Origin of the sequence: Ferrimonas futtsuensis DSM 18154 (assembly GCF_000422645.1) — a bacterium.
Classification (GTDB): Bacteria; Pseudomonadota; Gammaproteobacteria; order Enterobacterales; family Shewanellaceae; genus Ferrimonas; species Ferrimonas futtsuensis.
On record NZ_AUGL01000022.1, the window covers coordinates 1 to 56,693 of the forward strand.

58 protein-coding genes (1 of these 58 running past the window's edge) are annotated in these 56,693 nt (G+C 60.1%); 6 read left to right on the plus strand and 52 right to left on the minus strand.

Features of this window, described 5'->3' with window-relative positions:
• From G505_RS21640 to G505_RS0114205, 3 genes are all read right to left on the minus strand, one after another.
• The coding region (locus tag G505_RS21640) for an IS110 family transposase (protein WP_035385432.1) at positions 1-250 on the minus strand (250 nt) is incomplete at its 3' end.
• 1,025 nt (positions 251-1,275) lie between these two features.
• The gene (locus G505_RS0114200) at positions 1,276-1,572 is read right to left on the minus strand and encodes an EscU/YscU/HrcU family type III secretion system export apparatus switch protein (RefSeq protein WP_028110158.1); all 297 of its coding nucleotides are present in this window, start codon (positions 1,570-1,572) and stop codon (positions 1,276-1,278) included.
• Positions 1,573-1,575: 3 nt separating this feature from the next.
• Positions 1,576-2,499 carry an HIT family protein gene (locus G505_RS0114205; protein WP_028110159.1) on the minus strand — a complete coding sequence of 308 codons (924 nt, stop codon included), beginning with the start codon at positions 2,497-2,499 and terminating at the stop codon, positions 1,576-1,578.
• Between the two features lie 487 nt (positions 2,500-2,986).
• Here G505_RS0114205 and G505_RS0114210 point away from each other — a divergent pair, with 487 nt between their 5' ends.
• The 3 genes from G505_RS0114210 to glmM all read left to right on the plus strand — a co-directional run bounded on the left by G505_RS0114210 (position 2,987) and on the right by glmM (position 6,457).
• Positions 2,987-3,748 carry an MlaA family lipoprotein gene (locus tag G505_RS0114210; protein WP_028110160.1) on the plus strand — a complete coding sequence of 254 codons (762 nt, stop codon included), beginning with the start codon at positions 2,987-2,989 and terminating at the stop codon, positions 3,746-3,748.
• A gap of 121 nt (positions 3,749-3,869) precedes the next feature.
• Positions 3,870-4,937, plus strand: coding sequence for a response regulator (locus G505_RS0114215; RefSeq protein ID WP_028110161.1), 1,068 nt, complete (start codon positions 3,870-3,872; stop codon positions 4,935-4,937).
• A gap of 182 nt (positions 4,938-5,119) precedes the next feature.
• Positions 5,120-6,457 carry a phosphoglucosamine mutase gene (gene glmM / locus G505_RS0114220; protein ID WP_028110162.1) on the plus strand — a complete coding sequence of 446 codons (1,338 nt, stop codon included), beginning with the start codon at positions 5,120-5,122 and terminating at the stop codon, positions 6,455-6,457.
• A 1,094-nt stretch (positions 6,458-7,551) separates the two neighbouring features.
• Here glmM and G505_RS0114225 read toward each other — a convergent pair.
• The 49 genes from G505_RS0114225 to G505_RS0114465 form a co-directional block, all read right to left on the minus strand.
• Positions 7,552-7,962, minus strand: a complete 411-nt coding sequence (locus G505_RS0114225; protein ID WP_035385433.1) for a DUF2802 domain-containing protein — start codon at positions 7,960-7,962, stop codon at positions 7,552-7,554.
• Positions 7,959-8,453, minus strand: a complete 495-nt coding sequence (locus G505_RS0114230) for a chemotaxis protein CheW (protein ID WP_028110164.1) — start codon at positions 8,451-8,453, stop codon at positions 7,959-7,961. The genes G505_RS0114225 and G505_RS0114230 overlap by 4 nt, the downstream gene beginning before the upstream one ends.
• 4 nt (positions 8,454-8,457) lie before the next feature.
• The gene (locus tag G505_RS0114235; protein WP_035385434.1) at positions 8,458-9,216 is read right to left on the minus strand and encodes a chemotaxis protein CheW; all 759 of its coding nucleotides are present in this window, start codon (positions 9,214-9,216) and stop codon (positions 8,458-8,460) included.
• On the minus strand, positions 9,209-9,994 hold the full coding sequence (locus G505_RS0114240; protein WP_028110166.1) for a ParA family protein: 786 nt from the start codon (positions 9,992-9,994) through the stop codon (positions 9,209-9,211). Before G505_RS0114240 ends, G505_RS0114235 begins: the two co-directional genes overlap by 8 nt.
• Before the next feature lie 15 nt (positions 9,995-10,009).
• Positions 10,010-10,366 (minus strand): hypothetical protein, encoded by a 357-nt coding sequence (locus G505_RS0114245; RefSeq protein WP_028110167.1) that lies wholly within the window; start codon positions 10,364-10,366, stop codon positions 10,010-10,012.
• Positions 10,363-11,505: a protein-glutamate methylesterase/protein-glutamine glutaminase gene (locus G505_RS0114250; RefSeq protein ID WP_028110168.1), complete on the minus strand. Its 1,143-nt coding sequence runs from the start codon at positions 11,503-11,505 to the stop codon at positions 10,363-10,365. Before G505_RS0114250 ends, G505_RS0114245 begins: the two co-directional genes overlap by 4 nt.
• A 25-nt stretch (positions 11,506-11,530) precedes the next feature.
• Positions 11,531-13,747 carry a chemotaxis protein CheA gene (locus tag G505_RS0114255; RefSeq protein ID WP_028110169.1) on the minus strand — a complete coding sequence of 739 codons (2,217 nt, stop codon included), beginning with the start codon at positions 13,745-13,747 and terminating at the stop codon, positions 11,531-11,533.
• A gap of 160 nt (positions 13,748-13,907) precedes the next feature.
• Positions 13,908-14,633 (minus strand): protein phosphatase CheZ, encoded by a 726-nt coding sequence (locus tag G505_RS0114260; protein ID WP_028110170.1) that lies wholly within the window; start codon positions 14,631-14,633, stop codon positions 13,908-13,910.
• A gap of 18 nt (positions 14,634-14,651) precedes the next feature.
• The gene (gene cheY / locus G505_RS0114265) at positions 14,652-15,035 is read right to left on the minus strand and encodes a chemotaxis response regulator CheY (RefSeq protein ID WP_028110171.1); all 384 of its coding nucleotides are present in this window, start codon (positions 15,033-15,035) and stop codon (positions 14,652-14,654) included.
• Between the two features lie 64 nt (positions 15,036-15,099).
• Positions 15,100-15,813 carry an RNA polymerase sigma factor FliA gene (locus G505_RS0114270; protein ID WP_028110172.1) on the minus strand — a complete coding sequence of 238 codons (714 nt, stop codon included), beginning with the start codon at positions 15,811-15,813 and terminating at the stop codon, positions 15,100-15,102.
• Positions 15,806-16,696 (minus strand): MinD/ParA family protein, encoded by an 891-nt coding sequence (locus G505_RS0114275; RefSeq protein ID WP_028110173.1) that lies wholly within the window; start codon positions 16,694-16,696, stop codon positions 15,806-15,808. The genes G505_RS0114270 and G505_RS0114275 overlap by 8 nt, the downstream gene beginning before the upstream one ends.
• On the minus strand, positions 16,689-18,122 hold the full coding sequence (flhF, locus tag G505_RS0114280) for a flagellar biosynthesis GTPase FlhF (RefSeq protein ID WP_028110174.1): 1,434 nt from the start codon (positions 18,120-18,122) through the stop codon (positions 16,689-16,691). The genes G505_RS0114275 and flhF overlap by 8 nt, the downstream gene beginning before the upstream one ends.
• 26 nt (positions 18,123-18,148) lie before the next feature.
• Positions 18,149-20,251 carry a flagellar biosynthesis protein FlhA gene (gene flhA / locus G505_RS0114285; protein ID WP_028110175.1) on the minus strand — a complete coding sequence of 701 codons (2,103 nt, stop codon included), beginning with the start codon at positions 20,249-20,251 and terminating at the stop codon, positions 18,149-18,151.
• 656 nt (positions 20,252-20,907) lie between these two features.
• Positions 20,908-22,071 carry a flagellar biosynthesis protein FlhB gene (gene flhB, locus G505_RS21645; RefSeq protein ID WP_051216253.1) on the minus strand — a complete coding sequence of 388 codons (1,164 nt, stop codon included), beginning with the start codon at positions 22,069-22,071 and terminating at the stop codon, positions 20,908-20,910.
• Positions 22,071-22,856: a flagellar biosynthetic protein FliR gene (gene fliR, locus G505_RS0114295; RefSeq protein WP_028110176.1), complete on the minus strand. Its 786-nt coding sequence runs from the start codon at positions 22,854-22,856 to the stop codon at positions 22,071-22,073. The genes flhB and fliR overlap by 1 nt, the downstream gene beginning before the upstream one ends.
• Entirely contained in the window at positions 22,856-23,125 is a 270-nt protein-coding gene (gene fliQ / locus G505_RS0114300) for a flagellar biosynthesis protein FliQ (protein ID WP_028110177.1), read from the minus strand. The genes fliR and fliQ overlap by 1 nt, the downstream gene beginning before the upstream one ends.
• Entirely contained in the window at positions 23,122-23,832 is a 711-nt protein-coding gene (gene fliP / locus G505_RS0114305; RefSeq protein ID WP_051216273.1) for a flagellar type III secretion system pore protein FliP, read from the minus strand. The genes fliQ and fliP overlap by 4 nt, the downstream gene beginning before the upstream one ends.
• A gap of 38 nt (positions 23,833-23,870) precedes the next feature.
• On the minus strand, positions 23,871-24,245 hold the full coding sequence (gene fliO, locus G505_RS0114310) for a flagellar biosynthetic protein FliO (protein WP_051216256.1): 375 nt from the start codon (positions 24,243-24,245) through the stop codon (positions 23,871-23,873).
• A gap of 1 nt (position 24,246) precedes the next feature.
• On the minus strand, positions 24,247-24,654 hold the full coding sequence (fliN, locus tag G505_RS0114315) for a flagellar motor switch protein FliN (RefSeq protein WP_028110180.1): 408 nt from the start codon (positions 24,652-24,654) through the stop codon (positions 24,247-24,249).
• Positions 24,647-25,711, minus strand: a complete 1,065-nt coding sequence (fliM, locus tag G505_RS0114320; protein WP_028110181.1) for a flagellar motor switch protein FliM — start codon at positions 25,709-25,711, stop codon at positions 24,647-24,649. The genes fliN and fliM overlap by 8 nt, the downstream gene beginning before the upstream one ends.
• A 10-nt stretch (positions 25,712-25,721) precedes the next feature.
• Complete coding sequence (gene fliL, locus G505_RS0114325; RefSeq protein WP_028110182.1) at positions 25,722-26,231, minus strand: flagellar basal body-associated protein FliL; 510 nt, start codon at positions 26,229-26,231, stop codon at positions 25,722-25,724.
• 49 nt (positions 26,232-26,280) lie between these two features.
• Positions 26,281-28,248, minus strand: a complete 1,968-nt coding sequence (locus G505_RS0114330) for a flagellar hook-length control protein FliK (RefSeq protein ID WP_028110183.1) — start codon at positions 28,246-28,248, stop codon at positions 26,281-26,283.
• Positions 28,249-28,373: 125 nt separating this feature from the next.
• The gene (gene fliJ / locus G505_RS0114335) at positions 28,374-28,817 is read right to left on the minus strand and encodes a flagellar export protein FliJ (protein ID WP_028110184.1); all 444 of its coding nucleotides are present in this window, start codon (positions 28,815-28,817) and stop codon (positions 28,374-28,376) included.
• 9 nt (positions 28,818-28,826) lie between these two features.
• Positions 28,827-30,167: a flagellar protein export ATPase FliI gene (gene fliI, locus G505_RS0114340; protein ID WP_028110185.1), complete on the minus strand. Its 1,341-nt coding sequence runs from the start codon at positions 30,165-30,167 to the stop codon at positions 28,827-28,829.
• A complete protein-coding gene (gene fliH / locus G505_RS21650) occupies positions 30,154-31,113 on the minus strand; it encodes a flagellar assembly protein FliH (protein ID WP_051216258.1) in 960 nt (319 codons plus the stop codon). Before fliH ends, fliI begins: the two co-directional genes overlap by 14 nt.
• 3 nt (positions 31,114-31,116) lie before the next feature.
• The gene (fliG, locus tag G505_RS0114350; RefSeq protein WP_051216262.1) at positions 31,117-32,172 is read right to left on the minus strand and encodes a flagellar motor switch protein FliG; all 1,056 of its coding nucleotides are present in this window, start codon (positions 32,170-32,172) and stop codon (positions 31,117-31,119) included.
• Positions 32,165-33,904 carry a flagellar basal-body MS-ring/collar protein FliF gene (fliF, locus tag G505_RS0114355; RefSeq protein ID WP_084644007.1) on the minus strand — a complete coding sequence of 580 codons (1,740 nt, stop codon included), beginning with the start codon at positions 33,902-33,904 and terminating at the stop codon, positions 32,165-32,167. The genes fliG and fliF overlap by 8 nt, the downstream gene beginning before the upstream one ends.
• Positions 33,905-33,922: 18 nt before the next feature.
• Entirely contained in the window at positions 33,923-34,237 is a 315-nt protein-coding gene (gene fliE / locus G505_RS0114360; RefSeq protein WP_028110188.1) for a flagellar hook-basal body complex protein FliE, read from the minus strand.
• 68 nt (positions 34,238-34,305) lie between these two features.
• Positions 34,306-35,649 carry a sigma-54-dependent transcriptional regulator gene (locus G505_RS0114365; protein WP_028110189.1) on the minus strand — a complete coding sequence of 448 codons (1,344 nt, stop codon included), beginning with the start codon at positions 35,647-35,649 and terminating at the stop codon, positions 34,306-34,308.
• Positions 35,646-36,683 (minus strand): sensor histidine kinase, encoded by a 1,038-nt coding sequence (locus G505_RS0114370; protein WP_157509223.1) that lies wholly within the window; start codon positions 36,681-36,683, stop codon positions 35,646-35,648. The genes G505_RS0114365 and G505_RS0114370 overlap by 4 nt, the downstream gene beginning before the upstream one ends.
• 146 nt (positions 36,684-36,829) lie before the next feature.
• Positions 36,830-38,263 (minus strand): sigma-54 dependent transcriptional regulator, encoded by a 1,434-nt coding sequence (locus G505_RS0114375; RefSeq protein ID WP_028110191.1) that lies wholly within the window; start codon positions 38,261-38,263, stop codon positions 36,830-36,832.
• Positions 38,264-38,470: 207 nt separating this feature from the next.
• Positions 38,471-38,872 (minus strand): flagellar export chaperone FliS, encoded by a 402-nt coding sequence (gene fliS, locus G505_RS0114380; protein WP_028110192.1) that lies wholly within the window; start codon positions 38,870-38,872, stop codon positions 38,471-38,473.
• Between the two features lies 1 nt (position 38,873).
• Positions 38,874-39,194 carry a hypothetical protein gene (locus G505_RS0114385; protein WP_028110193.1) on the minus strand — a complete coding sequence of 107 codons (321 nt, stop codon included), beginning with the start codon at positions 39,192-39,194 and terminating at the stop codon, positions 38,874-38,876.
• Positions 39,191-40,549 carry a flagellar filament capping protein FliD gene (gene fliD / locus G505_RS0114390; RefSeq protein WP_028110194.1) on the minus strand — a complete coding sequence of 453 codons (1,359 nt, stop codon included), beginning with the start codon at positions 40,547-40,549 and terminating at the stop codon, positions 39,191-39,193. The genes G505_RS0114385 and fliD overlap by 4 nt, the downstream gene beginning before the upstream one ends.
• Before the next feature lie 38 nt (positions 40,550-40,587).
• Positions 40,588-40,977, minus strand: a complete 390-nt coding sequence (locus G505_RS22515; protein ID WP_051216264.1) for a flagellar protein FlaG — start codon at positions 40,975-40,977, stop codon at positions 40,588-40,590.
• Between the two features lie 218 nt (positions 40,978-41,195).
• The gene (locus tag G505_RS0114400; protein WP_028110195.1) at positions 41,196-42,659 is read right to left on the minus strand and encodes a flagellin; all 1,464 of its coding nucleotides are present in this window, start codon (positions 42,657-42,659) and stop codon (positions 41,196-41,198) included.
• A gap of 257 nt (positions 42,660-42,916) precedes the next feature.
• Complete coding sequence (gene flgL, locus G505_RS0114405) at positions 42,917-44,122, minus strand: flagellar hook-associated protein FlgL (protein ID WP_028110196.1); 1,206 nt, start codon at positions 44,120-44,122, stop codon at positions 42,917-42,919.
• 9 nt (positions 44,123-44,131) lie between these two features.
• On the minus strand, positions 44,132-46,057 hold the full coding sequence (gene flgK, locus G505_RS0114410) for a flagellar hook-associated protein FlgK (RefSeq protein WP_028110197.1): 1,926 nt from the start codon (positions 46,055-46,057) through the stop codon (positions 44,132-44,134).
• Positions 46,057-47,025, minus strand: a complete 969-nt coding sequence (gene flgJ / locus G505_RS0114415) for a flagellar assembly peptidoglycan hydrolase FlgJ (protein ID WP_028110198.1) — start codon at positions 47,023-47,025, stop codon at positions 46,057-46,059. The genes flgK and flgJ overlap by 1 nt, the downstream gene beginning before the upstream one ends.
• Positions 47,026-47,033: 8 nt before the next feature.
• Entirely contained in the window at positions 47,034-48,119 is a 1,086-nt protein-coding gene (locus tag G505_RS0114420; RefSeq protein WP_028110199.1) for a flagellar basal body P-ring protein FlgI, read from the minus strand.
• Positions 48,120-48,131: 12 nt separating this feature from the next.
• Positions 48,132-48,803, minus strand: a complete 672-nt coding sequence (gene flgH / locus G505_RS0114425; protein WP_028110200.1) for a flagellar basal body L-ring protein FlgH — start codon at positions 48,801-48,803, stop codon at positions 48,132-48,134.
• 10 nt (positions 48,804-48,813) lie between these two features.
• Positions 48,814-49,602 (minus strand): flagellar basal-body rod protein FlgG, encoded by a 789-nt coding sequence (gene flgG, locus G505_RS0114430; RefSeq protein WP_028110201.1) that lies wholly within the window; start codon positions 49,600-49,602, stop codon positions 48,814-48,816.
• 23 nt (positions 49,603-49,625) lie between these two features.
• Complete coding sequence (gene flgF / locus G505_RS0114435) at positions 49,626-50,366, minus strand: flagellar basal-body rod protein FlgF (RefSeq protein WP_028110202.1); 741 nt, start codon at positions 50,364-50,366, stop codon at positions 49,626-49,628.
• A gap of 167 nt (positions 50,367-50,533) precedes the next feature.
• Positions 50,534-51,913 carry a flagellar hook protein FlgE gene (gene flgE / locus G505_RS0114440; protein WP_028110203.1) on the minus strand — a complete coding sequence of 460 codons (1,380 nt, stop codon included), beginning with the start codon at positions 51,911-51,913 and terminating at the stop codon, positions 50,534-50,536.
• A 12-nt stretch (positions 51,914-51,925) separates the two neighbouring features.
• Entirely contained in the window at positions 51,926-52,615 is a 690-nt protein-coding gene (locus G505_RS0114445; protein WP_035385435.1) for a flagellar hook assembly protein FlgD, read from the minus strand.
• 11 nt (positions 52,616-52,626) lie between these two features.
• The gene (gene flgC / locus G505_RS0114450) at positions 52,627-53,079 is read right to left on the minus strand and encodes a flagellar basal body rod protein FlgC (protein WP_028110205.1); all 453 of its coding nucleotides are present in this window, start codon (positions 53,077-53,079) and stop codon (positions 52,627-52,629) included.
• Positions 53,080-53,081: 2 nt separating this feature from the next.
• Positions 53,082-53,480 carry a flagellar basal body rod protein FlgB gene (gene flgB, locus G505_RS0114455; RefSeq protein WP_028110206.1) on the minus strand — a complete coding sequence of 133 codons (399 nt, stop codon included), beginning with the start codon at positions 53,478-53,480 and terminating at the stop codon, positions 53,082-53,084.
• 79 nt (positions 53,481-53,559) lie between these two features.
• A complete protein-coding gene (locus G505_RS0114460; RefSeq protein ID WP_028110207.1) occupies positions 53,560-54,387 on the minus strand; it encodes a CheR family methyltransferase in 828 nt (275 codons plus the stop codon).
• 4 nt (positions 54,388-54,391) lie between these two features.
• Positions 54,392-55,315 carry a chemotaxis protein CheV gene (locus tag G505_RS0114465; protein ID WP_028110208.1) on the minus strand — a complete coding sequence of 308 codons (924 nt, stop codon included), beginning with the start codon at positions 55,313-55,315 and terminating at the stop codon, positions 54,392-54,394.
• 159 nt (positions 55,316-55,474) lie between these two features.
• Between G505_RS0114465 and flgA the strand changes: the two genes are divergently transcribed.
• The 3 genes from flgA to flgN form a co-directional block, all read left to right on the plus strand.
• Positions 55,475-56,152 carry a flagellar basal body P-ring formation chaperone FlgA gene (gene flgA / locus G505_RS21660; protein WP_035385436.1) on the plus strand — a complete coding sequence of 226 codons (678 nt, stop codon included), beginning with the start codon at positions 55,475-55,477 and terminating at the stop codon, positions 56,150-56,152.
• Between the two features lie 78 nt (positions 56,153-56,230).
• Entirely contained in the window at positions 56,231-56,539 is a 309-nt protein-coding gene (flgM, locus tag G505_RS0114475; protein WP_028110209.1) for a flagellar biosynthesis anti-sigma factor FlgM, read from the plus strand.
• Positions 56,532-56,693: the beginning of a flagellar export chaperone FlgN gene (gene flgN, locus G505_RS0114480; protein WP_028110210.1), read on the plus strand. The gene runs 270 nt beyond the window's last position; 162 of the gene's 432 nt are visible here — the first part of the coding sequence; the start codon lies at positions 56,532-56,534; the stop codon falls past the right edge of the window. The genes flgM and flgN overlap by 8 nt, the downstream gene beginning before the upstream one ends.

Genomic DNA, 56,693 nt, shown 5'->3' on the forward strand with positions numbered 1-56,693 from the left:
CCATGGGTTTTACATGTTGTGCTGGGATGAGCTTTACCTGGTAACCAGCCTGCTGAAGCCGCCTTCCCCAATAGTGAGAACGAGCACAAGACTCCATGGCCACCAGCGTACCCGTTGGAAATTCAAGGAGTGTGTGAAGCAGCTTTTCTCTTTTGATCTTGCGGTTCCAAAGGATGGAGCCATCCTCCAGCAGAACGCAAACCTGAAAAACACTCTTGGCTAAATCAATTCCAATGGCTTTAATAGACATGATGGACGCTCCTCTCTGAATTATGTTGTGCAACTTAATTCTGGCGCATTTGACGCCGTATCGTAGGGGGGCGTCCATCACATCACTGGACCCTGACCTTCGTCAGGGTGACGACTGTGCGGGAGGAAGGTAAAGCACTTCGTTGCTGGCCCCTGCGTTATGACTTGATGTGAGTTTGAAAGACGCTGGATCTCGGCGTGCGCCGGGAAGACGATTGTGCTATGAAGCAGCATAGGTACTCTGAAGCTACTCCGTGCGTAGCGACAGGTTCGTGCTGAAGCACTTTAGTACTGAGTACCTGCCCTCTTGCACAGTCACTCCGGCGAAGGCCGGAGCCCAGTGGCTTGGTTCGCACCGTGCTTAAATTCGCGAAAGACACTGAACCCTGACCTTCGTCAGGGTGACGACTGTGGTTATGGAGGGGAAAGCGCTTCGTTGCTGGCCCCTGCGTTATGGCTTGATGTGAGTTTGAAAGACGCTGGATCTCGGCGTGCGCCGGGAAGACGATTGTGCGATGAAGCAGCATAGATACTCTGAAGCTTCTCCGTGCGTAGCGACAGGTTCGTGCTGAAGCACTTTAGTAATGAGTACCTGCCCTCTTGCACAGTCACTCCGGCGAAGGCCGGAGCCCAGTGGCTTGGCTCGCACGATTACTACAATCTGAAAGACACTGGATCCCGGCCTTCGCCGGGAAGACGATTGTGCGATGAAGCAGGATAGATAGTCTGTAGCTACTCAGCGCCTAACTGCAGGTTCGCTCTGAAGCACTATTAATACTCAGTCCCCCCTCCTAAATACAGTCACTCCGGCGATTGTGCGAAATAGTTAACTTGGACAGTTAACTAATTATTGCTGCCCAGCTGTTCAAATAAAGCCGGAATCACCACTCAATTATTTGTTGTTTATCTAAGTGCCCTGGAATGGCTCAAGGGAATTCCCCAAGCAGTTATAAGTGGTGTGGGCAATAACAATATAAGGAAGTGATTTCGTAAGAATTTGTAAGATAGGGCCTATTTCTCAGGACGCTACACCTTGAAGTCGATTTTGTTGTGGATGTTGGTCCACTGCTCGGGGAATTTGCCTTCCAGCATGTAGGCGTAGGCGATGAGCTCGGCCACCACCACGTAGAGTGCCGGGGGCACTTCCTGGCCCACCTCCAGCTTGGAGAGCACCTCCGCCAGCTGCTGGTCCTCGTGCACCAAAATGCCGGCTTCCAGGGCGGCCTGTTCGATGTCGTACGCCTGGGCGCCCTCGCCGCTGGCGATGACCTTGGGCGCGGTTTTCTGGTCGTACTGGAGGGCAACCGCCTTCTTGTCACTCATCGTTTACCTCCCCATGGCGCCGTAGGTCATTTTGCGGGCGGGCTGGGCAATGGAGTCCGGCACCTCGCCCACCTGGCAACGGCTGAAGGTGGCAGACAATCCCTGGTGGGTCAGGCGCTCACCCAAGGCTTCTATACGCTCATCCACCTGATGAGCCAGGGCGCGGCTGTCGCTGACCATCGCCAGCTGCAGCGACTCATCCTGATAGCGAGCCCTTACCAACAGATCCCCCAGTGACAGTTCAAACCGTAAGGTCAGCAGCCAGAACTCCCCCTGTTTCTCCTTGTAGCGAGCCAGGGCCAACTGCAGCTCTCTTTGCACCCGCTCCTGCTCATAGGGCAACGCGTAGTAGAGGATCAGGTTGTCGCCATCCGCCTGGCTGTGGCGGTGAAACTCCGAGGCCCCGGTCAACATCTCCGCGACCTTGCCCCCCAGCAGCGCCTTGAGATCATCCGGCAGAGCACTGAGGGTGCTGCTGCCCTGCCCCGGCCTTCCCTGAAGCTGATACCACAACTTCAGCAGCAGTGGCAGCGCCGGCCCACTGGCCAGGGGAGAGCTGCCCATTAGGGCGCGCAGCATGGAGGGGTCCGCCAGCTTGGCCAGTGAGTTGAGGGTGGTCTGCTCTTGGGCGTCACCAATGCGCCTACCCAGTGCCGCCAGTATCGGGGCCAGCTCGGGTCGGGCACCCAGCAGCTCCCGCAGGCCCGGCGACAGGGACTGGGACATCACCTGCACAGGACTGGCCGCCTGAGTATTGGTAGGAATGGACAGGTTTTTCACATCACCCGGGCGATAAAGAGCGAGTGAGGGCTTACCCTCCTGGGTCTCTACCCGCCCCAGAATTGGGCCGGGCTGCTGGCCGGACAGGCCCTCGGCGATGGGCTTGCCACCGCCCTTGGGAACCAGTTGTCCACGGCTGTTAATCATCAACTCCATCAACTTTGATGAATTTTTAGAAACACCCTGTTCGATATTTTTAAATACACTGGAGTTTGTTAAGTTCTGCACCAGTGTTAAAGTACGGACCTGGTACGATTGGCGCCCGAAACGCTTTAGTGCCACCATGGCCCCCGCAGGCAGATGTGCCTGTGACTCCAGCGACAACATCTGACTGCCCAGCTTCAGGTTCAGCAGCCCGCCAGACTGCGACTGAACCGTAGCCAGCAGAGATGATTGGGTTTGCCCCGATGTCGCGTTCGCCGCCGCCCCAACGGGCGCGGCTGGCATAATGGCCATATACTTATAACTCCAGAAGGAACTCAATAGGTTCCTTTTGTACCCTGTAAGCTAGCGCAGCCTAGGGATAAAATCGTTCAGGTGCTGTACCCGCAGAGGGAGACAGCCACAGAGTGTGACTGCACCTTAACTAGGATATCGACGATTGAACAACTTTCTTAAACGCAAAGGAACCGTTTTGAGACGCTGCCTGCCACTGTGGTTGGCCGCGACTGCTCTGTTCATTGCACCTGCCCAGGCAGTAGAGCCTGATCAGGATATGGCCGATGTTGAGTATAAAGACCCCCGCGATCCCTTCGAATCGGTCAACCGCTGGATCTGGGACTTCAACTACAACGTGCTCGATAAGAACCTCTACCGCCCGGTGACCTACTTCTACATCGACTGGGTTCCCGAAGGCGCACGTATCGGCGTTGAGAACTTCCTCAAGAACCTTGATGAGCCCTCGAGTACCGTCAACAACCTGCTGCAGGGTAAGGTCGTCTGGTCGGCCAATGCCGCCGGGCGCTTTGTCATCAACACCACCCTGGGCATTGCCGGGGTGTTTGATGTGGCCCGAGAAATGGGGCTGGAACGCAAACAGGATGAGTTTGGAGAGGTGCTGGGCTTCTACGGAGTGCCAGACGGCCCCTACCTGATGCTTCCTGTGTTGGGTCCGTCAACGGTCCGCGACGAGGTGGGTGATTATGTGGATGATCTCTACTTCCCCTACGCCAACCTGACCTTCTGGCAAAAGGCCGGTCGCTGGGCGCTGGATGGCCTGGCCACCCGAGCCAAACTGGTGGACCAGGAGCCAATTCTGGACAACTCTCTTGACCCATATGTGTTTGTGAAAGAGGGTTATTACCAGTATATTGCCTACAATCTGTACGATGGTAATCCGCCCATTGAAGAGGACGATGACGAGCTGCTGGAAGAGTATCTCGACGAAATTGAGTAAGTCCTAACTACATTTAGAGCTGCAATAGATGCGGCCAGGAAAGCCATCCTTGGGGGCGGACAACGGGCCGCCCTAAACTCATGGGTCGGACACCGCGCCAGCGGTGCCAAGGATAACAACAATGACGTTAAGCTCTGTTAGAGCCCTGCTGGTTGAGGGCGACGCTGCCGTTTCCGGCAGATTGACGGAATACCTGCAATCACTGGGGTTGACCGTGGACCTGGCCGAAACCGCCGGCCAGGCACTGGGGAAGGTGATTGGTCGTCGCCCGGACATTATCCTGATGGATCTGAATCTGCCGGGCATGGATGGCGTCGGCCTGCTGCGCTCCATGGGCGAAATCGATGAGCCTCCACCGCTGGTGCTGATCTCCAGCAAGACCCTGCTGACCACCCAGGTCCGCTCTCGCTACCCGTTCATCGTGGCCAGCTTCGAAAAGCCCATCCATGATCTGGCCGAGCTGGGCACCACCATCGAAGATGCGGTCACCCCCAAGGATGATCGCCGTGGCAGCCTCAAGGGGGAACTGTCCGAAATCAATATGGACGTCTTCTCCGACCCTGGTGTGGCCATCCTCTCCCAGCAACTGATCTTCCAGGACCCCAAACTGACCCAGGCCGGTGCCCTCACCCGCTATGGTGTCTACAGCAAGGGGCTCATCGCCAAGTGGTTTGTCAGCCACACTCAACTGACCGACGACACCGTCGCCGGTTTTGTGGCCTACATCCCTGCCGAAGACGAGCAGGTGGCCTTCGTCAGCCTGATGCTGCAGACCTACCTCAATGGCCTGCGTCGCCGCCGTCGTCAGGACCAGCAGATCGCCCTGCACGCCGAGGTGATACTCAACACCCTGGCCCACGAAGTGGCCGCCTCGGGACTGAAGGTGCCAATACAGATTGGCTTCTACACCTATCAAAGCGAGGAGCGCAAACTGTCCCTGGCACTGGTGGGCAGCGAGATTAAGGGCTATGTCCGCCAGAACCAGCACCTGACCCCCATCATGCTGCGTTCAGGCCGCTCCCTGCTGGACTCGCCACTGATGTGCGCCGCCGTCACCCGTACTCTGGAACCCGACAGCCAACTGGTGCTCTTTGGCGGCAACTCCAGCCTGCGCAAACAACTGCTCAACGATGAATACCCCGGCTTCCAGGAAGCGCTGATAGAGGGCGGCTATCTGCAGGTGGAGTGACGCGGCTAACTGTCAATGTGCGCCTCTTTTCTGTAATATCTTCCCCCAGTGAAATGCCCTGCTTCCTTCAGAAGCAGGGCCACCCCAAAAATCAACGCCCCCTATTGAACTCACAGGTATACAGCGCACTGTGCTAATAGCGCGGAGCCCCCAGTGGCGGGACAGCAGCGAAGAGTTTGACTATGTCTAGAAAGTATTTTGGCACCGATGGTGTTCGCGGCCTGGTGGGGAAATACCCCATCACCCCAGATTTTGCAATGAAGCTTGGCTGGGCAGCCGGTAAGGTCTTGGCCAGCAAGGGCAGCAGCCGGGTACTCATCGGCAAAGATACCCGCATCTCCGGCTATATGCTGGAGTCCGCCATGGAAGCGGGATTCGCAGCGGCCGGTGTAGACGTCGCTTTTCTAGGCCCCATGCCAACACCAGCTGTTGCCTACCTGACCCGCACCTTCCGCAGTGAGGCCGGCGTTGTCATCAGTGCATCCCACAATGCATACCAGGACAACGGCATCAAGTTCTTCTCCGCCGATGGCACCAAGCTCAACGACGAGATTGAATTGGAGATTGAGTCCTGGCTGGACAAAGAGATGGACTGCGTGGCCTCCGAGCACCTTGGTAAGGCCAGCCGCATCGGCGACGCAGCCGGCCGCTACATTGAATACTGCAAAGCCTCCTTCAGTCGCGAGTTCAGCCTTAAGGGCCAGCGTATCGTGCTCGACTGTGCCAATGGCGCCACCTACCACGTGGCCCCGCCGGTATTCAACGAGCTGGGCGCAGAAGTCATTACCATCTGTAATGAACCCAATGGCACCAACATCAACGACCACTGCGGGGCCACCCACCTTGCCGCGCTGCGTAAGAAGGTTGTCGAAGTTCGGGCCGATTACGGTATCGCCTTCGATGGCGACGGCGACCGAGTAATGATGGTGGATGCTGATGGCAGTGTGCTTGATGGAGACGTGATTCTTTATATCCTGGCCAAGCACTGGAAAGAGAAGAACATCGCCTTTGGTGGCGTGGTCGGCACCCTGATGGCCAATATGGGTCTGGAACTGGCCCTCAACGAGATGAGCGTGCCCTTCGCCCGCGCCAAAGTGGGTGACCGCTACGTGGTAGAGATGCTTAAAGAGAAAGGCTGGTCTCTCGGCGGTGAAAACTCCGGCCACATCCTCTCCTTGGAACACTCCAGCACCGGAGATGGCATCATCGCCGCCCTGCAGGTACTTCAGGTTCTGGCCGACACCGGCAAAACCCTGGGTGAAGCGCGAGGAGGGATGACCTTGCTGCCTCAAGTATTGGTTAACGTGAAGTTCTCCGGTGAGAATGCGCCGCTGGAAGCCGAAACCGTTAAACAAGCCGTGGTTGATGCAGAAACCGCTCTGGCTGGCCGAGGCCGAGTGCTGCTGCGCAAGTCCGGCACCGAGCCTCTTATCCGGGTCATGGTGGAAGGCGAAGACCAAACTCAGGTACAGCAACTGGCCGAGTCCATCGCCGACGTCATCCGGGCTGAAGGCGCTTAAGACACCAGCTTTACCCTTGTCTTCAAAAAGCTCCCTTGTGGGAGCTTTTTTGATTTCTGCTTCAATGCTCTAGGGAAAGACACTGGATCCCGGCCTGCGCCGGGAAGACATTGTGCGGGTGGAATGTGGAGTGCGTTGTAGTTAGCCAAGTTGTTGACCGAGAGGTCGTGCAATAGAAACTTCAGGCTAGCACCGAGTTGATTCAGACCTCCACAGCTCCCCCCTGCACAGTCACTCCGGCGCACGCCGGAGCCCAGTGGCTTTGCTTGCACTGTATCTGGCATAGCCCCTAGAGATTCACGATTGTGCGGGTAGGCTGGAGGCGTGCTTTGACGCCAGACCTGCGACTGAAAGACGCTGGATCCCGGCCTTCGCCGGGAAGACATTGTGCGCATGGAATGGGACGTGCGTTGTAGTTGGCCAAGGTGTTTACCGAGAGGTCGTGGAATAAAAACCTCTGGCTAGCACCGAGTTGATTCAAACCTCCGCAGTCTCCCCCAGCACGGTCACTCCGGCGCACGCCGGAGCCCAGTGGCTTTGCTTGCACTGTATCTGGCACAGCCCCTAGAGATTCACGATTGTGCGGGTAGGCTGGAGACGTGCTTTGACGCCAGACCTGCGATTGAAAGACGCTGGATCCCGGCCTGCGCCGGGAAGACATTGTGCGATGGAGCAGGTTGGGTACTTTGTAGCAATCCGCATGCGTGGCTGCAGGGTCGCACTGAAACACTTCAGTACTCTGCACTCTCCCCTAGCACGGTCACTCCGGCGCACGCCGGAGCCCAGTGGCTTTGCCCGTACAATGCTTGGGTTCATGAAAGACGCTGGATCCCGGCGTCCGCCGGGAAGACATTGTGCGAGAGTATGATTTAGTTCTTTGTAGCAAGCCAAGATGTTTACCGGGAGGTCGTGCAACAGAAACCTCTGGCACCGAGTCAATTCAGACCTCCACAGCTCCCCCCTGCACAGTCACTCCGGCGCACGCCGGAGCCCAGTGGCTTAAGGCCATTGTGCGCCTGAATTCCCAGAGCGCTTCAATACAAGCACAAAAAAGCGGAGCCTGGGCTCCGCTTTTGGATTCGGTATTACCGCCTCTAGGATTTGGGCGCCTTGTGCAGGGTGACCAATAGCTGGGCCTCTGCCATGGGGATTTCGCACTCTTTGACGATCTCGTCGACGCCGGCTCCCAGCTCCACCATCTTCATGGCGCGGCTGTAGAGGCGGGCGTCAGGGTCGTTATGGGACATCTCGTCCTGACGAGCCTGGGTGTGTGCCAGCTGCTCCTCCAGGCCCTTGACCTTACGGCCAACGCCCAGGGCGCCGCTGCGCAGCTCATTGAGTTCCCGGCGCAGGCCGTCCCTCTGCCGTTCCGCTTCCTTGAGAAGCAGTGACAGGGCATCCTGCTTACGTTCAACCCCTTTGATCTTACGGTGACACGTCCAGGCGTACAGCAGTGCAGCCAGGGAAACGGCTGCGGCTGCCGCAGCGAGGATCAGTTCGATCACAGTCCAGCGATCTCCTGCCACTCTTCGTCGGTCAACAGCTTGTTGAGGTCTACCAGGATCAGCAGCTCGTCATCGCGGTGGCTCACGCCCTGGATGAACTTGGCGCTCTCCTCGGTACCCACGTTGGGCGCGGTATCGATCTCGGAGGACTTGAGGTACACCACCTCGGCCACGCTGTCGACCAGGATGCCCACCACCTGATTCTCGGTCTCGATGATGACGATACGAGTGGTATCGGTCACATCCGCCTGAGGCAGGGCAAAGCGGGCACGGGTATCGATCACGGTGACCACGTTGCCACGCAGGTTGATGATCCCCAGAACGTAGTGAGGCGCGCCAGGCACAGGGGCGATGTCGCTGAAACGCAGCACCTCGCGCACCTGCATCACATTCACACCATAGGTTTCGTTATCCAGGCGGAAGGTGACCCATTGCAGCACCTTGTCTTCACCTTCGGTGGACTCACCCACCGCTGCGCGTAATTCACTCATCCTATCAGGACTCCTTAACGGTAATATCCAAACCAGCATCCAGCATGCGGGTCAGCTCAGGGACATCGAGCACCACACACTTCTTATCCCGTACGATACCGGCAAGCCATGGACGCTTCGATGACGACTGCCAGTTCACTTCGGACTTGAGCAGCGGCTCCGCATCCAACAGGGACTCACAAGCCAGGGACCAGGGGGTCTCCCCCAGGCACACTACAAACTTGTAGTCGCACTCGTCGGCGTCACTCTGTGGTCGGTCAGACAGGAACCAGCGGCCGCTGTCCACCACGTTGAGTTTTCCATCCTGGGCATCCAGTTGCACCCCCAGCACCCAATCGGGACTGCCGGGAAGGTGGTTCAGTTTGCCCAGTCTTTTAATACCACCCAGTGTAAGCAAAGGGACGGCGATCACCAAGCCGGCCACTTCGAAGTAGAGGCACTGGAACTCCTCATCCAGCTCCTCCCGCCAATTGTCAATGGAGGGGGGCGCTGTTTCGGTGGCCAGCTCCGATTCTATCTCGGGTTCGGCCACCTCAGAATGTTGTGTTGCTTCAATCGTCTCTTCAACCACGATTGAAGGGGCCACCACCTCGGGCACTTCCGCCACGGGGGCAGGCTGAGGCTCCGAAGCCACTTCCGGCTCCGCCGCCTGTTCCAGCAAGCGGCTGACGTTGGCCTTCTGTACCTCATCCAGCTGCTCCTTGGGAGGAGTCAGCATCACGTCGAAGTACTCCATCAACGCCTTTTCGGCGGCTTTAGACATGGGCCACCCCCTGTTGATCCAGCAAGGCATCCAGCAACTGACTGTAAGCCTGAACCCCACGGGCGCCGGCGTCAAAGTGGGACGGCGGCAGGTGAGCCTGACTGGCGTCGCGGAAGCGGGTGTCCACCGGGATCACCGAGTGCCACAGATCCCTGGGGTATTTCTGAGTCAGGGCGGTCAGTGCCTGCAACGAGGCCCGGGTGCGCTTATCAAACATGGTGGGCACTATGGTGAAGGGATAACGGGTGCCCTTCGAGCGCCCCACCATCTCCAGGGTTCGCACCATTCTATCCAGTCCCTTCAGCGCCAGAAACTCCGTTTGTACCGGAACCACGATGCGGTCACAGGCTGCCAGGGCATTGATCATCAATACTCCGAGCACCGGGGGGCAATCGATAAGAACGGCGTCATAACGATGGGCGACCATGGAGAGGATGCGCTTAAGAATCAGGCCCATACCATCTTTGGTGCCCAGGGTACGATCCAGAGTCGCCAGGGCGGTGCTGGCAGGCAGCAGGTCGAGCTGAGGGGTGCCTGTGGGCACGATCACCGACTCCACCATGGGCAGGTCCAGCTCATCGTGGCCACGGAACAGGTCATAGAGGGAGCCGGGCAGCTCGTCCGGATCCACGCCCAGGTAGTAACCCAGGGAGGCCTGAGGATCGGTATCGACGGCCAGCACCCGGTAGCCGCGCTTCACCAGAAGCCCGGCCAGGGTGATGACTGTGGTGGTTTTACCTACACCACCTTTTTGATTGGATACGGTCCAGACCTGCAAAGAGGTACCCCACTGTTACCGGACGTCGGGTGTCCGGGTGATCTTTACCCCGCCATGGGGCTGGGCAAAGGTGGTGACACCCTTGCCGTTTGTCTCCAGCACCACGGACTCGCCGCTCTCCTGAGCCTCCTGGTAGCGGCGACGGATCTCCCGGCGCTGCTCCTCCAGGTGGCGCCACTGGCGCAGTTCTTCGGCCAGAGTCTCCAGCTGCTCCTGCTGCTGGGCACTCTTGGCCTGCTCATTCACCAGCTGCTGCTGCAGCTCGGCGGCATAGTGGTGCTTATCCACCGCCCACATCAGGCTGATCAGGGCCACGCTGGCGGTCAGTGCCAGCAGGTAGCCCCTGAACTTGCAGCCCGGGCCGCAGCTCATCGGCGCCCCACCTCTTTGAGGATGCAGTCCGCCATCTTATCCAGGGGGATGGAGTACATGGAGATCTGCTCGGCGGCCACCGCCTGAGGCATGCCATAGACCACGCAGCTGGCTTCATCCTGGGCCCAGATGTGCGCCCCTTCCCGCTTGAGCATGCGACAGCCTTCGCGGCCGTCGGCGCCCATGCCGGTGAGGATGACGCCGAGGACGTCACCACTGTAGATGCGAGCGGCAGAGCCGAAGGTCACGTCCACGGAGGGCTTGTAGTTCAGCTGTTCACCGCCGTCGCGGATGGTGAGTTTGGCGGCGCGGTTGCTGCCGTCGATCAGCATCTGCTTGCCCCCTGGTGCCAGATAGGCACAACCGGGTTTGAGCATCTCACCGCCCTGAGCCTCTTTCACCGAGATCTTGCACAGACTGTCGAGGCGCTGGGCAAAGGCCGGGGTAAAAGCCGCAGGCATGTGCTGCACCAGCACGATAGGCAGGGGAAAGTCCGCCGGCAGCTGGGTCAGAATCTTCTGCAGTGCCACCGGGCCGCCGGTGGAGGTGCCGATGGCCAGCAGCTTGTAGCCTTTGCCCGATGGGCGGGTCGGCAGACGCGGCGCCCCCACCTCACTGGCGGACGACCTGGCCGCCGGACGCGCCGAGGAGAACTGGGTGCTGGGCTGGGTCACGCTGCGGGCAGCCGTGGAGGTGGATCGCGGCGCCGGCGCAGGCGTTGGCCGAGACGCGCTCAGGCTGCGACGGGAGGCGATCGCCTTGACCCGCTGCTGCAACAGGGCGATGGCGTTGGCCCGGTCGTTGGCGATGTCCTCGAAGCGCTTGGGCAGGAAGTCGGCGGCACCGGCTTCCAGGGCCTCCAGGGTCGAGCGCGCCCCCTCATAGGTGAGGGAGGAGAACATCAGTACGGGGACCGGGTTGGTGCGCATGATCTCGCGCACCGCTTCGATGCCGTTCATCTGCGGCATCTCGATGTCCATGGTCACCACCTGCGGACGCAGACGGCGCACCTGTTCTATCGCCTCTTTACCGTTCGAGGCGGTGCCGACCACTTCCAGCATGGGGTCGGCATTAATGATTTCTGACACGCGGCGACGAAAGAAACTGGAATCGTCCACCACCAACACTTTAATCGACATACCTATCCTTCAATCATCCCTATGACTACTGACGCTTGGCGTACTGTTTCAGCAGTCCAGGTACATCGAGAATCAGGGCACAGCCACCGTCAGAGGTGATGGTGGCGCCGGCCATGCCGGGGGTGCCGTGCAGCAGGGAGCCCAGTGGCTTGATCACCACCTCCTCCTGGCCGATGAGGCCATCCACCACAAAGCCCACCTGCATGGTGCCGATGTGGACGATCACCACATGGCCCTGGTCTTCGCGTTCCACCCTGCCCGGACCGTGGCACAGCCACTTGTCGAGATAGAACAGGGGAATCGCCTTGTCTCGCACGGTCACCGACAACTGGCCATCCACCACATTGGTCTTGCTCAGATCCAGGTGGAAGATTTCGTTGATGCAGGAGAGCGGCAGGGCAAAAATCTGTTTGCCCACTTCCACCATCAGGGTGGGCATGATCGCCAGAGTCAGGGGAACCTTGATCTCCAGGATGGTGCCCTTGCCCTTATGGGAGTCGATGTACACCGAACCGTTCAACTGGGTGATGCGGGTTTTTACTACGTCCATCCCCACGCCGCGGCCGGAGATGTCGGAAATTTCAGTCTTGGTGGAGAACCCGGGGGCGAAGATCAGGTTATAGGCTTCCTGATCGCTCATGCGAGCGGCGCCGTCTTCGTCGAGGATGCCGCGATTGATGGCGATCCCCTTGAGTTTCTCCGCATCCATGCCGGCACCGTCGTCGCGGATGCACAGCAGGATGTGGTCCCCCTCCTGAGAGGCGGACAGCAGAATGTTGCCCTGACGGGGCTTGCCGGCGGCCTCCCGGTCGTCCGGCATCTCGATGCCGTGGTCGACCGCATTACGCACCAGGTGAACCAGGGGATCGGACAGGGCTTCAACCAGGTTCTTATCCAGGTCGGTCTCCTCCCCTTCCATGGTCAGGGAGATGTCCTTGCTGAGGCTTCGGGCCAGATCGCGAACCACTCGGGGGAAGCGGCCAAACACCTTCTTGATCGGCTGCATCCGGGTCTTCATCACCGACCCCTGAAGGTCGGCGGTCACCAGGTCGAGGTTGGCCAGGGCCTTGCTCATTGCCTCATCTTCGCGCTCCACGCCCAGGTTCACCAGGCGGTTGCGCACCAGCACCAGCTCGCCGACCATGTTCATGATCTCGTCGAGGCGGGCGGTGTCCACACGCACCGTGGTTTCACCGCTGGAGGCGGCCTGTCCCTTGGCGCTCTTGGCCTTGGCCGCGGCTTTGGCTGCCGGCGCGGCAGGCTGAGGCACTGGCGCAGCGGCAGGCTGGGGCGCCGGTGCAGCCTTGGGCGCAGGCGCCGCGGCCGGGGCACTCGCGACGGCCTTGGGGGCATTGCCCTTGCCGTGAAGCTGGTCCAGCAGGGCTTCAAATTCGTCGTCGGTGATCTCATCGGACTCCGGCACGGCGGCGGCAACCGCGTCCGCCTTGCCCGGCGCACCACCTTTGCCGTGGAGCTGGTCCAGCAGCTTTTCGAATTCGTCGTCGGAGATCAGGTCACCGGTGGGGGCCTCGGGCTCAGCTTCGGCCTTCTGGGCCACTTCACCGTTGAACTTACCCTTGCCGTGGAGATCATCCAGCAGCTTTTCGAACTCGTCGTCGGAGATCTCGTCGCTGTCGGACGCCGCGGAGGCTGCCGCACTGTCTGGCGCTGGCAGGGGAGCGCCGTCGCCGTCGAGACCGGACATCATGTGCTCAAACTCGGGCTGAGTCATGCTGTCGATGCCACCGCCACTGAGTGAGACCGGCTCAGGCTCGGGGACAGTTTCCACCACAGGCTCAGGCTGAGGTTCAGGCTCGGCAGCGACCGCAGGGGCATCGAAAGGCGATGGGGTATTGGGATCGGTGATGGCGTGCAGGGTGGCCAGCAGCTCTGGGTCTGCAGGCTCCAGCTCTTCGCCGTTCTGTACGCAGCCAAACATCTCGTTGACCGTGTCCAGAGCCTGAAGGATCACGTCCATCAGCTCCGACGACATAGACAGCTGGCCGTTGCGCAACATATCGAACAGGTTCTCGGCGCCGTGACAGGCGTCTACCAGATGGGTCAGGCTCAAGAAGCCCGCGCCACCCTTAACGGTATGGAATCCCCTGAAAATGGCATTAAGCAGATCCGCGTCGGTGGGGTTGTTTTCCAACTCCACCAGCTGCTCCTGCAAAAGCTCTAGAATTTCGCCTGCTTCGACTAAAAAGTCCTGCAGAATCTCATCATCTATGTCAAAACCCATCGCCTAACTCCTAGGGCCTATTGATCTTTGCTGCACATTTTTGCGCCAAAGTTAAACGGTTACGAAGCAAATACGCATAGAGCTTGCTCAGAATGGTGATTGGCTGAGGCCGCGAGCTATCCACTGCGGCCAAATTCTCACCACCGAAGGTCAACAAGCTCTAGAAACCGAGGCTGGAAAGCAGATCGTCGACCTCATCCTGGCCATTGACCACTTCCGCTTTGTTTTCCGAGCTCACCACCGGACCTTCGGCCGCCGCACTGTCCACAGTCTGGCGGTTGACGTCCGCCTGCTCACCAAATACGGTCAGCATGGACACCAGATTCTCTTCCACTTCACGGACCAGATCGATCACCCGGCGAATCACCTGACCGGTCAGGTCCTGGAAATCCTGGGCCATCAGCACCTGGTTGAGGTGGTCCTTGATCAGCTCTGCGTCATTGACAGAGGTGGTCATGAAGGCGTCCATCTCGTGACACAGGGTCTTGAACTCAGCCAGTTCAATCTGTTTCTGCATCAGCTTGTTCCAACCCGGTTGCAGCCCCTTGATGCGGTTCTGCAGGTCGGACACCTTGGGCATGCTCTCATCCAGAGCATCCATGGTACGGTTAGCGGCTTGCTCCGTCATCTCAATAACGTAGTTAAGTCGCTCTTTTGCGTCTGGAATTTCATGCTTGGCCAGATCGGAGATGCGATCGTCCAGCTGGAAATCCCTCAGCGCGTCATGCAACTGTCGGGTCAGTTTACCCACTTCATCAAACAGCTGCTGATTCAGCGGTGCGGACACCACCTGAATCAGTTGATTGGCCTGTTCTACTTGCCCCTGTTCCAGCATGGTCACCAGTTCACGGGCATCATCCAACGAGATCAAAGCGTCCTGTTGCATATGCGCTCCCAGTGACTATCAGTTGAGGCGTTCAAAAATCTTTTCGAGCTTCTCTTTCAACGTGGCGGCAGTGAAAGGCTTCACCACGTACCCGTTTACGCCGGCCTCGGCGGCCATGACGATCTGCTCACGCTTGGCTTCCGCAGTCACCATCAGCACCGGCAGGTGCTTGAGGTTGGCGTCGGCACGAATGGCGCGCAGCAGGTCGATGCCCTGCATGCCCGGCATGTTCCAGTCGGTGACCACGAAATCGAAGTCACCCTCTTTCAGCATGGGCAGAGCGGTGTTGCCGTCGTCCGCTTCGAAGGTGTTGTTAAACCCCAGATCGCGCAGCAAGTTTTTGATGATCCGACGCATTGTTGAAAAATCATCAACGATCAGAATCTTCATATTAGTGTTCAAAACATCCTCCAACCGGGGTTTCCCCATAGAGCCACTGTTGCAGCGAGCATTATTAATCTAAAACTTATTGTTGCCAACTTGATAAGCGACTTTTCAGGCGCATCATTGCCTGACTGTTGATCTGGCTCACTCGCGACTCACTGACGCCAATGACCTGACCTATCTCTTTCAAGTTGAGTTCTTCGTCGTAATAGAGCGACAAAACAAGGGCTTCCCTTTCAGGAAGGCTCTTGATGGCGGCCGAAAGGGCCTCCTGGAACCGCTCTTGGGCCACCTGCTCGAAGTTACGTTGTGGCGCATCCTCATCAACAAAGCTATCGACCGATACGCCGAGATCTTCAATACCAACCATTCTTCCCATGCTGGCTTCATTCAGCATCTGGTGGTAGTCGTCGATTGGAATATCTAGATAATCAGCAACTTCGTTGTCGCGGGGGTCCCGACCCAGACGCTTTTCCAGCTCCTTGATGGCGTCGGTAACCTGTCGGTAGTTTCGATGAACCGATCGCGGCACCCAGTCTCCGCGACGAATTTCATCGAGCATGGCTCCGCGAATGCGGATGCCGGCAAAGGTTTCGAAACTGGCGCCCTTGGTGGCGTCGAAGTTCCGGGAAGCCTCCAGCAGGCCGACCATCCCCGACTGGAGCAGGTCATCCAACTGGACGCTGGCAGGCAAGCGGGCCATCAGGTGGTGGGCGATGCGCTTCACCAGGGGGGCATAGCGTTCCACCAGGGAGGCCCGGTTATCGAACTGGGTGTAGGCCGCCGCCTTATTCACCAACCGCTTCTCCATACATGTTGCGGCGGACCAGGCGTTCTACGAAGAACTCCAGATGGCCGCCAGGGTTGTCCGGTGTCGGCCAGCTCATCACCTTGTTGGAGAGCCCCTGATAGGCGATGGCCGCCGGCGAGCGTGGGAAGGCTTCCACCACCACCCGCTGCTTACGGACCGACTTGCGTACGTTCTCATCGAACGGGATGGTGGCCACCAACTCCAGGGCCACATCCAGGAAGCGATCCGTCACCTTGGAGAGCTTAGCAAACAACTCCATCCCTTCACGGAGGCTGCGCACCATGTTGGCGACGATGCGGAAGCGGAACACCCCATGCTCCCGCGAGAGAATCTTGATCAGGGCGTAGGCGTCGGTGATGGAGGTGGGCTCATCGCACACCACCACAACCACCTCCTGAGCGGCCCGGGAGTAGCTGAGCACCATCTCGGAGATGCCGGCGGCGGTATCGACGATGAGCACGTCGAACTCCTGCTCCAGCTCGCTGAAGGCCCGGATAAGACCGGCATGCTGGGCTGGGGTCAGCTCCACCATCGCCTGGGTACCGGACGCCGCAGGCACGATGAACACCCCTTGCGGGCCCTCCACCAGAACCTCGGACAGCTTGCACTCACCGGACAGCACGTGGGACAGGTTGTATTTCACCCGAAGCCCCAGCAATACATCCACGTTGGCCAGACCCAGGTCTGCATCCAGAACCAACACCTTCTGCCCCTTCTGGGCCAGAGAGGTTGCCAGGTTGATGGAGACATTGGTTTTGCCGACACCGCCTTTGCCACCGGTTACCGCGATGACCTTTACCATCTTTTGCTTTTGCTGTGCCATCTTTCTTAGTCCGCTTGCCTGATCCTGCAGAAACCATCTATTCATAGCTGCCCGCCACACTCTGTCGTTGCACGGGCTCATCCCACTCCTGCGTCTCCTCGATCACCACGGCACGGCGTGCCAGGTACTCGGGTTCGGCGATCCTCAGGTCCTCGGGAACACGCTGTCCGTCGGTAAGGTAACTGATTGGCAGGTTATTTTGAATCAGTACACTGAGGGCTTCGCCGATGCTGTGGGCTTCGTCGAGCTTGGTGAAAATGCACCCGGCCAGGGCGATGCGGCGGAACTGTTCCACCGTCTCCTTCAGCACCCGGTATTGGGCGGTGGAGGAGAGCACCAGATAGGGGCGAATGGGCAGGCGAGTGGCGGCAACCAGGTTATCCAGCTGCTCCACAAGACGCATGTCTCTCTGCCCCATACCGGCGGTGTCGATCAGTATCAATCGACGGCTACGCAGCTGGTACAGCACATTTTCCAACTCTTTCACGTTACTGGCGGCCCGCACCGGACACCCCATGATCTTGCCATAGGTGGCCAACTGCTCTTTGGCGCCAATACGGTAGTTATCGGTCGTGATCAGCGCAACTTGATCCACTCCGTAGCGGGCGGCATATCGTGCGGCCAATTTCGCTACAGTAGTGGTTTTGCCCACGCCAGTTGGACCGACCAGAGCGATCACACCGCCCCGGCTGAGTGATTCTTCCGTGGCCTGGGTCAGCTCGGCACTGATCAGCCGCGGCAGTTGCCCCAGGGCTTCGTGCAGCGACAGGTGCTCAGGCACCAGGGAGGCGAAGTGGTCTGCCACACTGCGGTGGAAACCGTTCTCCCGAAGCTTGTCCGCCAGCATGGCGCGCACCGGCTCACGGCGGGCCAGGTCCTGATCCATCAGGCCAGCCACCTGATGCTCCAGCAGCTGACGGATGGAGGCCATCTCCTCGCGCACCGACTTCAGCTCCTGGGCGCCCTGGCTGGGACGGACATCGGCGGGGCGGGCCTTGGCCCGGGCAGGCTGCGCCTTCTTGGGCTGCTCCTTTTTGCCAAACGCCTCTTTGGCCCAGTCCGGCAGGGCTTCAGTGCGACCTGAGGCCTGACGGGGTTGCTCCTCTTCGAAGCCGCGCTGCTTCATCCGCTGCTGCTGGCGCTCCAGCAGGCCACGGAGGCTGTCGCCCGGCCCCGGCTCACTGGCGGCGGGCCTGCGGGCTTCGGTGCGCAGAGGCTGGGCCGGACGGCTGGGGCGGGGTTGCCCTAGGGTCACCCTGTCCTCGGCCAGGTCGGTGGAAGAGCGCGGGGCGCTGACGCTGGGCGTCGGAATACTGGCGCCACTCTGGTCATCGAAGTCCACCGCCGCCACAATTTCGACGCCGCCGTTGACCTTCTTGTTGGACATGATCACCGCGTCGGTACCGAGAGTCTCTTTCACTTCGGCCAGTGCAGTACGTATATCCTTGGCAAAAAAACGCTTAATTTTCACTTTGGGTTACTCCCCACTCCTACCGCTTACTGGCCCACGGAATGGACGATTCGAATCTGCTTATCATCCGGTATCTCCTGATAGGACAGCACCCTCAGGGATGGGATCGTGTGTTTGACGAACCGGCTCAGGGTGGTGCGCAGCACCCCTGAGGTCAGCAGGACGGCCGGTTCACCCACCATCTCCTGCTTCTGAGCCATCTCCGACAGAGAGCGTTGCAGCCGCTCCGCCAGACCAGGCTCCAATCCGGTATTCTCGCCGTTACTGGATTGTAATGATTGATGCAATATCTGTTCCAGCTCAGGAGACAAAGTAATGACGGGTATCTCCGGCTCTGCGCCGTTGATCTCCTGAACAATCAGCCGCTTCAGAGCAATACGCACTGCTGCGGTCAACACATCCGGGTCTTTGCTCTTCGGACCATACTCCACCAGGGTCTGCACCAGGGTACGCACATCCCGCACCGGCACCCCTTCATTGAGCATGTTCTGCAGCACCTTGACGATGATGCCCAGAGACAGGGTGTCCGGCACCAGTCCCTCAACCAGCTTGGGCGACTCCTTGGCCAGAATATCCAGCAGCTGCTGAACCTCCTCGTAGCCCAAGAGCTGGGAGGCGTTGTTGGTGAGCAGCTGACTGAGGTGGGTGGCCACCACGGTGGCCGCGTCCACCACGGTGTACCCCAGGGTCTGGGCGTGATCACGACGGTCGGAACCGATCCACACCGCTTCCAGGCCGAAGGCGGGATCCGTGGTGGTCTGCCCCTCCAACTGACCGAATACCTGACCGGGGTTGATGGCCAGCTCGCAGTCGTGGCGGATCTCTGCCTCGCCGACGACGACGCCCATCAGGCTGATGCGATAGGCGTTGGGCGCCAGGTCCAGGTTGTCTCTGATGTGCACCGCCGGCACCAGGAAACCCAGCTCCTGAGACAGCTTCTTGCGCACCCCTTTGATGCGCGCCAGCAGCTCCCCTTTCTGAGCTTTATCCACCAGCGGGATCAGCCGATAGCCCACCTCCAGACCGATGGTGTCCACCTGGTTAACGTCCTCCCAGGAGAGCTCCTTGGTGTCGGATTCCACCCGCTGGGCCACGGCGGTCTCCTCCGCCTCCCTGGCCGCGTCGGCCGCCTGCTTCTGACGGCGCTTATAGCTCCAGTAGGTCAGGCCGGCCCCGGTCAGGCCGAAGCCGAGGAACGCCAGCTTGGGCATCCCCGGCACCAGGCCCATCACCACCAGCACGCCGGAGGTCACCATCATCACCTTGGGGTCATCGAACATCTGAGAGATCAGGGTCTCGCCCATCTTCTGGGCTTCGTTCTGACGGGTGATGATGATGGCGGCGGCGATGGAGAGCAGCAGGCCGGGGATCTGTGCCACCAGGCCGTCACCGATGGTGAGCATGGTGTAGATCTCCACCGCCTCACCGAAGCTGAGCTGGTGCTGGGCCATGCCGATGACAAAGCCGCCGAGGATGTTGATAAACAGAATCAGGATGCCGGCGATGGCATCCCCTTTAACGAATTTGGAGGCACCGTCCATCGCGCCGTAGAAGTCCGCCTCTTTGGCCACCTCTTCGCGACGATGCTTGGCCTGCTCCTGGTTGATCAGGCCAGCGTTGAGATCGGCATCGATGGCCATCTGCTTACCGGGCATGGCGTCCAGGGTAAAGCGAGCGGTCACTTCGGAGATGCGGCCGGCACCCTTGGTCACCACCACGAAGTTGATGATCACCAGGATGGTGAACACCACCAGACCCACGGCATAGTTGCCGCCGATCACCACCGAACCGAAGGCCTCAATCACCTTACCGGCGGCGTCGCCGCCATTGTGGCCCTCGAGCAGTACCAGACGGGTAGAGGCCACGTTCAGCGCCAGCCGCAACAGGGTGGCGATCAACAGAACCGTGGGAAAGGCGGCAAAATCCAGCGGGCGCAGGGTGTAGATGGAGACCAGCAGGACCACCAGCGCCAGGGCGATATTGAAGGAGAACAGCATGTCCAGCAGCAGGGCTGGCATGGGCAGGGTAACCATGGCCAGGGTCGCCAGAACCATGACCGGTGTTCCCACCCCTTTCAGGTAAATGCCATATTTCTGGAATAGATTGTTCGCGCTGGCCTGTAGATTCATCTTCCGTCTTAAAATTGACGCCGTGGAGGGCATGCTACCCAATAAGCAAGGAGTATACCAGCAACCCGCCTCAGAACCGCTACAGTGGTGGATTTACCGTAGAAAAAATCCACAATTCAATAACTCCCTTTGATGGTCATTTGGCTTTTCAGTTTGGCTTATCCCCTGGGTCTATGGTATCTGCGTCGAAAAATGGCCGCTTTATCAAGTTTTCCTGAGAAGGCCTGCAAAAGCCCAGCATTGTGAATGGCGAGTTGGTAAGTGGTTACTTCGCCAAGGGCATAGATGTAAAAGCGACCGCTTGGATGACGAGATAGGGCGACCGCCTTCGCCGAAATGACTGTGCTAGGGGGAGCCGCCGTGGCCTGAACCACTTCTATTCGAACGCTCAACAGGCTCACTGGCACCATCGTCTTCCCGGCGCAGGCCGGGATCCGGTGTCTGTCGCCAACCCTGACATCTCCCCAGAGAAGACGCTGGGCTCCGGCGTGCGCCGGAGTGACTGTGCTGGGGGGAGCCGCCGTGGTCTGAACCGCTTCTATTCGAACGCTCAACAGGCTCACTGGCACCATCGTCTTGCCGGCGCAGGCCGGGATCCAGTGGCTTTGGTCAGGAAGGTGGCTCAGTCTAAAACAACCTAGGCACAGATTACTGCCCTACTCCCGCTCCAGGGGGTTGCCGTCGTTATCCACCTGCAACTCATCGGGAATCGGCATACGATCAGGCAGGGGGATGGGCCGCCGGCCACGGCCCTTCTGGAACTGCTTCAGCTGGAACACGTAAGCCAGCACCTGGGCCACGGCGGTAAACAGCCCGTCCGGGATCTGCTTCTTCAGTTTGGTGGAGTAGTAGATGGCACGGGCCAGCTGGGGGGAGCTGATCACCGGCACCTCGTACTCGCGGGCGATCTCCCGGATCTTCAGCGCCACCTCATCGGAGCCCTTGGCCACCACCAGCGGGGCCCTGGCCTGCTCCTTGTCATATTTGAGCGCCACCGAGTAGTGGGTGGGGTTGACCACCACCACGTCCGCCTTGGGGACTTCGCTCATCATCCGCCGCTGGGACATCTCCCGCTGCAACTGACGAATGCGCCCCTTGACCTCGGGACGCCCCTCGCTGTCCTTGTGCTCATCCTTGATCTCCTGCTTGGTCATCTTCAGCTGCTTGTTGTGGTTCCACAGCTGGTAGGGGGCGTCGATGATGACGATGATCAGCAGCGAACAGCAGAGGAAGGTAAACAGCTTATTCAGCAGGGAAACCGACCCGGCAATGGCGGCGAAGGGGGTGCCGGTGGAGATGGACATGATGTCATCGAAATACAGGCTTAGCAGCATCCAGGCCACCAGGGCCACCACCGAGAACTTGGCAATCGCCTTCACCAGCTCCACCACCGCCTGAATGCCAAACATCCGCTTGAAGCCACTCAGAGGATTGAATTTGTTCATTTTCGGCGCCGCCGCCTTCCAGCTGAAGGTCATGCCCCCCAGCAGGATGTTGCCCACAAAGGCGGCCACGGTCAGGAAGAGGACGAAGCCCAGCACCGGCAGACCCACCTCGGACAGGATGCGACCGAACACCATGGAGATCTCCCCCACGTCAAACACCTGCTTACGACTGAGGGTAAACAGGGAGGTGGCCACCGAGGTGAGGCTCTGGGCCATGGCCTGGCCGAAGATCATCATGGCGATGGCGGCCCCAACCAGTACGAAGGTGGTGCCCAGCTCCTTGGATCGGGGAACCTGGCCCTTCTCCTTGGCCTGCTGTAATCGTTTCGCCGTGGGTTCTTCTGTTTTTTCCTGGTCGCTGCTGTTTTCCGCCATCAGCGCACCTCACATTGCAGTCGGAGCAGGGAGCAGAGGGTCTGCTGGCCGTTGTCCCAGGCCGCCTCGAAGTGGGGCATGAAGCCGGAGAGGGAGAGCCAGAGGATCAGCAGGCCGGAGAGCATGGTGATCGGGAAACCGATGGCAAAGATGTTCAGTTGGGGCGCGGCCCGGGTCATCACCCCGAAGGAGAAGTTGATCATCAGCAGGGCGGTGGCCGCCGACAGGGCCAGGGTCAGAGCCCCGGCAAACATCAGGCTGCCCCACTTTGCCAGCTCCATGAAGTTGTCCGGCACCAGTCCCTGCCCCACAGGCAGGGTGGAGAAGCTGGCCACCATCATCCGGATCATCAGCAGATGACCGTCCACCAGGAAGAAGATCAGGGTGGAGAGCAACAGGAACAGCTGACCCACCAGGGGCACCTGCTGACCGTTGCTGGGATCCACCATGGAGGCAAATCCGAGGGAGGTCTGCATGCCGATGATCTGCCCCGCCAGAATGAAGGTGTTCAGCACCAGCAGGGAGACAAAGCCGGCGGCGACGCCGATGAGTATCTCCTGGGCGGTCACCAGCACCGCCTGGGCGGAGAGCAGCTCGATGGGGGGCGGCGGTGGCAGCACCGGGGCCACCGCGGCGGTAATGGCCACAGACAGGGCCATTCGCACCCGGGCCGGTGTGGAGGAACCACCGATGGTGACCATCACCATCAGCATGGAGCTGATGCGGATCAGCGGCCACAACAGGGCCCTGAGCCAGTCGAAGATCACCTCCAGTGGCAGCTCCATCAGCCGATCACCGAGGGTATCCTGTCCACCAGTTCGAAGGTGAACTCCATCAGGGTGCGCACCAGCCAGTGGCCCAGAAAGGCCAGGGTCAGCAGGGTGACCAGCAGGCGCGGCAAAAAGGAGAGGGTCTGTTCGTTGACGGAGGTGGCCGCCTGGAACACCGCCACCACCAGGCCGATGAGCAATCCGGGGACGATGATGGCGGAGACCATCATCAGGATCACATAGAGGGCGTGGCGAAACAGGTCGACGAAGGCTTCCGGGGTCATGTGCCGACCCCGAAGCTGGTGGCCAGGGTGCCCATCACCAGGCTCCAGCCATCCACCAGCACAAACAGCATGATCTTAAACGGCAGCGACACGATCATCGGTGACAGCATCATCATACCCATGGCCATCAATACCGAGGCCACCACCAGGTCAATCACCAGAAAGGGCAAAAACAGCATGAAGCCGATCTGGAAGGCGGTCTTGAGCTCGGAGGTGACGAAGGCGGGGATCAGCACCCGAAGCGGGGTCTCCTCAGGCGAGTTGAGTCCGGTCACGCCGCTGATCTCGATGAAGGTGTTGAGATCCGACATCCGGGTCTGGGAGAGCATAAAGGCTTTCACCGGGATACTGGCCCGCTCCAGGGCCACCACTGCGGTCACCTGCTCCTCCATGTAGGGCACCACCGCATCTTCGTAGACCCGGTCCATCACCGGGGTCATCACGAACAACGACAGGAACAGCGCCATCCCCAGCAACACCTGGTTGGAGGGGGTTTGCTGCAGGCCCAGGGCCTGACGCAGAATCGCCAGCACCACGATGATGCGGGTGAAACTGGACATCAGTACCACCATGGCCGGCAGGAAGGTCAGCACCGTCATCAGGCCGAGGATCTGCAGCGACACGCTGTAGTCCTGGGTACCATCCGGGTTGGTGGTCACGGTGACGGCCGGGATGCCGGTATTGGCCAGGGCCAGGGCCGGCATCATCAGCGGCAGCAGCAGGGCTGCCCAGGTCAACAGGCGCTTCACGACTTGGACTCCCTGTTCACCCGGGAGAGCACCTTGGCGAAGTCGCCGCCCTGCGGGCTCTCAATGGGGCTCTCCAGCTTGTCCAGCAGCTGGATGCCGCCGGCACTGACGCCGATCAGGTACTGCTGCTCACCCACCTGGATCACCGCCACCCGCTCCTTGGTCCCAAGAGGCAGGCTGGCGATAAGACGAATCTTGCCCACCAGTTTGGTGGGCAAGTTCATTTTGCGGGCGACCAGGGCCAGAACCAGTATCAGGGCCACTACGCCCACCAGGGTGGCGATGGTGGTGGCCAGCTGCTCGCCGGAGGAGACCGGCTCAGCCGCCACGGGCAGGCTGAGCAGCAACAGGGGCAATAGTAGGAATCGCATCTTATTTGAGTTTCTTGATTCGCTCAGTTTGGCTGATCACGTCGGTCAGGCGGATACCGAACTTTTCGTTCACCACCACCACTTCGCCGTGGGCAATCAGGGTGCCGTTCACCATCACGTCCAGGGGCTCACCGGCCACCCGGTCCAGCTCCACCACGGAGCCCTGGTTCAGCTGCAGCAGGTTACGGATGCTGATGCTGCTGCGCCCCACCTCCATGGAGATGGTGACCGGGATGTCCAGGATGGAATCCAGTTTTTTGCGCTCATCATCGCTGATGCCGCTGCTGGGCTTTGGCTCATTGAAGTCCTCGAGCTCAACCTGCTGGACCGCATCATCCTGCTCTGCCAGGGCCGAGGCCCACTCATCCGCCAGGTCGTCCTGGTTAAACAGATCGTCGTCGTTACTCATCGCTTGAGCTCTCTTTCAGTTTTTCCAACATTGTATGGGCCATGTCATTGCCGCCGCCGCGCCCCTGCATCAACTGCAGCTCGGACTTAAAGCTCTCCGGCCGAGGAATGCGTTCGGTGATCTGAATCGCCTTGTGATCGCCGGCGCGCCCCAGGCGTCCGCGGAAGGTGGGCAGGTCCTCCACCCGGACCAACATCTCTTCCGGCATCTCCACCGGGATGACGTCGCCCACCTGCAACTCCATGATGTCATTCAGGGACATCTCGGTTTCCAGCAGGGTGCCGGAAAACTCCACAGGCACGTCCAGGATCTCCTCCTGCAGCGCCTTACCCCAGCGCTGATCGGTGTCCTGCTTGTCGGACTGCACACCGGCGTCCAGCAGTTCACGAATGGGCTCAATCATGGAGTACGGCAGGGTGATGTGGAAGTCCCCGCCACCGCCATCGAGCTCGATGTGGAAGGAGGAGACCACCACCACCTCGGTGGGGCTGACGATGTTGGCCATGGCCGGGTTCACCTCGGAGTCCAGATACTCGAACTCCACGTCCATCACCGGAGACCAGGCCTCTTTGTAATCTTCGAAAACGGTTTTCAGCAACAGCTGGATGATGCGTCTTTCGGTGGGGGTAAATTCGCGCCCCTCGATCTTGGCCTGGAAGCGGCCGTCGCCACCGAAGAAGTTGTCCACCAGGATGAAGACCAGACGGGCCTCCATGGTGATCAGTCCCGTCCCCTTAAGGGGGCGGAAACGCACCATATTCAGGCTGGTGGGCACGAACAGGGTGTGCACGTACTCGCCGAATTTGATCATCTGCACGCCGTTGATGGAGATCTCCGCAGAGCGCCGCATCAGGTTGAACAGGCTGATCCTCAGGTGACGGGCAAAGCGCTCATTCACCAGTTCCAGGGTGGGCATGCGCCCACGCACGATGCGGTCCTGAGAGGAGAAGTCATAGGTCTTGGCATCGGGACCGCCAGACTCCTCTATCTCATCTTCGACCTCATCTACCCCGTGCAACAGGGCATCGATTTCGTCTTGGCTAAGCAGATCGCTCATTCAGACTCTCTTATTGCATTACAAAGCCGGTAAACAGGACCCGTTCCACCACGGGCCTGCCGGTGATTCCCTGTAGGGTGGTCTGCACATTGATCAGTGCCTGGGTGCGCAGCTCCTCTTTACCCTCCCGGGTGGAGAGTTGCTTGGCATCGGCAGAGCTGAAGGTGGACAGCAAAGAGTCCTCAATCAGGGGAATGTGCTTCTTGGCAATCTCCTGGTCCGCATAGCCACGCACCTGGATCTGCACCTTGATCTGCACCAGGTAACTGCGCTTTTCGCCGGGAAGATTGAACAGGAATGGCCGCGGCATCCCCACATAGAGGGCATCCCCCTGGGTCAGCGGGGTGCTGATCTCCACCTGTTCGGCTCGCTCTTCACCGTCGTCGCTGAGGAACATTACTACCCCGGCAACGATGGCCGCCAACAGGATGCCGGCACCGGCAATGATGGCGATCATCATCCACTTGGGGCGCTTTTTCGGCTCGTTCACTTCCAGTTGCAGGGACTCTTCTTCTGCCATGTTGTCAGTCCGTCTTCTCTAAAACCTGTTCAGGGTAACATACCCCGAATTACGCGTAATAATCGATACCGCCATCGGCGTTGCGGCCGGTCATTTGCTGGACAGTGACCAGGGCCTCATCGCTGGCCTCGACCATGCCATCACCGCCCAGGGCCGAACCCTCGCCGGCGGCTTCCCCCTCCTGGGTACCGGCCTGACCACCGCCGCCGTGGCTTACCTGGGTGTCTGCCAGGGTAATCCCCTGCTGCGCCAGCATCTCACGGAGGCGAGGCAGGGCCTGCTCCACCATCTCCCGGGTCTGGGCCTGCTGGGTATGAAGCTGCACCTGAGCCTGGTCACCGTTCATCTGAATCTTGATCTGCAGGGCACCCAGCTCCGGCGGATCCAGACGAATCTCCGCCTGGTTGGTGCGGCTGTTGATCATCATCATCATCCGCTCACGCAGCTCAGGCGCCATCCGCTCTGCGGCGACCGGTTGTCTCATGGCCGCCTGTTGGGCTTCGGCCTGGGCTGGCCGGGCCGCCTCCGGGGTTCTGCCCTGCTGGAGGCGATGGCCAGGGTCCAGTTCCAACCCGTCGCCCTGCTCTGCGCTGGCCGCCACAGGCGCGGCTTCCTGCAGCTGGGCCTGAGGCTGCAGCGTCATCTCGGCGGTGGCCTGAGCACTGCGCAGGCCTGATTCCGCCTTGAGCTGAGCGCCCTGCAGGGCGCTCACCTCTTTGGCCAATTCCGGATCCAACTTCTCAGCCACCAGCTTCTGAGTGCCAGGGGCCTGAGCCATGGCAGCGGTGTCGCCCATGGCCTGACGGGATGCCGCATCCAGCTTCTGTGGCTGGGGCTCACCGTCGAGTTTGGTTTGGACCTCCCGGCTGCCTTGCAGCTGGGCCAGCAACTCACTGCCGGAGAGGGCCTTGGGTTCCTGGTTGGCGTCGCGCTTGGGAGAGGCCTTCCCCTCGCCAATCACGGTTGACTTAGGCGTCTCGCCGGCCTGAGTGGCCAGGGGCGCCGTCAGATCCTGTTTGGCAACTGCCTTAGGGCTGGTTGGGGCCTGGGTCCCCGCTTCGCCTTCAGCATCGGCTGCCTCACCCTCGCCTCCACTCTGGCTCAGCAGGGCAAAGGGGGATGTGTCGGCCTTTCCCTGGGAGGGCTGGCCCGCGGAGTGTGATTCGGCCGGTTTCTCCCCGCCACTGAGCCCAATGGGTGTCGGCGCGGCGGCCTTCTCCTCAGGAAGCCCTGCTTCAGCCTTAGGGTCGGTGAGCCGATCGCCGGCTCGTTTGCCGACAGCCGCAGTGGCGGCCTGTGCCCGGCTCTCCAGGCCCGGTTCAGAAGCGCCTCGTCTTGGCTTGGCGTCATCGGCAACAGCCAGGCCGGGTGCACCTAAGTTCGGCGAGTCGCCATCGGCAACGGGCCGCCCCTTGATGGGGTCAACCTTGTCCACCGGCGGCTGTTTCGGCGGCTCACCCTCGGTCACCTGTGTGACCTTGGCTGCCACCCGTTCGGTTTCCGCTGCGGTTGTCAGTGGGGTCTGCTCGGCGTCCCCGGCAACGGAAACGTCGACATCCTCAGCATTGCCGGAGGCAGATTGTTGCCGCCCCGCTTCTGCCTGAGTTGCCACCCTGGAGGAAACGTCGCCCTGCAGGTCGGCGGGTTCCGCTTCGGTGGTTTGGGGCACCCCAGGTGCGGCGTTGTGCGACGCCATGGCCGGCTCCACCCCATCCTCGACGCCGTCACCGTCCGGTCCCAGAGCGTCGCTTGTCCCCTCGTTCTGAACATCGCCTGAGCGTGGCGCCGTCGACGAATCGGCAAGGGCCTCTGCCTTGGCCGGTTCGGTGCTTTTCTCCGAACTCTCTGATAATGCGCCGGGCTCGCCCTCAATCGCCTGGGGCTTTGCCCCATTGCCCTGACTGGCTTCAGTCGCATCGGCCAGCGCCGCCTCGAAGCCGTCGTCGGACGCGCCCTTTGAAGCGGGGGCGGTGCTGAGCACCGAGGGGGTCTGAGTGACCTGCAGTCGAGCTTCCATAGGTCGTTACAACTCCTGGCTGACAATGGAACCGGCAGAGGCCGATGTCGGCTCTACGTTAATGCCAAGTTATGAGCAAGCTTCGTGCCACAACTTTGAAGCCCTCAGGCGTCCCCCCCAGCGGGTTATGGCTGGCGACGAAGAAACTGCTGCAGGGCGAACTCATCCAGCTCCACCTGCTCCCGTTTGTCTGCCCGGGCACGACGTCGGGCGTGCTCCTTGTCGATAAGCAGGGCCAGGGCCTTCTGCTTTTGCTGAATCTTCTGCCACTGCTGCTGAAACTGACCCACAGCCTGTTCGGCGGCCTGAATTTGCTGATGCTGCTGATCGACCGCCCCGTCGAGACGGGCCACAAAGTGGTAGTACTGCTGATAATGGTTGGCCGCCAATTTATCGCCGGTCTTCTCTGCCGCCTGACGCACGTAGTCCATGCGAAAGGCTTCCAGGCTCCTGAGCTGTTCCCTCAGGGCGTTGACCTGGGACTGGGCGCTGCGCAGCTGCAGTTGAGCCGCTTCCAGCTCCTTGTCCGCCAGTTCCAGTACCTTTGCCAGCTGCTTGGGATCGGCCACGGCTTACCCCTAGTACTTGCAGTTGGCAGCCAGTCGCGCCAGCTGCTCCAGACTTTCGGTGTAATTGGCCGGGCGCCGCATCTCCTGACGCAGGAAGGCGTTGAACGCGGGCTGCATGGCGATCGCCTTGTCCACCTTGGGATCCGAGCCCTGGGAGTAGGCCCCGATGGCAATCAAATCCTGATTCTGACGATAGGCGGACCAGAGCTGCTTGACCATCTGCGCGGCGGTCTGGTGCAACTGCTCGGTCACCATGGGCATCACCCGGCTGATGGAGGCTTCGATGTCGATGGCCGGGTAGTGGCCGCTCTCCGCCAACTGGCGCGACAGTACGATGTGACCGTCGAGGATCGCCCGGGAGGCATCCGCGATGGGATCCTGCTGGTCGTCCCCCTCGGTGAGTACGGTATAGAATGCGGTGATGCTGCCCTGGCCCGGGCCGCCGTTACCGGCTCGCTCCACCAGTTTGGGCAGCTTGGCGAACACCGACGGCGGATAGCCCTTGGTGGCCGGCGGCTCACCGATGGCCAGGGCGATCTCCCGCTGAGCCTGGGCATAACGGGTGAGGGAGTCCATCAGCAGCAGGGTGTTCTTGCCGCAATCACGGAAATACTCGGCGATGCGGGTCGCGGTTTCGCAGGCGCGCAGCCGCATCATCGGACTGTTGTCCGCCGGAGCGGCCACCACCACGGCGCGGGCGCGACCTTCGGGACCGAGGATCTCCTCGATGAACTCCTTCACCTCGCGGCCACGCTCCCCCACCAGGCCGACGACGATGACATCGGCGTTGGTGCCCCGGGTCATCATCCCCAGCAGCACGGATTTACCCACACCGGAACCGGCAAACAGGCCCATCCGCTGGCCCTGCCCCACGGTCAGCAGGGCATTGATGGCGCGAACGCCGGTGTCTATGGGCTGGCTGATGGCCCGACGGGCCATGGGGTTGAGCAGAGGCGCACTGTGGGCGGCGCGATGGCGGGTCTTTAAGGGACCCAAGCCATCGATGGGTTCACCATTGCCGTCGATCACCCTGCCCAGCAGGGCATCCCCCACCGCCAGTCCGCGCCGGCCGCCGATGGGAGTCACCCTGGCTCCGGGAAGCACGCCCTTCATCTCTTCGATGGGCATCAGATAGAGGAGCTGATCATCGAAGCCCACCACCTCGGCCAGGATCTCACCGGACAGGGTATCGATGGAACAGAGGGAGCCGACGGGTGCCCGGCAGCCCACGGCTTCCAGGGTCAGGCCCACCACCCGCAGCAGTTGACCCGACGCCACCGGCTTGTTGCTGGCCACATTGTGGTGCCAGGCCTTCAGGCGCTGGGTCAGACGCTGGCTACGCTGCTCCATGGCCCGGACTCTGCTGGGCTGGGGCAGCCTCGGGGTCAACAGGCTGAGTTGGGGCCTCGGCCTGTGCCGGTGGCTGCGCCGCGTCGCCAGGGGCGGGCGCGTCGGTCACCTCGGGTTGAGGGGGGACACTCTGGAACTGGGGGTAGGCAGGCTCGTCCACGGCGGGGCGAGGCTGATTGGTAAACTGATTGAAGATGGTCTCGATGCGCTCAGGCAGAGGCATGGCCACCTCGGAGCGCTGAGTCAGCACCTTGAGGCTGCCCCGGCCGAGGCTAGGCTCCAGCTCCAGCTGCCAGTGGCGGCGGGCAAGCTCTTCGTCGCCGTAGCTGTCGCGCACCAGTTGCAGATCCTCGGCACCCAGCTGAATGGTGACCGTCTGCTCCCGGCTGGGCAGGGCATCCACTGCCTGACGCAGGGCCAGCAGCAGCGGTTCGGGCTGGGTCTTCACTTCACAGCCAATCACCGCCCGGGCCAGATGCTGAGTCAGCTCCACCAGCTCCTGCTCCACTTGATTATCCACTGCCTGAAGGGGTTCCACCAGTTGGTTCAACAAGGCATCGAGCTGGGCCATCTGCGCCTGGATGCGGGCCCTGCCCTCCTCCAGGCCCTGCTCGAGGCCCTGCTCATAACCCTGGGTATGTCCCTCTTCCAGACCTTTTAGACGGCCCTCTTCCAGCCCCTTCTGGGTGCCCTGATTCAGGCCTTCCTCATACCCCTCCTGATGGGCGTCTTCCCGGAGGGATTCGATCTCTGCCAGGGTCGGAGGGGCGGGCGCCTCCTCCTCCTCGACCTGAGGTTCGGGTTCGCCGCTGGAGATGTTCAGTGCCAGGGGAGAGGGCCCGGTGACCACCTCCCCCACATCGGGAAGTTGCCACTGCTCCGCTTCGCTGGCCTCTAACTGGCCTGCCAGGCGGCGGTTGAATTTGACGCGGGTTTCCTGGCTCATGGATTAGAGGAACTCTTCGCCACCGGCGCCGCCCAGCATGATCTCGCCGGCATCGGCGAGGCGCCTGGCCACCGCCAGCACCTCTTTCTGAGCCGATTCCACTTCGGAGATACGTACCGGTCCCATCGCCTCGAGGTCGTCCCGCACCAGCTCGGCCTGACGCTTGGACATGTTGCCCAGGATCTTCTCCTTGAGCTGGTCGTCGGCCCCTTTGAGGGCACGAATCAGCACCTCCTGCTGCAGATCGCGCAGAATCACCTGCATCGCCCGGTCGTCCATGTCCGCCAGGTTCTCGAACACGAACATCAGATCCTGGATCTGCTGGCCCAGCTCTTCGTCGGAATCGCGGATCGACTCCATCAGCTGGCCTTCGATGCCGGTGTCCAGATAGTTCATGATGTTGGCCGCCGCCTTCAGGCCGCCCATCTTGGCCGCCTGTGCACCGGCCTGGCCGGCAAACTGCTTCTCCATGATGTCGTTCAGCTCCTGCAGGGCTGCAGGCTGCACCTCCTCCAGGTTGGCGATACGCAACATCAGGTCCAGGCGCACCCGCTCGGTGAACTGACTCATGATCTGAGCCGCCTGATCCGGTTCCAGATAGGAGAGCACAATGGTCTGAATCTGCGGGTGTTCGTTCTGAATGATGTTGGCCACCTGACGGGCGTCCATCCACTTGAGGGAGTCCAGACCGGTGGCGCCGTGGCCCATGACAATCTGGTCGATGAGGTTGCCCGCCTTGTCCTCACCCAGGGCCTGGGTCAGTGCCTTACGCACAAACTCCTGGCTGTTGAGGCCAATGGAGGAGAACTTCTTGATCTGCTCCAGAAACAGACGGTGGACCGCAGTCACCTTGTCCTGGCTGAAGTTGTTGATGCCCGCCATCACCATGCCCACCTTCTGGACATGCTTGGGCTCCAGATTCTTCAGAACCTGAGCGGCGTCGGACTCGGACAGGCTGAGAAGCAGAATGGCGGTCTTCTCAATCCCGTTCAGATTGTTGACATCAAAGTCGCCGGCCGGGGTCACCGCCCCGCCTGTGGTCTGTGGCAGATCAGGCATCTTCTTCCAACCAATGTTTAACTACCTGGGTCGACAGCTCGGGCTCGTTGGCCACCAGGGCACGGATGGCCCGCAGCATGTCGTCGTCTTTATGAAGATCCGGCAGCAGAATGGAGCCGTCTTCGGCATAGCTGTAGTCGCCTTCGGTCTGGGCCAGGACGCCCAGGGTATCGGCGGCGTACTGATCCTCGATCTCCGCCAGCTCATCACCAGGCTCCAGGGCCTTGGTCTTGTCGCCGTCGGGGTTGAGCAGGCGGTTGATCAGCGGACGCACCACCACCAGCAGCAGCACCACGATGATGATCAGGCCCCCCCCCATCTTCAGGCTACGCCAGAACCAGGGCTGCTCCCACATCGGCAATTCCGGCTCCTCCAGGGAGATCCCTTCGGCGAAGGGGATGGAGATCACCTCCACTAGGTCACCGCGCTGATTGTTAAAGCCGATGCTGCCCTCCAGCAGACGTTTCAGGCTGGCCAGCTCCTCGGCGGAGCGCGGCTGGGGCCGGGCGGGCTCGCCCTCGGCACCGGGCACCAGGGCATAATCCACCGCCAGGGACACGGTGACCCGGTTGACCACGCCCACCTGCTGGCGCACATGGCTGATGGTGGAGTCCAGCTCGTAGTTGCGAGTGGCCTCGGAACGGTTGCGACGGTTGCCCTGAACCAGGGACTCGTTGACGCCGGCGCCCGCTTCCTGGGGAATGGCCGATTCCATCGGAGGCTGGTTGGTCAGGGCACCGGGGATCCCCATGGAGCCCTGGCCATTCTGATTGTCGGTGACCACCATCTCGCTGCGCAGTGAGGGCAGGTCGGGATTGAAGCGTTTCGAGGTCTCCTCCACCGCGGAGAAGTCCATGGTGACGTCCACCTGGGCGGTGTAGTTGCCCAGCCCCAGAACCGGGATCAGGATGGAGTCGATTTTCTTCAGCATCGCCTGCTCTTGCTGGGATTCCACCTCCAGCTCGCGACGGGCCCGGCTGGAGACGGCGTCCTGGCTGCCGGAGTTCAGCAACCGGCCATGCTGATCGGTGACGGTCACCCGGCTGGGAGACAGGTTGTGCACCGCTGAGGCGACGATGTCGACGATGGCGTCCACTTCGGTCTGACGCAGTTCGGTGTTACGGGTCAACCCCACCACGACAGTGGCGGAGGGCTGGGCCTGCTGACGGGCAAAGACATTGGTCTTGGGCAGGGCCAGGATCACCCGGGCGCGGTTGACGCTGCGCAGCTCTTCGATGGCGCGGGCCAGGGTCTGCTCCTGGGTGTGTTTGAGGCGGGCACTCTCCAGGCGCTGACTGACCCCGAAGCCGCTTTCCTGATTGAGGAAATCCTCTTCGGTGTTGCTTTTCCCCTGCAGGCCGGCACGGGTCATCTGCAGGCGAATGTCGGCGTACATCTCTTCGGGCACGGAGATCACATTGCCCTCGACCCGATATTCGATCTTCTGCTGATCCAGGAAATCCAGGGTCTGAACCAGTTCTCCGGTGTCCATCTTGCCCAGGGGGCGATACTCGGGCTCCTGAGCCCAGAGGAAGATGAAGACCGCCATCAACAGGAACACCGTCAGCGCCAGGATCAACGATACCTGACGCAGGGTATCGGAATTACCCAGGGCCCCTAACGGACTGGCCTTGTTCTCCTCGACGGCACCGCTGCCCTCGCCGCCAATGGCGGGAAGGGGCGCGTCGTTACCGCCCAGGGCCAATTGTGTTGACTGATTCGCCTCTGCCACCGCTACACCTTAAGCCCGTTAGACGGGCATACTCATGATCTCTTTGTATGCTTCTACAATCTTGTTGCGCACCTGAATGGTGGCTTCGAAGGCGACGCCGGCCTTTTCCTTGGCGATCATCGTCTCCGACAGGGTGACACTGGTGTCGCCCAGTTCCATGCGGGTGGCCAGCTCAGACGCAGTCTGCTGCAGGCCATTGACGTGATTGATGGCGTCACCCAACAGGGACTCGAAGTCACCCGTCGGACCCGCAGTGGGCTTGAGGGCATTGGGGTCTGCCTCCAGCGACATCTGTTGCATCTCGCTGATGAGGGGATTAGAGCCGATCTCCATTGTGCGCTACTCCTGGTTACACCTGTTCATCAATCTGTCTACACGGCGGGGGGGGAAGTGTGCAGCCTTCAGGCCGGCAATTCAATCCCCATGTCCCGCATCTTGGCCAATTTGTACCTCAGGGTACGGGGACTTATCCCCAGCTGTTCGGCCACCGCCTTGCGACTGCCGCCATTTTGCTCAAGAGCATCCACAATAATCTGATGTTCCTGAAGTTTTAACTCATCACCCAGGCTGTCAGCCTTGGCCTCGACCTCGGGTTGAACCCTGGGTGCCACGCTGGGCATCTCCATGGTATCGATAAAGAGGTCGTTAGCCCCTATGCTGTCCCCGACACAGAGAATCAGGGCGCGCTGGACCACGTTTTCCAGCTCACGAACGTTGCCGGGCCAGTTGTGGGCCTCAAGCTTCGCCCTGGCGGCGTCATCCAGGCGGGGAACCACCCCCTTAGCCCCCAGGTGACGGCCCAGGAGATGCTCGGCCAGGGGCACGATGTCACCGGGACGCTGGCTCAGGGGCAGCCAGTTCAGGGGAAAGACATTCAACCTGTAATAGAGGTCCTCGCGGAAGCGCCCTTCGGCGACCGCCTGTTTGAGATCCCGGTTTGAGGTGGCCAGCACCCGCACATCCAACTGGATGGTCTTGCGGCTGCCCAGGCGCTCGACCTCTCGCTCCTGCAATACCCGCAGCAGCTTGGATTGGAGGCCGAGATCCATCTCGGTGATCTCATCCAGCAGTATGGTGCCACCCTGGGCCTGCTCAAACTTACCGGCACAGGCGGACACCGCACCGGTGAAGGCGCCCTTCTCATAACCGAACAGGGTGGCTTCCAGCATGTTCTCCGGAATGGCGGCGCAGTTGATCGCCACGAAGGGGGCGTCGGCTCTGGGGGAGCACTGATGCAGATAGCGGGCCAGTACCTCTTTGCCTGAGCCACTGGGGCCGGTGATCATCACCGAGGCATCGGACTGGGCAACCCGCTCGGCCAGGCCAAGCAGTTTGAGGCTGGCTTCATCGGCCACCACAGGCTGATGAACCTCGGCGGCCGGGGCCAGCAGGTAGCGCTCCACCTGATGCAGCAGCACCTCGGGGGCGAACGGCTTGGCCAGGTAGTCGTTGGCGCCGCAGCGCATGGCGTCTACGGCGGCATCGATGGTGCCGTAGGCGGTCATCAGCAGCACCGGCAGGTTCAGGTCCTTGGCACGAATCGCTTTGAGCAGGGCCAGCCCATCCATGCCGGCCATCTGAATATCGGAGATCACCATGGCGGGGCGCTGCTGACCCAATTGGATCAGGGCCTCGGCACCATCGCTGGCCTCCAGGCATTGGTAGCCACCCAATAGCAGGGTGTCCACCAGGGCTTCTCTGAGTCCCAGGTCATCTTCAACAACCAAGATGGTGGGTTTACTCATGCAGTCAGCTCCTCATGCTGTTCGACTCGGGGAAAGGTCAGGGTAAATTGGCTGCCCTGTCCGGGCAGGGAGGCCAGGCTGACGGTGCCGTCGTGGGCCCGGCAGATGGACTGGAGTACCGCCAACCCCAGGCCGGTGCCATTGGCCTTGGTGGTGAAAAAGGGGGTCATCGCCTGGCGCTGCTGCTCCGGGGTCATCCCCTTGCCATTGTCCGCCACCTGGATCACCACCCGGCCCTTGAGTTCGCTGGTGCTGATGCGCAAGGCGGTGGCTTCCGCTTCCAGGGCGTTATTCACCAGGTTCTGCAAGGCGCCCTGCAGGGCATTGGCGTTGGCCAGGATGCAGGCATCAACGTCCACCGCCAAGCTCAGGTCGGCATGACGCTGAGCCAGCACCGCCTCGCAGCTGCTCCTTAGCTCCTCCAGCAGGGCGGACACTGTCACCGGTTCGCTCTTGTGGGTATGGCCGCCACGGGCAAACAGCAGCAGATCGTTGACCCGCTGCTCCAGCTCACCCAGCCTGGCCATCAGCTTCTGCTGGAAGCGGCTGCGGCCGGCCTCGTCCAACTGGGGGCTGGAGAGGTTGGCCCCGTAGAGCAGCGCGGCAGAGAGGGGGGTGCGGATCTGGTGAGCCAGAGACGCCGCCATCTTGCCCAGAGCGGACAGGCGCTCCATATGGGAGACATTACGCTGCAGGGTGCGGGTTTCGGTGAGGTCGGTGAGCATCAGCAACTGGCCGGATTCCGGCGTCAGGGAGCGGGTGGTCAGGCTGACACGGCGACCGTTTTTCAGGGAAACTTCGTGACCGTCGTCGGCCCGGGGGGCAAACGCCGAGTCAATGATTTGACGCCAGGGCCGCCCTTCCAGCTCCATCCCCAGCAACTCCACCGCCGCCGGGTTGGCTTGCTCGATCACCCCCATGTCATTGAGCAGCAGAACGCCTGCGGGCAAACACTGCATCAGGTGGTGCAACCGGCTCTCCGCCTGATTCTCAGGTCTCTCGCGGGGCTCTGGGGTGATTTGGCTTAACGCCATGTAGTCGTCCTGTCAAAAATTCGTAAATGGTCACGCAACGCACAAAATGTGCAGGTTCCATGCCAGATATTGGTGGAGAGTGGCGGCCAGCATACAAAAAAAGGCTTTCCGATCGAGACCGGAAAGCCTTTTTCTGTGATCTGGGTTCAGGACTTGCCGAGTCCGTACTTGCGCATCTTCTCAACCAGGGTGGTACGACGCATGCCCAGCATCTCGGCCGCTTTGGCCACCACGCTGTTTTGCTGCTCCAGCGCCTGGCGGATCATCTCCACCTCCAGGTCTGCCAGCATGTCCTTGAGGTTGACCCCATCTTCGGGCAGTTCGGAGGAGAAGCGCTGTTCCGGCAGCTCCACCGGCTCTTCCCCGGAGAACAGGGCCGCCAGGGCATCGCGCTCCTGCAGCTCTTCCGGATACTCGGGAGAAAACTGGGGCACATCAACATGACGGTATTTCATCGGCAGATCGTTCACATCCACCAGGCTGTTGGGGTAGAGGATCACCATCCGTTCCACCAGATTGGACAGCTCGCGGACATTGCCGGACCAGGGGTGGGCGGTCAGGGACTCGACAGCGCGCATGGTAAAGCGAACGGCGCCCTTGCCCTCCCCTTCCAGGCGGCTCACCAACTCCTGCAGCAACAGAGGGATATCCTCTTTGCGCTCAGACAGGGCGGGCATCTCGATGGGGAACACATTGAGTCGGTAGAACAGGTCCTCACGGAACCGGCCCTTCTCGATCATCTGCTCCAGATTCTGGTGGGTGGCGGCAACGATGCGCACATCCGCCTGCAGAGGCTTGGTGCCACCAACACGTTCGAAGGTTTTCTCCTGCAGCACACGCAACAGCTTCACCTGCATATGAGCAGGCATGTCGCCAATCTCGTCCAGGAACAGGGTGCCGCCCTCGGCCATCTCGAAGCGGCCCTTGCGGGTGCCGATGGCGCCGGTGAAGGCGCCCTTCTCATGGCCGAACAGCTCACTCTCCAGCAGCTCGGCAGGAATGGCTCCACAGTTCACCGGGATGAAGGGACCATTACGACGCTTGGAGAGATAGTGAACATTGCGGGCCACCACCTCTTTGCCGGTGCCGGACTGGCCGGTCACCAACACGGTGGCTTCGGTCTCCGCCACCTGAGACATCAGATGACGCACTTCGGCAATGGCTTCACTGCGCCCCACCAGGCTGCGGAACAGCTTGGTCTGGTTGGCGCTGGTGGGAGCAACTTCATGCCGGGTACGGTTGTACACCTGGCAGTAATGCAGCATCTCGGTCAGTTGGGCGTAACTGAACGGCAGGGCGATCTCGCCGACCAGATTGGCCATCTCCTGAGGACGGGCATCCAGGCACAGGAAGGGCTGGTGAGGAAACTCCCGGAGCACGCCGATGGCGGTCTCTTTGTCTTCCTCAGTGTTGTGCCCAAAGATCACACTTCGGTATCGCTCGGCATCGGAGAGCCGTCCGGGGAGATCCCCCATTTTAACGGCTTCAACGGTTTCACCCAGGAAGTTAAGCAAAAAGTTTAGTTGTTGGAACCTCTCCTGGTTCCAATCCACTAATAATATGCTTTGTTCTGTCTGCATTACTTATCTTCCGACCACAGCTACATCGTGGGAAATCAATCAAGAAGCTGCTTAAAAACAGCCTTTATATCGGGCTCCTCGGCTAATTTCACCTCAATGGGTGAACGCAGGGAGTCCGGTTATTGTAATGGGAAAGTAGGCATTAGCAAGCAACCCATCCTCCTGACGCTTAATAAGCGGTCAGAAATCAAGGTTGCTTAAATGTGATCATGCGGGCTGCTTAATATTGTGATGCTCGGCAGGGATCGCATCCCAGCCCTCTTTCACGGTCTTGAGCAGGTCAATGACTTCGTCTATGGTGGCGGCGTCGGACTCAGCGTTGGCTTCGGCAATGCGACGCAACATGTAGTCGTAGAGAGCGTCCAGGTTAGCGGCGACCTCACCGCCCTTCTGGTGATCCAGAGAGGCTTTCAGGTGGGTGATGATCTCCATGGTGCGACCGAGGAGCTCTCCCTTCTTGGCAACCTGATTGGAGTCCATGGCCATCTTGGCTTGCAGCAGTTTGTCGATGCTGCCACCCAGCAGCAGCTGCACCACCTTATGGGGCGAAGCTTCGGCTTTCTGGCTCTCTACGTTTACCTGGCGGTAGGCTTTCAGGGATCCACGCATGTTACTTTCCTAATTCTACATTCTGATAGACGGAGACTTGCTGACGCCCCTTGCGGTAGCCGCCGAGGGAATCGCGTTGCTTGTCGAGTTGGGCCTTGCCGCGCTTGGCAAGGGCCCGGGTAATATCCAGCTGGAGCTTAATCCACTCCCGATCTTGTGCCAGCTCGGTGTCCAGCAGTTCTCCGAGGCAGGCACGACGCTCTTCGATGCGCTGATTAAGCTGTGGCAGAAGCTCTTCACGGCCATCCACGTCCGCTTCGGCAATCTGCTCAAGCAGACTGGAGATGGTCTGGGTGATCGCTTCCAGTTGCTGCTGACTCATGAGGTTTTCCTGGTGAATCCTGGCAGGGCTTCGAATCTGGAGGCCAGATCGGCACTCTGTGCATTCAAAGAGGCGACCGCCGCATCCATGGCATTGAACTGCTTGTACAGGCGGTTTTCATAACTCTTCATCCTGGTGGCCAGGTTGGTGCGCTCATCGGTGATTCGGTCCAGCTGACTCTTGAGGCTGGTATCCCGTCCCTCGATGATGCCGCCAGACTGGACATAGGCCTCCAGTGTGGTATCCAGCTTAGCCGCCAGGCCGGTGTCCTCTGTGGTGAACAGCTCCATCACCGCAGTGGCGTCGTTCTTCAGGGCGGCATCCAGCTTATCTTCATCGATCTCCAGCTTGCCATACCGGTCCGTGGAGACACCGAACATGGACAGGGACTTGGCACCGTCTGAGGTATCGTAGGTGCTGCCCAGCAAGCCGCGCATCTGACTCTGAATAGAGCGGGGCAAGGCATCCCCCTGGAGGGCTCCGGCCTGCTTGGTGTCGGCGTTGTATCCGCTCAGGTCGGACACTGTGGTCATCATCTCGTTGTAGGCTTCGACAAAGGCCTCAATGTTCTTCTTGACCGCACCCGTGTCGTTGCTGATGGTCACCTTGGTGGTTTCCCCCACTTCCGCCTTTTTCAGGTCCAGGCTCACCCCCTGGATCGCCTTATCGACGGTGTTGCTGGAGGAGGTCACCTTGAGGCCATCGATGTAGACGATGGAGTCTTTGGCCGCCTGAATCTGTGAGGTGGCATCGAATACCGCCGTCAGTCCGGCGTCGCCGGAGGAGGTCACACTGATGTTGTTGGCGGTCCCGGTCTCATCAGACGTCATCACCAGGCGACTGCCGGTGTCATCGGTCACTATGGTGGCGGTGATGCCGGTATTGTCGTCGGCATCATTGATCTTCTTCATGATGTCCTGCATGGAGTCGGTGGCTTCCACAGCAACAACGAAGCTCTCCCCGCCCACATCCAGGGTCAGGGAGCCGGCACCCAGAGCCGCGGTAACGTCGGCCACAGAACCCGTACCCACTTTCTGACTCTCCGCCAGCTGCTCCACCTGAACGTTGTAGCTGCCGGTCACCGCATCTTTGTCTGCCGTGGCCGTGAGGAAGTCCGCCTGGCTCAGTGACACCTTGCGCTTATCGAACTCATCGGCGCTGGCGAGCTTCTCCAAGGAGTCCTGGAAGCTGCTCATGGCGCTCTTAATGGAGCCGATGGCGGAGATCTCCGACTGAACATTGGCCTCTTTCAGGTTCAGAGAGGCTTCCTTTGGCGCCCTCTCTGCATTGACCAATGCACTTACGATTCCGTTGATGTCCAGGCCTGATCCCAAGCCCACTGCGGTTAAGCCCATGCTGTTACCCCTGCTCCGCTCCCGCCCGGGAGAGTGAGTTAAATCGTATCTTTGACCAAGAGCCCACTGGCCTCTGACATGCGGGCGGCAAGTTCCAGCACCTCTTCGGAAGGAATTTGCCGGATCACATCGCCACTCTTTGCCTCAACCACCTTCACCACACTGCGATTGGTGTCTTCATCAATGTGGAAGCGAATGTCCTTATCGATGGAGTTAAAGAACTCGTTCATGCCCCGTGTTGCCTCGGCCACACGCTCATCCATCGCCTCTTTGGCTGCCTCTCCGGCCTTGGAGGTTGCGGTGACCGCGTCTGCGGCCACCACCTCTGTCTGTTGTGCTTTGACCGCCTGTTGCTCGGCGGCAAACTCTGGTTTTACGGAAGATGTAGCAACTGCTGTGCCAACCGCACTCGTGATGGTGCTATCCATGGTCCCGGTTCCTCTTCAGATAGCCTTAAATAAAGACGGCACCTACCGTCCCCTGCCTCTGGCCCTCTCCGTCAATGGTTTGACACCCAGGAAAGGTCCTACCGCTGTCACTGAGGTTATCGGCCAACTTAGCACAAGCTTTAACCCTTTTTTCTCTTTGTAAATTAGAGGCATAAAAAAGCCCGGCAGAGCCGGGCTTTTTCTGAGGTCGCTTGCTGTTACAGCAGGGACAGGGCTGCGGAAGGCAGCTGGTTGGCCTGGGCCAGCATCGCAGAGGAGGACTGAGACAGAACCTGCTGCTTGGACAGCTCGGCGGTTTCCTTGGCGAAGTCCACGTCCTGGATACGGCTACGGGCGTCAGTCACGTTGGTCTGAATGTTACCCAGGTTGTTGATGGTGTGGTTCAGACGATTCTGAGTCGCACCCAGGTCAGCACGTTGGGTGTCGATCATCGCGATGGCGGAATCGATGATGTCGATGGCGCTCTGGGCACCGTCAGCGGTGGAGATGTCTACGCTGTCCACGGAGGTCAGGGTAGAACCGGTGATGGTGGTGGCCGGAGACACGGTGTCGGTGGTAGAAGTGGTGCTGAACGCATCCTGAGACTTCAGCTGAATGGTTCCGCCTACCGTGGTGGAGTCGTTACCAGCGCCGGTCAATGTAACAGTGTTGTTATCATTGCCATCAAAGTCAACCGCAGTGATATCAACAGTCTTGGTGGTACCGGAGTTGTTGAAATCTTCAATCTCGATGTTACCGCCGTCGGCGTCGGTCATCACCAGGGCGCCGTTCTCATCGATGGCCGCGGTCACACCGGTGGTATCAGTCTTGGCGTTAACGGCCTCGGCGATGCCGCTCAGGTCATCCTTGTCAGCCACGGCCACGGAGATACCAGTGCCATTCAAATCGAAGGACACCTGACCTGCGTCACCCAGGCTGTCCATCTTCAGAGTGGTCTTGGCGTCAGCTTCAACACCGGTGGCCGCGGTCTCTTTGTTGATGGCGGCGGCGATGGTCTCGGCGCTGTCGCTCAGGCTAACTGAGATATCCTTAGACTCTGTACCGCTGATGGTCAGGGTGGTGGCGGTCACGCCGTTTACCGGAGAAGTAGTACCAGCGGCAGCTGCAGCACCCAGACCGGCAGAGGCACCTTCCAATGTCTGACTGTTGTAACCGATGGCCTTGGCACCGGTGTTCTTCAGGCTAATGCCGATGGTTTCGTTGGCGTTGGCGCCAATCTGGAAGGACTGGGTGCCGTAGGAGCCGTCCAGCAGCTTCTGGCCACCGAACACGGTGGTGTCGGCGATACGAGTCAGTTCGGTCTGCAGAGCGGAGATCTCTTTCTGCATGGACGCACGGTCTTCCGCAGCGTTGGAGCCGTTGGCGGACTGCAGGGACAGGTCACGCATACGCTGCAGGATGTTGGTGGACTCCTGCATGGCACCTTCAGCGGTCTGGGCGATGGAGATACCGTCGTTGGCGTTACGCATTGCCACATCCAGACCGTTGATCTGGCTGGTCATACGGTTGGAGATCTGCAGACCTGCGGCGTCGTCCTTGGCGGAGTTGATGCGCATGCCAGAAGCCAGACGCTCCATGGAGGTTTGGGTTGCGCTGTTGGCCTTATTCAGGTTGCTCTGGGCCTGCATGGAAGTGACGTTGGTATTTACACTTAAAGCCATGATGTCTTCCTCGTTAACTCGGGCGTTATTGCCTAATTGTCGCGCCGAGTTGTGTGGCGCGTCCTGGTTTCAATTAGGGTATCGGCGGCGTTTTTCAGTCCTTTAGCCCTTTTTGCATTTTTTCCAAAAAAAACACAAAAGAAAGATTACCGTTAATTTTCAATGACTTATTTGCACACATGAAAAAAGCCACTGTAACCAGACACAATCGCGTTCGATTTTGTGATCCAGTTAACAGTGGCTCTGGCGGTCGAGCTCTAGATGAAGTCGAACAGTGTGGTGCTGTTGACCCGGCCAAAGGTCTGAGTCAGGGCATTCATTGCCAGGGTCTGGCGCTCAAACTCGGAGATGGCCGCGGCGTAGTCCAGATCTTCCAGATTGGATTTCACCCCTTCTGACACCAGCTTCATGTCCGAGTGCTGATTTTCGAAGGTCTCCAGGGCCTTCATGCGGTTACCCACCTCGGCACGCACCCCGGTGGCGTGATTGAACACCTCGGTGATGTCACCCAGCAGCTGACCATACTCCGCCTGGGCCTGGGGACTCTTCAGCCCCTCCTCCGACTCCAGCATCTCGATGGCGCGGTTGATGATACTGAAGGGATCCCGGCTCTCCTGCTCCGCCATGGAAAGGCTGTCACCGATGCTGGGATCGCCACTGATGGTCACTTCGATGCCATCGAACGCCAGTGGCTGAGTGGGGTCAAACGCGGTAGGGCCGGTCACCAGAGTGCCGCCATCGTCATAGACCTCGTAAGCCACATTGCCGGCACCGTCATCAACAAAATCAAAACGGTAGCCCGGTGCCTGGGTCAGTGCCGGATTGACCACCTCGGCGCTTTCCACAAAGAACTTCTCGGTCATGGTGGCGCCGGCATAGTCGGCCTGATAGTCACCGCTGGCGATGGGCACATTAAAGAACACCTCGTCACCGGGGTCGTTCACCGGCAGGGTCACTCCGTCGCCGATGGTGGCGGTACGCTGACCGGAGTTGCCCACGTAGGTCACCACGCCGCCCGCATTCACAAAGGGCTGAGTGTCGCTGGCGGTGCCGGCGAACAGATAGTTGCCCGACTCATCCTGACTGTTGGCCAGAGACACCAGGGCATCCAGATTGGAGCGCAGATCGCTGGCGTGAACCTTGCGGCTGTCCCAGGAGAGAGAACCGTCGTTCCCCTCCAGCATAATATCCTTCATGCCCATCACCAGGGTCTCGTAGGAGGCCAAATAAGGTTCCTCCTGTGACAACCGGTTGTTGGCCAGGTTGATGTTGGCCTCGTACTGAGCCAGAACCGCAGATTGCTGCTTGAGGTTCTCGATGGCGATGTTGGCCACAGGATCATCGGCGGCGGTGCTCACCTCTTTGCCACTGGAGAGCTTCTGAAGCGTCTTGTTGTTCTGCGATTGCAAGTTGGTCAGGTTGTTGGTGTTCAGGTTATAGAACTGAAAGGTGGAAACGCGCATCCCCGCCCCCTATCGCAGTGAATTAAAGAGTGTATCGAAGGTTTCCTTGGCCACGGTCATCACCCGGGCAGAGGCCTGGTAAGCCTGCTGGAAACGCATCAGATTGGCGGCTTCCTCATCCAGGTTCACCCCGGACTCGGACTCGACCCGATTCAGGGCCTGGTCATACACCGCCTGGGCCGAGGTCCTGGCCACCTCCTGGGCGGCCGCCTGGCTGCCCACCTCGGTGATGATCCCCTGGAAGGTGTCCGCCAGGGTGGACTTTCCGCCATCCTGCAGCTTGAGATTGGGAATGTTGCCCATGGCCACCGCATTGGCGTTGTCCCCCACCGCAAAGTCCATGTTCAGCTTGAAGCTGCTGGTGGCGGTGGTGTTGTCTTCAATCTTGACCGAAAACCCGAGGGCGGAGATGGTATCCCCGGTATAGACGCCATTGGCCAGAGCATTGCCGTCCTTATCGGTCATGGTGTAGGTGTTCTGCCCCGGAGGCGCAGAGGTCGGATCGTTGGGGGTGATCGACAGATTGACCTCCCCTGAAGGAAACGCCGCGTTGGTCCTGTCGACGGAAACCAGGGTGGCTTCACCGTCACCGGCGGTGGTTTCCTTGGTGTAGCCGGCGGCCGCCAGGGCGCGTGGATTATCAATCTGCAGGCTGAGCCCCTTGGCCGCGTTGGCGGTGGGCATCAATGCCCATTTGTCGCCAGCCACGGGCGCCCCACCACTGGTGTCCTGAATGATGCTGAACCCTTCGGCGGAGACAAAGCGGTTGGCATTATCCGGGTCGGCGGTCAGGGTGCTGGTCTTTCCATACTCGTCGGTCATCTGATAGTTGGCGCCATCCCAGACCAGGGTGTATTTGCCCCCGGTAAGCGCACCCACATCATCAATGTTCACCCCAACCTCGGTGCCGCCGGCGTTGCTGCCCGAACTGGCGCTGCGACCGATGGACATCTCCGGGCTGTTAATGTCGGCAAACAGATCCTGGCCCACATTGCCGTCCAGATCGAAACCGTTGGCCTGGGCCTGGTTCATGGCATCCGCCAGCCCCAGGGCCATCTTGCCCAGATCGCGCTCGGCGGGCAGCAAGACGTTGTCACGGTAATCCATCAGTGCCTGAAGCTGTCCGCCAACATCGCGGCCATCCAGGGTGATCTTGTTCTGGCCGGTGTCGACGGTGTAGCGAAGTTCATGACGCACCGGATCGCCATCGGTGGTGCCCAGTTCCAGCTGGTTGGGGCCGGACACCAGCATGGCGGCGCCGCCCATCATCACACTCTTCACCCCGAAATCCTGCTCAATGACGTTCACCTGGACATAGTCATTGAGCTCGGTGATCAGCTGGTTCTGATAATCCAACAGCTGCAGGTCCTTACCCTCTACCTTCATCAACTGACCGTTGATGTCCGCCAGCTCGGTGGTGATGGCATTGACCCGATCGACGGTCACCTGTACCTGCTCATTGGTCTGACGCAGCTGCGAGGTCAGGCCTTCGGCAACGGTATCGAACGCGCCCTCCAGCTGACCCAATGACACCAGCACGTTGTCCCGGGCACTCAGGTCATTGGGGATGTCCGCCATGTTATTGATCGCTTTGAAGGCGTTGTTCATCGACTCGGGAATGGCATCGCCGGATACGGAGAACACCTGGTTGAGCTCGTCCGCCTTGCGCCAGGACATGTTGGCGTAGGAAAGCTGGCTGGTGGACAGGTGCAGTTCGCGCATGGCGTAACTGTTGTAGATGCGCTTGACGTCGGCCACATAAGTGCCGGAGCCCACAAAGCTGCCGGCGATAAACAGTGACTGAGAAGTACGCTGCTCAGCCACCTGGCGGGAGTACCCTTCGGTGCCGACGTTGGCGATGTTATTCGAGGTGACCTGCATCTGCTTCTGGGCGGCCATGACGCCAGAGCGGCCGATATTCATCAAGTCTGCCATTATTTACTCCCTTGAGAGGAGGACACCGCCCCCTCCATCAAACGCTTCATCACCTGCAGTACCTTATCGGCATACTGAGGATCGGTGGCATAGCCAGCCTGCTGCAAGCCACGGATAAACCCTTCGTCGTTGCCCGCATCCAGCGCATCCTGATAACGCGGCCGGCGAACAAAATCGACGAAGTCCTGAAAACTCTGTTGGATGTTGTCATACACCCTGAACTCGGAGCGCCGTTTCACCGGCACCCCCTGCTCCACCTCGAGGGCATTGATCTTGACGCTGTCGCCCTGCCAGCTGCTGCCCGCCTTGATGTTAAACAGGTTGTGGCTGCTGCCCTCTTTGGAGGGAAGCACCTTACGGCCCCAGCCGGTCTCCAGGGCCGACTGGGCCACCAGCAGCTCGGGGCTGACCCCTAGCTCTTTGGCGGCTCTGCGCGCCTCAGGCATCAGGCTGTTGACGAAGCTCTGTGGCGAAGAGAAGTCCACCGGATTGATGGCTGCGGCCAGAGGCGGACGGGGCGCCTCCTGGGCAGCCTTAACAGGCTGAGTCTGTGCTGCAGCCTCGGCCCCGGATACCGGAGTGGCCGCGGACGCCAGCGGCGCGTGAGGGGCGATGGCGTTGTTGGAGCCGCGCAGCACCGAGGCCGGCGTCAGGTTCTCGTCGCCCCCCAACTGAGCCACGATGAGATCCGCCAGCCCCAGGGTCCCCTTGCCGGCCAGCTCACTGACCAGCTGCTGGTCCTGCATATCCCGGTAGAAGTTGGTGGTCTGGCTGTTAAACGGCGAGTCGGTCTCGAAGGCGCTATTGGCACTGCGCATCTCCTTGAGCATCATCCCGAGGAAGATCCCCTCAAACTGCAGCGCCACCTCCTCCAGGGAGGCATCGGGGTCGGCCTGGGCTTTCTGCCTCAGGTCGTCCATGGCCGCAAGATCCAGGTAGTGTTGATTCTGCTGTTTCAAAGGATCCATATGGCCACCTAGATGATGATCAGCTCGCCGCGCAAGGCGCCGGCCTGAGAAAGGGCTTCGAGGATCGCCATCAGGTCCGAGGGGGCTGCCCCCACCTGATTCACCGCACGCACCAGTTCATCCAGGGTCACACCGGGATCAAACTTGAACATGCGCCGGGCAGACTCGTTGACGCCGATGCTGCTCACCGGGTTGTTCACCGTGTTGCCGCCGGCCAGCATGCCGGGCTGAGAGGTGCTGAAGGCTTCGCTGATGGTCACGGTGAGACCACCATGGGTGATCGCCGCGGGCAGCAGACGCACCTCACTGCCCACCACTATGGTGCCGGTACGGCTGTTGACGATCACCTTGGCAGACTCCTCTGCCGGCTCCACATGGAGATTCTCCAGGGTGGCCAGATAGGCAACACGCTGGGAGCGATCCCGGGGGGCAGACACCTGAATGGAGGTGGCGTCCTGGGCCCGGGCCACACCCGGGCCCAACAGACCATTGATGGTGTCGGCCACCCGCTTGGCGGTGGAGAAGTCGGGGCGATGCAGGTTGAAGGTGAGGAAGTCGCCGTTGGCGAAGGGGCTGGGCACGCTGCGCTCGACGATGGCGCCGTTGGGAATGCGGCCTACGGTCGGGGTGTTCTGAATCACCTTGGAACCATCGGCACCTTCGGCGGAGAAGCCGGACACCACCAGGCTGCCCTGGGCCAGGGCGTACACCTTGCCGTCGGCCCCTTTGAGGAAGGTCTGAATCAGGGTGCCACCGCGCAGGCTCTTAGCGCTGCCGACGGAGGAAACGGTGACGTCGATCTGCTGGCCGGGCTTGATAAAGGGCGGCAGGGTGGCGTGCACCGCCACCGCCGCCACGTTCTTGGTCTTGGGGCGAGTGCCGGGCGGCAGGTTGATGCCGAAGTTGGAGAGCATGGTGGCAAAACTCTGCTCGGTAAACTGCCCCTTCTCACCGGTGCCGGGCAGACCCACCACCAGGCCATAGCCCACCAGCTGGTTGTCGCGGACACCCTGAACATCGGTGATGTCTTTGAGGCGCATCGCCTGAACCGGCAGGGCCAGAACCAGGGCCATCAGTGCGGCAAAGAGTCTCATCCTAGTCGTCTCCTAGAAGGGCCACAGGGGGCCGTTGAAGAAGGCGGCCAGCCAGCCGGTCTTCTGGGATTCAGCGAAGGTGCCGGTGCCGCTGTACTGGATACGGGCATTGGCGACGCGGGTAGACTCCACGGTGTTATCCGGCTTGATGTCCCGGGGGCGTATCAGGCCGGTCAGGCGGATGTACTCTTCACCGTCGTTGATGGTGATCCACTTCTCGCCGCGAATCACCAGATTGCCGTTGGCCAGTACCTGCAGGACGTTCACCGAGATGGAACCGTTGAGGCTGTTGCTCTGATCCGCATCCGCCTCTTTGGAGAGGTCCAGTTTCTCCTTGTAGTTCAGATCCAGGGTCTGGCCGTTGATGGTCACCGGACCGCCGCCAGCGGTAATGGGGTCGAGGGACATGGAGTTGTCCTTCTTCATCTCATTGGTGGCGCTCTTCTTGGCCTTGGTGGCCTCCACCAGCTCTACGGTGATCACATCGCCGACCCTGTGAGCCTTGATGTCAGAGTAAAGCTCGTTGGCGTAGGCGTCCTGGAAGATGGAGCCGGTGTTGACCACCTGGGTGGGGGGCAACTCAGGGTAAACCGGGGCGTAGTAGGGATCATCCGGAATCGGGGCTCCGGGCGAAGTGCACCCGACCAGGGTGATCAGACTAGCGGCGGCAATCCAGTGTCTCATCTAAGGCTCCTTAGAGTTGCTGGTTCAGGTTGGCCAGCATCTGATCCACCGTGGAGATCACCTTGGAGTTCATCTCGTACACCCGTTGGGCTTCGATCATGTTCACCAGCTCCTCGGTCACATTGACGTTGGAGGTCTCCAGGGCACCCTGACGGATGGAGCCCAGACCATCCAGGCCGGGAACACCAGCGATGGGCGCGCCACTGGCGCCAGTCTCGAGGAACAGGTTCTGGCCGATGGGCTCCAGGCCGCTGGCGTTGACGAAGTTGGAGATCTCAATCTGTCCCACCACCACGTTGGCTGCCTGGCCGGGAACCCGTACCGAGACCTCACCTTCGGAGGAAACGGTCACGGACTGGGCGTCTTCAGGGATGACGATGCCTGGATCCAGTACGTAGCCGGAGCCCGGGGTCACCATCTGCCCCTCCTCATCCAGGGTAAACTGGCCGTTTCTGGAGTAGGCCTGGGTGCCATCGGGCATCTGAATCTGGAAGAACCCGGGGCCGTCGATCATCAGATCCAGGCTGTTGTTGGTGGTTTCCATGTTGCCCTGGGAGAAGATGCGCTGAGTGGCCGCCACCTTGGTGCCGGCGCCCAGGGTCAGGCCGTTGGGCAGCTCGGTGTTCTGGGCACTGATGCCCCCGGCCTGGTTGATGGTCTGATAGAGCAGGTCCTCAAACACGGCGCGGCTCTTCTTGAAGCCCACGGTGCTGGCGTTGGCCAGGTTATTGGAAATGTTGGAGATTTCAGTCTGCTGAGCGTCCAGGCCTGTTTTACTGATCCAAAGTGCCGGTTGCATACTCTTTACCCTTTAAATGTCCGTTACACCCGCAACAGTTTTGCGGCTGACCTGTCGTTCTCTTCGGCGGTTTTCATCATCTTCAGTTGCATGTCGAACTGACGCTGCATCTCGATCATTCCCACCAGTTCGTGTACCGGGCTGACGTTACTGCCCTCGATGGCGCCAGCCACCAGCTCCACCTCGGCATCCGCCAGGTAGGCTTCGCCGCCAAGGGCGCGGAACAAGCCATCTTCGCCCTTGGTCAAAGTATTGATTGGCGGGTTGACCATCTGAAGCTGGTCTACCTCTTCCATGGCGTTGGCCGGTGCCCCCTGGGGGCGCACGGTAATGATGCCGTTGGAGGCGATCTCCACCTTCTCTACCGGCAAAGGCAGGAAGATGGGCCCGGCAGCGCCCATGATGGGACGTCCCTGGGCGTTGGTGAGCATGCCGCCTTCGTCAATCTTCAGAGAGCCGGCACGGGTCAGGGCCTCGTTGCCCTGTTCGTCCTCAACCACAAACCAGCCTTCACCCTTGATGGCCACATCCAGGCTTCGGCCTGTGGTCTTGATGCTGCCGGCGTCGAAATTACTGGCCGGACGCTCGGTCATGGCAAACACCCGGGTGGGCAATCCCTCACCGAACGCCTGCATGCTGCGAGCCTGGTGCAGATCCGCTTTGAAACCGTCGGTGCGGGCGTTAGCCAGGTTGTTGGCATGTACGCCCAGGGCGGACATGTTCTGGCTGGCGCCTGACGCGGCGATATAGAGCATCTTGTCCAAGGGTGACTCCCACAGTCGGCAATTGACGTTAACTACCCGAGTTAAATGCAATAGCTATGCCAACAGCGAAAGCGGCAGGAATAGAGCGGTTCAGGGAAGATTCAGAAATGGAACAAGGGGACGAGGGGAAAGGGGTTGCCGCCCCCGGCAGGGGCGGCAATGCAGAGTTAGCGGATCTGCAGGATGTTCTGCTGCAGCTGGTTGGCGATATCCAGCGCCCGGGAGTTGGCCTGGAAGTTTCGCTGAGCGCTAATCAGGTCCACCAGCTCAGTGGTCAGGTCGGTGTTGGACTGTTCCAGGGCGGCAGAGTTGATGGCGCCGAAGGTGCCGGTGTTGGGCTCACCCAACAGTGCCTCACCGGACGCCTGACTCTGCTTCCAGGAAGTGTTCCCCTGCTGGGTCAGACCCTGCTCGTTGGCAAAGCGGGCCAGGGCCACCTTACCCAGGGGCACTTCGGTGCCGTTGGAGTAGGTGGCACTGATCAGGCCATCGGCCGCCACTTCCACGTTGGTCAGTCGACCCACGGTGGAACCGTCCTGCTTCAGCTTGGTCACCTCAAACTTGGACGCATACTGAGTCGGGTTGTCCATGCGAATCTCAACCCGCTGGGTTCCGTCGGCGCCCGGGCCAATCACGCCGGCACCTGTGGTCCCCAGAGCCACGGTCTGAATCATAGTGGGGTTGGTGTTGAGGAAGTTACCTGTATCGTCGAAGCTCACCACCGCAGCGGTATGACCGGCTGCGTTCTGGGCGGCGATGCCCGCGGTATCGGCCACGCCGTCACCGTTGGTGTCCTGATCCCAGGTACCGTTGGTGCTGGCACCGCCGGCATCACCGATGTTCACCGGTTTGTCATCCATGGTGAAGAAGGTCAGCCACTGGTTGTTGTTGTTCAGGGCACCGCCCGGAGGCTTAACAAAGTACTGGGTCATGATGTGCGGCTCACCCAGGGAGTCGTACACGGTTACCGAGGTGGCGTTGTTGTAGGTGGTGGGATCCGTGGGATCGAAGTTGGCCGGGTCGTGAGTGATGTCGCCGGCATTCACGTTCACAGACACGTCCACCACGGCGGTCATCTGAGGCTGACCCGCCGTCTGGGGGATCTGCACCGGTTGGGTGGTGGAGAGGCTCACGGAGGAGACCGAGCCGTCGTCATTCACCGGCAGGGCCATCAGGTAGTTGCCCTGGGAGTCCACCATGAAGTTGTCGTCGTTCAGCTTGAACGCACCGGCACGGGTGTAGTTGTAATCCTGGGATCCAAACTCGGAGATGGTGACGAACATGCCGTTACCGTTGATGGCCAGATCCAGGGCGTTATTGGTGAACTGCAAAGAACCCTGGTGGAACTGCTGAGCCACCTGAGCGGTGGCAACACCGCTGCCTACGTTGGTCTTGCTGTTGGTAAACAAGGAGTTGGAGTAGACGTCGGCAAACTCGGCTCGAGACTCTTTAAAGCCAATGGTGTTCACGTTGGCAATGTTGTTCGACGTAGTATCCAGGTCCTTCTGCGCGGCATTCAGACCGCTGAGTGAGATATTGAATGACATGCTCGTTCCTCGTTAAGAGCCTTCTGCGACCGCCAATACGTCAGACAGCTTGACGCCGCCGACACCGCGCAGGTTCAGGACTGTATCGTAGTTGGCACCGCCCAGGGTCACGCTGCTGACGTGGCCATAGGTGAACACCGGTAGAGTATCGGTTTTGCCGCCAACCAGGGCCTCAGCGGTAAAGCTGTAGGTGCCCTCCGGCAAAGCGTCGCCGTCGGCATTTCTGCCGTCCCAGCTAAAGTCGACGTTGCCGCCATTGCCCACGGGCACTTCGAAAGTTCGGACAATCTGACCTGCCCCATCCTTCACCTTCATGGTCATGTTCTGCGCCCCGGATGGGGTGGAGATCACGCCGGTGACCGGGCTGGCACCGTCCGAAACCGCCTTGTCGGATGGGATCAGCACCTTCTGACCTACCAGACTGCTGGCCTCGAGGGCCTGGCTGGAGTTCATCACGGTGTTCATGTTCTTGATCTCATCGTTCAAGGAGTTGATCCCATCAACGGTGGCAAAGGAGGACATCTGAGAGATCATCTGATCGTTGTCCACCGGCTTGAAGGGATCCTGCATGGACAACTGCTGAGACAGCAGGGAGAAGAAGTCTTCCTGAGTCAGAGCCTGGTTGTTGTCCTTGGTTGTGGGGGTCGCTTCTTGCTGCCACTTCAGGGAGTTTAAGTAACTGTTATCGATGGTATTACTCATCCAGTCCCCCTTTATTTACCAAGTCTGAGAGTTTGCTTGGCCAGGTTCTTGGCGGCGTCTGCCACCTCGACGTTGGCCTGATAACTGCGGGATGCGGAGATCATGTTGGCCATCTCCTCCACCACGTTGACGTTGGGCTTGAAGATGTAGCCCTCTTCGTTCGCCATGGGGTGATCCGGGGCGTACTCCTGAATCAACGGCTTGTTGCTCTCCACAATGCCGGCGACGCTGACTCCCCCGAGGGCTTCCAGTTCCTTGCTGATGCCGGCGCCATGGGGGCCGTGCTGATGGGTCACGAACTCCTGAAGGCGAGCGGCAAACACCGGCTCGCGGGCACGGTAGGTGTCCCCGGAGCTGCTGGAAACGCTGTTGGCGTTGGCCACGTTACTGGCGGTGGTGTTGAGGCGCACGTTCTGCGCCATCATGCCGCTGCCGGCAATGTCGAGAATGTTAAACAGGCTCATGGTTATTCACCCCGCAGCGCTTTGCGCATTCCCTGGAACTTGCCGCCGAGAAACTCGAGGGTCATCTGCTGCTCCAGGTTGTTCTGCATGAAGTTGTTGCGTTCAATGTTGACGTCCACGGTGTTGCCGTCGCCAGTATCCGGCTGCAGCGGCACTCGGTAGGCCAGACCGCCGATGGGCTCTCTGCCGATGTTGAAGTGGTCTTGGTGGGTGTTGGACATGGAGATGCCACCCTGGGCACTCTTGGCCTGGCTCAGAGCCTGGTCGAAGTCCACGTCCTGAGCCTTGTAGCCAGGGGTGTCAGCGTTGGCAATGTTGTTGGCCAGCACTTCGGCACGCTGGGAACGGATCCCCAGGGTGTGTTGATGAATGCCCAGTGCTTTATCGAACGAGATGGCCATCTTTGCCTCCTAAACGCAGTCTTGCCCTAGAAAAGCAAAAGGCGTGCCATTGGCACGCCTTTGTCGATAAAAAGAGAGGCTATCGCTTTCTATGTATGATTCCAGCGGGGAATCTGAGCATTTCGAACTGGTCGGTGAGACCGGCAAGAGACTCGGAGGCCCCCAGCACCAGGTAACCACCCGGGTTCAGGGCGGCAGCAAATTGCCGCAGGATCTTGCCCTTGTCCTCCGCCGAGAAGTAGATGAGTACATTGCGGCAGAAGATCACGTCAAATTTGCCCAGCAAGGCATAGCTGTCCAGCAGGTTGAGCTGACGGAAGTTGACCATGCGTCGCACATCATCCCGCACCTTCATTCCCTTGGGAGAGGGCTGGAAGAACAGGCGGCGGCGTTCCGGCGACAGACCCCGGGTCAGGGCCAGCTCGTCGTACTCACCGGCTTTGGCCTGGTCCAGGATCTGGGTGGACAGGTCGGTGGCGACGATGTCCACCCCGTTCATCAACATCCCCGGACGCTTCTGCCGGGTCTCGTGCACCACCATGGACATGGAATACGGCTCCTGACCGGAGGAGCAGGCACTGGACCAGATGCGGATGGAACGCCCCAGCTTGGCCAGCTCAGGCAGAAGTTCGTCCGCCAGCAACTGGTAGGGGTAGGTATCGCGGAACCAGAAGGTTTCGTTGGTGGTCATCGCCTCTACGACGGCGGTTCTGAGTTTGCTCTGCTCAGGACGCATCGATTGCTTCACCAGGTCGGACAGGCTGTCCAGACCGAAGGATTTCATCAACGGACTTAGGCGGCTACGTACCAGATATTGCTTGTTGTCTCCCAGCACAATGCCGCACTGCTTCTGCAGGAAGGCGGCAAAGGTCTGGTATTCCGTAGGAGCTAAGGTTTTGGTTGGCACCGAATCAGGCCTCTTTCAGGTAGCGATCGATCGCTCCTGCCAATTCATCAGGGTTAAACTTGGCGATGAAGTCGTCTGCACCCACTTTCTTCACCATGGCTTGGTTGAACACTCCGCTGAGGGAGGTGTGCAGGATCACCTTCAAGGAGGTGAGCTTGGGGTTGTCACGGATGGAGGCGGTCAGGGTGTAACCGTCCATCTCCGGCATCTCGATATCGGAGATGATACCACCAAACACCTCGGAGATATCCTCTTTGTCCTTAACCAGATCTTCCAGCTTACGCAGCGCCTCCAGACCGTCTTTGGCCAGCTCGATCTCCAGACCCAGAGGCTCCAGGGCACGAACCACCTGCTTACGGGCAACGGAGGAGTCATCCACCACCATGATGCGACGCTTGCGCTCGGAGATGGGGCTGAGGTTGGCGGCGACATCCTCGCTGATGTCGGTCTTGGCGGGGGTGATCTCATCCAGGATCTTTTCAACGTCCAGAATCTCCACCAGCTCACCGTTGATCTCGGTCACCGCGGTCAGGTAGTTGCTGCGGCCACTGCCTTGTGGCGGCGGCATCACCGAATCCCAGTTCAGGTTCACAATCCGCTCAACCCCGGCGACCAGGAACCCCTGGACGGAACGGTTGTACTCACTGATGATGATGAAGCTGTTCTCCACCTCCTGAGTAGGGCGACCACCCACGGCGGCAGACATGTCGATGACGGAGATGGTCTGGCCGCGGATGTGCGCCACACCCCGCACCAGATTGTTCAGACGCGGCAGGCTGGTCAGCTTAGGACACTGCAGCACCTCCCGAACCTTAAATACATTAATCCCAAAGGTTTGCCGGCCATTGAGCCGGAATAGGAGAAGTTCGAGGCGATTCTGCCCGACCAGCTGGGTGCGCTGGTTCACCGAATCTAAGATGCTAGCCATTGGTGGAGTCCTTATTAAAGCTGAAACAAAGGCACAGATATTGCTGCACACCCAACCGACAAATTGTTGGCACCGGAACTTTTGATATGATGCTGCTGCGTTGTATCAATTTCCCCAAGCGTGTTCAAGTCTAGGTTATCTGGTCGGTGGTTAAATTCCATGAAGCTGTATGCATTCTTACTCTCCCTGCTCTTTAGTGTGTCGGCACTGGGTGAAACTTCTTTAGATATGATCGAAGAGGCCGCATCCCAGTATGTCCTCGGCGTGATAGAGGTGCCGGAAGGGGCCCGTATTCAGGTAACCGCCAGCGAGCTGGACAAGCGCCGCCACTTCGAGAGCTGTGACAGTCCCCTGCAGGCTCAGGCCCCGGCTGTCAAGGGTAACACGCGCTATCTGACCGTTAAGATCAGCTGCGACACCCCCGAGCCCTGGCTGGTGTATGTGCCTGTGCAAATTTCTCTGGAGTACCCGGTACTGGTGGCCAGAATGGCCCTGGGCCCGGACACCCTGCTGGACGAATCCATGGTGGAGCTGAGGTATGTCAACAACAACAGTTTGCGGGGGAATCATTTCAGCTCCCCTGATGAGCTGAATGGTGCCAGACTAAAAAGGCGCGCAGGCGCGGGACAGGTGATCACCAAACGCAACGTCTGCCTGGTGTGTAAAGGGGACCCGGTAACCATCGAAGCCAATAATGATCACCTCTCCATCCGCACCTCGGGCACCGCCATGAGCAGTGGCTCCATCGGTGACGCCATCCGGGTGCAGAACAGCCGGTCTCGAAGAATGGTGGATGCGTACGTCACCGGAGTTGGCCATGTGCGGGTGAAAATGTAAAAATTACCCTAAAGCTTCTGGCCGCGCGGCCGATACCAGTGTCAGAAGAGCCCAAATACACAGCGACGGAGCCACATTATGGCTATCGACATCAACAAACTGAGCAGCGGTACCGCAGGCCTGCAACCGGCCCGACGGGCGGTGACCCAACAAAGCAAGCCCGAAGGGAGCAGTGCTCAAGCTGCCGCCAAGGGGGACGAGGTGAAGCTGACCCAGGAAGCCCAGCAACTGCAGCGGGCGGAGAAGGTGATGCAGGAGACCCCTGAGGTGAACAGCTCCAAGGTGGAAGCCCTGAAGCAGGCGATCTCTGAAGGTCGCTACCATGTTGACCCGGACAAACTGGCTGCCAACCTCTCCCGTTTCGAGAGTGAACTGACTGGTGAGTGAGACCACAATCCACGCCTTGATTGACGCTCAGCAAGAGCGTCTGACTCACCTGCTGCAGCTGCTGCAGCAGGAGACCGAGGCGTTGCTTGAGCGAGATGCCGATAAGATTGAATCCCTGCTCAAACAGAAGCTGACGCTGCTGGACCAGATTGGC

What these genes read in the sequence shown, in the direction of transcription:
- G505_RS0114200 (WP_028110158.1), bottom strand. Translation starts at nt 1,572, where the DNA reads ATGAGTGACAAGAAGGCGGTTGCCCTCCAGTACGACCAGAAAACCGCG.
- G505_RS0114205 (WP_028110159.1), bottom strand. Translation starts at nt 2,499, where the DNA reads ATGATTAACAGCCGTGGACAACTGGTTCCCAAGGGCGGTGGCAAGCCC.
- G505_RS0114215 (WP_028110161.1), top strand. Translation starts at nt 3,870, where the DNA reads ATGACGTTAAGCTCTGTTAGAGCCCTGCTGGTTGAGGGCGACGCTGCC.
- glmM (WP_028110162.1), top strand. Translation starts at nt 5,120, where the DNA reads ATGTCTAGAAAGTATTTTGGCACCGATGGTGTTCGCGGCCTGGTGGGG.
- G505_RS0114230 (WP_028110164.1), bottom strand. Translation starts at nt 8,453, where the DNA reads ATGAGTGAATTACGCGCAGCGGTGGGTGAGTCCACCGAAGGTGAAGAC.
- G505_RS0114235 (WP_035385434.1), bottom strand. Translation starts at nt 9,216, where the DNA reads ATGTCTAAAGCCGCCGAAAAGGCGTTGATGGAGTACTTCGACGTGATG.
- G505_RS0114245 (WP_028110167.1), bottom strand. Translation starts at nt 10,366, where the DNA reads ATGAGCTGCGGCCCGGGCTGCAAGTTCAGGGGCTACCTGCTGGCACTG.
- G505_RS0114250 (WP_028110168.1), bottom strand. Translation starts at nt 11,505, where the DNA reads ATGTCGATTAAAGTGTTGGTGGTGGACGATTCCAGTTTCTTTCGTCGC.
- G505_RS0114255 (WP_028110169.1), bottom strand. Translation starts at nt 13,747, where the DNA reads ATGGGTTTTGACATAGATGATGAGATTCTGCAGGACTTTTTAGTCGAA.
- G505_RS0114260 (WP_028110170.1), bottom strand. Translation starts at nt 14,633, where the DNA reads ATGCAACAGGACGCTTTGATCTCGTTGGATGATGCCCGTGAACTGGTG.
- G505_RS0114275 (WP_028110173.1), bottom strand. Translation starts at nt 16,696, where the DNA reads ATGAATAGATGGTTTCTGCAGGATCAGGCAAGCGGACTAAGAAAGATG.
- flhA (WP_028110175.1), bottom strand. Translation starts at nt 20,251, where the DNA reads ATGAATCTACAGGCCAGCGCGAACAATCTATTCCAGAAATATGGCATT.
- flhB (WP_051216253.1), bottom strand. Translation starts at nt 22,071, where the DNA reads ATGGCGGAAAACAGCAGCGACCAGGAAAAAACAGAAGAACCCACGGCG.
- fliR (WP_028110176.1), bottom strand. Translation starts at nt 22,856, where the DNA reads ATGGAGCTGCCACTGGAGGTGATCTTCGACTGGCTCAGGGCCCTGTTG.
- fliQ (WP_028110177.1), bottom strand. Translation starts at nt 23,125, where the DNA reads ATGACCCCGGAAGCCTTCGTCGACCTGTTTCGCCACGCCCTCTATGTG.
- fliP (WP_051216273.1), bottom strand. Translation starts at nt 23,832, where the DNA reads ATGATGCCGGCCCTGGCCCTGGCCAATACCGGCATCCCGGCCGTCACC.
- fliO (WP_051216256.1), bottom strand. Translation starts at nt 24,245, where the DNA reads ATGCGATTCCTACTATTGCCCCTGTTGCTGCTCAGCCTGCCCGTGGCG.
- fliN (WP_028110180.1), bottom strand. Translation starts at nt 24,654, where the DNA reads ATGAGTAACGACGACGATCTGTTTAACCAGGACGACCTGGCGGATGAG.
- fliM (WP_028110181.1), bottom strand. Translation starts at nt 25,711, where the DNA reads ATGAGCGATCTGCTTAGCCAAGACGAAATCGATGCCCTGTTGCACGGG.
- fliL (WP_028110182.1), bottom strand. Translation starts at nt 26,231, where the DNA reads ATGGCAGAAGAAGAGTCCCTGCAACTGGAAGTGAACGAGCCGAAAAAG.
- G505_RS0114330 (WP_028110183.1), bottom strand. Translation starts at nt 28,248, where the DNA reads ATGGAAGCTCGACTGCAGGTCACTCAGACCCCCTCGGTGCTCAGCACC.
- fliI (WP_028110185.1), bottom strand. Translation starts at nt 30,167, where the DNA reads ATGGAGCAGCGTAGCCAGCGTCTGACCCAGCGCCTGAAGGCCTGGCAC.
- fliH (WP_051216258.1), bottom strand. Translation starts at nt 31,113, where the DNA reads ATGAGCCAGGAAACCCGCGTCAAATTCAACCGCCGCCTGGCAGGCCAG.
- fliG (WP_051216262.1), bottom strand. Translation starts at nt 32,172, where the DNA reads ATGCCTGATCTGCCACAGACCACAGGCGGGGCGGTGACCCCGGCCGGC.
- fliE (WP_028110188.1), bottom strand. Translation starts at nt 34,237, where the DNA reads ATGGAGATCGGCTCTAATCCCCTCATCAGCGAGATGCAACAGATGTCG.
- G505_RS0114365 (WP_028110189.1), bottom strand. Translation starts at nt 35,649, where the DNA reads ATGAGTAAACCCACCATCTTGGTTGTTGAAGATGACCTGGGACTCAGA.
- G505_RS0114370 (WP_157509223.1), bottom strand. Translation starts at nt 36,683, where the DNA reads ATGGCGTTAAGCCAAATCACCCCAGAGCCCCGCGAGAGACCTGAGAAT.
- G505_RS0114375 (WP_028110191.1), bottom strand. Translation starts at nt 38,263, where the DNA reads ATGCAGACAGAACAAAGCATATTATTAGTGGATTGGAACCAGGAGAGG.
- fliS (WP_028110192.1), bottom strand. Translation starts at nt 38,872, where the DNA reads ATGCGTGGATCCCTGAAAGCCTACCGCCAGGTAAACGTAGAGAGCCAG.
- G505_RS0114385 (WP_028110193.1), bottom strand. Translation starts at nt 39,194, where the DNA reads ATGAGTCAGCAGCAACTGGAAGCGATCACCCAGACCATCTCCAGTCTG.
- fliD (WP_028110194.1), bottom strand. Translation starts at nt 40,549, where the DNA reads ATGGGCTTAACCGCAGTGGGCTTGGGATCAGGCCTGGACATCAACGGA.
- G505_RS22515 (WP_051216264.1), bottom strand. Translation starts at nt 40,977, where the DNA reads ATGGATAGCACCATCACGAGTGCGGTTGGCACAGCAGTTGCTACATCT.
- G505_RS0114400 (WP_028110195.1), bottom strand. Translation starts at nt 42,659, where the DNA reads ATGGCTTTAAGTGTAAATACCAACGTCACTTCCATGCAGGCCCAGAGC.
- flgL (WP_028110196.1), bottom strand. Translation starts at nt 44,122, where the DNA reads ATGCGCGTTTCCACCTTTCAGTTCTATAACCTGAACACCAACAACCTG.
- flgK (WP_028110197.1), bottom strand. Translation starts at nt 46,057, where the DNA reads ATGGCAGACTTGATGAATATCGGCCGCTCTGGCGTCATGGCCGCCCAG.
- flgJ (WP_028110198.1), bottom strand. Translation starts at nt 47,025, where the DNA reads ATGGATCCTTTGAAACAGCAGAATCAACACTACCTGGATCTTGCGGCC.
- G505_RS0114420 (WP_028110199.1), bottom strand. Translation starts at nt 48,119, where the DNA reads ATGAGACTCTTTGCCGCACTGATGGCCCTGGTTCTGGCCCTGCCGGTT.
- flgH (WP_028110200.1), bottom strand. Translation starts at nt 48,803, where the DNA reads ATGAGACACTGGATTGCCGCCGCTAGTCTGATCACCCTGGTCGGGTGC.
- flgG (WP_028110201.1), bottom strand. Translation starts at nt 49,602, where the DNA reads ATGCAACCGGCACTTTGGATCAGTAAAACAGGCCTGGACGCTCAGCAG.
- flgE (WP_028110203.1), bottom strand. Translation starts at nt 51,913, where the DNA reads ATGTCATTCAATATCTCACTCAGCGGTCTGAATGCCGCGCAGAAGGAC.
- G505_RS0114445 (WP_035385435.1), bottom strand. Translation starts at nt 52,615, where the DNA reads ATGAGTAATACCATCGATAACAGTTACTTAAACTCCCTGAAGTGGCAG.
- flgC (WP_028110205.1), bottom strand. Translation starts at nt 53,079, where the DNA reads ATGAGCCTGTTTAACATTCTCGACATTGCCGGCAGCGGCATGATGGCG.
- flgB (WP_028110206.1), bottom strand. Translation starts at nt 53,480, where the DNA reads ATGGCCATCTCGTTCGATAAAGCACTGGGCATTCATCAACACACCCTG.
- G505_RS0114465 (WP_028110208.1), bottom strand. Translation starts at nt 55,315, where the DNA reads ATGGCTAGCATCTTAGATTCGGTGAACCAGCGCACCCAGCTGGTCGGG.
- flgA (WP_035385436.1), top strand. Translation starts at nt 55,475, where the DNA reads ATGAAGCTGTATGCATTCTTACTCTCCCTGCTCTTTAGTGTGTCGGCA.
- flgM (WP_028110209.1), top strand. Translation starts at nt 56,231, where the DNA reads ATGGCTATCGACATCAACAAACTGAGCAGCGGTACCGCAGGCCTGCAA.